The sequence below is a fragment of the Neptuniibacter sp. CAU 1671 genome (assembly GCF_029222905.1).
Classification (GTDB): domain Bacteria; phylum Pseudomonadota; class Gammaproteobacteria; order Pseudomonadales; family Balneatricaceae; genus Neptuniibacter.
The window spans coordinates 229,332-285,459 of record NZ_JARHUE010000002.1; the positions used below are offsets into that span (position 1 = coordinate 229,332).

60 protein-coding genes and 1 tRNA gene (2 of these 61 only partly in view) are annotated in these 56,128 nt (G+C 50.6%); 37 read left to right on the forward strand and 24 right to left on the reverse strand.

The window, feature by feature from the left end; genetic code table 11:
- The 14 genes from P2G53_RS05025 to P2G53_RS05090 all read left to right on the forward strand — a co-directional run.
- Window positions 1-778, forward strand: the 3' portion of a protein-coding gene (locus tag P2G53_RS05025; RefSeq protein ID WP_275814709.1) for an NAD-dependent epimerase/dehydratase family protein. Its footprint begins 185 nt before the window's first position; only the last 778 of its 963 coding nucleotides appear in the window; the start codon falls outside the window, past its left edge; its stop codon occupies window positions 776-778.
- Window positions 779-783: 5 nt separating this feature from the next.
- Window positions 784-1,335 (forward strand): sugar transferase, encoded by a 552-nt coding sequence (locus P2G53_RS05030; protein WP_275814712.1) that lies wholly within the window; start codon window positions 784-786, stop codon window positions 1,333-1,335.
- 12 nt (window positions 1,336-1,347) lie between these two features.
- A complete protein-coding gene (locus tag P2G53_RS05035) occupies window positions 1,348-3,303 on the forward strand; it encodes a nucleoside-diphosphate sugar epimerase/dehydratase (RefSeq protein ID WP_275814715.1) in 1,956 nt (651 codons plus the stop codon).
- 178 nt (window positions 3,304-3,481) lie between these two features.
- A complete protein-coding gene (locus P2G53_RS05040; RefSeq protein WP_275814718.1) occupies window positions 3,482-4,768 on the forward strand; it encodes an oligosaccharide flippase family protein in 1,287 nt (428 codons plus the stop codon).
- Complete coding sequence (locus tag P2G53_RS05045) at window positions 4,765-6,255, forward strand: hypothetical protein (RefSeq protein WP_275814721.1); 1,491 nt, start codon at window positions 4,765-4,767, stop codon at window positions 6,253-6,255. The genes P2G53_RS05040 and P2G53_RS05045 overlap by 4 nt, the downstream gene beginning before the upstream one ends.
- Entirely contained in the window at window positions 6,245-7,420 is a 1,176-nt protein-coding gene (locus P2G53_RS05050) for a polysaccharide pyruvyl transferase family protein (protein WP_275814724.1), read from the forward strand. The genes P2G53_RS05045 and P2G53_RS05050 overlap by 11 nt, the downstream gene beginning before the upstream one ends.
- A gap of 15 nt (window positions 7,421-7,435) precedes the next feature.
- Complete coding sequence (locus P2G53_RS05055) at window positions 7,436-8,677, forward strand: O-antigen ligase family protein (protein WP_275814727.1); 1,242 nt, start codon at window positions 7,436-7,438, stop codon at window positions 8,675-8,677.
- Window positions 8,678-8,856: 179 nt separating this feature from the next.
- Window positions 8,857-9,360 carry an acyltransferase gene (locus P2G53_RS05060; RefSeq protein WP_275814730.1) on the forward strand — a complete coding sequence of 168 codons (504 nt, stop codon included), beginning with the start codon at window positions 8,857-8,859 and terminating at the stop codon, window positions 9,358-9,360.
- 44 nt (window positions 9,361-9,404) lie between these two features.
- Window positions 9,405-10,424 (forward strand): glycosyltransferase family 4 protein, encoded by a 1,020-nt coding sequence (locus tag P2G53_RS05065; RefSeq protein ID WP_275814733.1) that lies wholly within the window; start codon window positions 9,405-9,407, stop codon window positions 10,422-10,424.
- Between the two features lie 94 nt (window positions 10,425-10,518).
- Window positions 10,519-11,586 carry a dTDP-glucose 4,6-dehydratase gene (gene rfbB, locus P2G53_RS05070; protein ID WP_275814736.1) on the forward strand — a complete coding sequence of 356 codons (1,068 nt, stop codon included), beginning with the start codon at window positions 10,519-10,521 and terminating at the stop codon, window positions 11,584-11,586.
- A 4-nt stretch (window positions 11,587-11,590) separates the two neighbouring features.
- A complete protein-coding gene (gene rfbA / locus P2G53_RS05075) occupies window positions 11,591-12,469 on the forward strand; it encodes a glucose-1-phosphate thymidylyltransferase RfbA (protein WP_275814741.1) in 879 nt (292 codons plus the stop codon).
- Window positions 12,466-13,020 (forward strand): dTDP-4-dehydrorhamnose 3,5-epimerase, encoded by a 555-nt coding sequence (gene rfbC / locus P2G53_RS05080; RefSeq protein WP_275814744.1) that lies wholly within the window; start codon window positions 12,466-12,468, stop codon window positions 13,018-13,020. Before rfbA ends, rfbC begins: the two co-directional genes overlap by 4 nt.
- Window positions 13,017-13,919, forward strand: coding sequence for a dTDP-4-dehydrorhamnose reductase (rfbD, locus tag P2G53_RS05085; protein ID WP_275814747.1), 903 nt, complete (start codon window positions 13,017-13,019; stop codon window positions 13,917-13,919). Before rfbC ends, rfbD begins: the two co-directional genes overlap by 4 nt.
- A gap of 20 nt (window positions 13,920-13,939) precedes the next feature.
- The gene (locus P2G53_RS05090) at window positions 13,940-15,016 is read left to right on the forward strand and encodes a DUF1972 domain-containing protein (protein WP_275814750.1); all 1,077 of its coding nucleotides are present in this window, start codon (window positions 13,940-13,942) and stop codon (window positions 15,014-15,016) included.
- 16 nt (window positions 15,017-15,032) lie between these two features.
- Here the strand turns inward: P2G53_RS05090 and wecA are convergent, their stop codons facing one another.
- The 7 genes from wecA to rpsU form a co-directional block, all read right to left on the reverse strand.
- Complete coding sequence (gene wecA / locus P2G53_RS05095) at window positions 15,033-16,085, reverse strand: UDP-N-acetylglucosamine--undecaprenyl-phosphate N-acetylglucosaminephosphotransferase (RefSeq protein ID WP_275814753.1); 1,053 nt, start codon at window positions 16,083-16,085, stop codon at window positions 15,033-15,035.
- Between the two features lie 63 nt (window positions 16,086-16,148).
- Window positions 16,149-17,411, reverse strand: a complete 1,263-nt coding sequence (locus tag P2G53_RS05100) for a Wzz/FepE/Etk N-terminal domain-containing protein (RefSeq protein WP_275814756.1) — start codon at window positions 17,409-17,411, stop codon at window positions 16,149-16,151.
- 179 nt (window positions 17,412-17,590) lie between these two features.
- Window positions 17,591-17,667: transfer RNA gene (locus P2G53_RS05105), tRNA-Ile, on the reverse strand.
- Window positions 17,668-17,727: 60 nt separating this feature from the next.
- Window positions 17,728-19,566, reverse strand: coding sequence for an RNA polymerase sigma factor RpoD (gene rpoD / locus P2G53_RS05110; protein ID WP_275814759.1), 1,839 nt, complete (start codon window positions 19,564-19,566; stop codon window positions 17,728-17,730).
- Window positions 19,567-19,751: 185 nt separating this feature from the next.
- Window positions 19,752-21,662, reverse strand: coding sequence for a DNA primase (gene dnaG / locus P2G53_RS05115; RefSeq protein WP_275814761.1), 1,911 nt, complete (start codon window positions 21,660-21,662; stop codon window positions 19,752-19,754).
- Window positions 21,663-21,692: 30 nt separating this feature from the next.
- Complete coding sequence (locus tag P2G53_RS05120; RefSeq protein ID WP_275814764.1) at window positions 21,693-22,142, reverse strand: GatB/YqeY domain-containing protein; 450 nt, start codon at window positions 22,140-22,142, stop codon at window positions 21,693-21,695.
- A gap of 43 nt (window positions 22,143-22,185) precedes the next feature.
- Window positions 22,186-22,401: a 30S ribosomal protein S21 gene (gene rpsU, locus P2G53_RS05125; protein WP_275814767.1), complete on the reverse strand. Its 216-nt coding sequence runs from the start codon at window positions 22,399-22,401 to the stop codon at window positions 22,186-22,188.
- Between the two features lie 178 nt (window positions 22,402-22,579).
- On the opposite strand from rpsU, the gene tsaD reads away from it, so the two are divergent.
- Window positions 22,580-23,608 carry a tRNA (adenosine(37)-N6)-threonylcarbamoyltransferase complex transferase subunit TsaD gene (gene tsaD / locus P2G53_RS05130; RefSeq protein ID WP_275814770.1) on the forward strand — a complete coding sequence of 343 codons (1,029 nt, stop codon included), beginning with the start codon at window positions 22,580-22,582 and terminating at the stop codon, window positions 23,606-23,608.
- Here tsaD and plsY read toward each other — a convergent pair.
- On the reverse strand, window positions 23,605-24,204 hold the full coding sequence (plsY, locus tag P2G53_RS05135; RefSeq protein ID WP_275814773.1) for a glycerol-3-phosphate 1-O-acyltransferase PlsY: 600 nt from the start codon (window positions 24,202-24,204) through the stop codon (window positions 23,605-23,607). The two genes, tsaD and plsY, sit on opposite strands and share 4 nt — an antisense overlap.
- Before the next feature lie 21 nt (window positions 24,205-24,225).
- On the opposite strand from plsY, the gene folB reads away from it, so the two are divergent.
- Window positions 24,226-24,582 (forward strand): dihydroneopterin aldolase, encoded by a 357-nt coding sequence (gene folB, locus P2G53_RS05140; protein WP_275814775.1) that lies wholly within the window; start codon window positions 24,226-24,228, stop codon window positions 24,580-24,582.
- Window positions 24,582-25,094 carry a 2-amino-4-hydroxy-6-hydroxymethyldihydropteridine diphosphokinase gene (folK, locus tag P2G53_RS05145; protein ID WP_275814778.1) on the forward strand — a complete coding sequence of 171 codons (513 nt, stop codon included), beginning with the start codon at window positions 24,582-24,584 and terminating at the stop codon, window positions 25,092-25,094. Before folB ends, folK begins: the two co-directional genes overlap by 1 nt.
- Window positions 25,095-25,101: 7 nt before the next feature.
- Here the strand turns inward: folK and P2G53_RS05150 are convergent, their stop codons facing one another.
- Genes P2G53_RS05150 through P2G53_RS05190 form a run of 9 tightly spaced genes read right to left on the reverse strand, consistent with a single transcriptional unit; the run spans window position 25,102 to window position 34,319 of the window.
- The gene (locus tag P2G53_RS05150; protein ID WP_275814782.1) at window positions 25,102-25,851 is read right to left on the reverse strand and encodes a pteridine reductase; all 750 of its coding nucleotides are present in this window, start codon (window positions 25,849-25,851) and stop codon (window positions 25,102-25,104) included.
- Entirely contained in the window at window positions 25,832-26,968 is a 1,137-nt protein-coding gene (locus P2G53_RS05155; RefSeq protein WP_275814785.1) for a hypothetical protein, read from the reverse strand. Before P2G53_RS05155 ends, P2G53_RS05150 begins: the two co-directional genes overlap by 20 nt.
- Window position 26,969: 1 nt before the next feature.
- Window positions 26,970-27,287 carry a thiosulfate sulfurtransferase GlpE gene (glpE, locus tag P2G53_RS05160; protein WP_275814788.1) on the reverse strand — a complete coding sequence of 106 codons (318 nt, stop codon included), beginning with the start codon at window positions 27,285-27,287 and terminating at the stop codon, window positions 26,970-26,972.
- A gap of 16 nt (window positions 27,288-27,303) precedes the next feature.
- Window positions 27,304-28,137 carry a symmetrical bis(5'-nucleosyl)-tetraphosphatase gene (locus P2G53_RS05165; protein WP_275814791.1) on the reverse strand — a complete coding sequence of 278 codons (834 nt, stop codon included), beginning with the start codon at window positions 28,135-28,137 and terminating at the stop codon, window positions 27,304-27,306.
- A 21-nt stretch (window positions 28,138-28,158) separates the two neighbouring features.
- Window positions 28,159-28,545, reverse strand: a complete 387-nt coding sequence (apaG, locus tag P2G53_RS05170; RefSeq protein WP_275814794.1) for a Co2+/Mg2+ efflux protein ApaG — start codon at window positions 28,543-28,545, stop codon at window positions 28,159-28,161.
- 10 nt (window positions 28,546-28,555) lie between these two features.
- Window positions 28,556-29,359: a 16S rRNA (adenine(1518)-N(6)/adenine(1519)-N(6))-dimethyltransferase RsmA gene (gene rsmA / locus P2G53_RS05175; protein ID WP_275814797.1), complete on the reverse strand. Its 804-nt coding sequence runs from the start codon at window positions 29,357-29,359 to the stop codon at window positions 28,556-28,558.
- Between the two features lie 2 nt (window positions 29,360-29,361).
- On the reverse strand, window positions 29,362-30,357 hold the full coding sequence (pdxA, locus tag P2G53_RS05180; RefSeq protein ID WP_275814800.1) for a 4-hydroxythreonine-4-phosphate dehydrogenase PdxA: 996 nt from the start codon (window positions 30,355-30,357) through the stop codon (window positions 29,362-29,364).
- Between the two features lie 7 nt (window positions 30,358-30,364).
- On the reverse strand, window positions 30,365-31,654 hold the full coding sequence (locus tag P2G53_RS05185) for a peptidylprolyl isomerase (protein WP_275814803.1): 1,290 nt from the start codon (window positions 31,652-31,654) through the stop codon (window positions 30,365-30,367).
- Window positions 31,644-34,319: an LPS-assembly protein LptD gene (locus P2G53_RS05190; protein WP_275814806.1), complete on the reverse strand. Its 2,676-nt coding sequence runs from the start codon at window positions 34,317-34,319 to the stop codon at window positions 31,644-31,646. The genes P2G53_RS05185 and P2G53_RS05190 overlap by 11 nt, the downstream gene beginning before the upstream one ends.
- A 212-nt stretch (window positions 34,320-34,531) precedes the next feature.
- On the opposite strand from P2G53_RS05190, the gene P2G53_RS05195 reads away from it, so the two are divergent.
- The 3 genes from P2G53_RS05195 to djlA are packed head-to-tail and all read left to right on the forward strand — an operon-like array spanning window position 34,532 to window position 37,084.
- Entirely contained in the window at window positions 34,532-35,584 is a 1,053-nt protein-coding gene (locus tag P2G53_RS05195) for a phosphotransferase (protein WP_275814809.1), read from the forward strand.
- A complete protein-coding gene (gene murU / locus P2G53_RS05200) occupies window positions 35,581-36,273 on the forward strand; it encodes an N-acetylmuramate alpha-1-phosphate uridylyltransferase MurU (RefSeq protein WP_275814812.1) in 693 nt (230 codons plus the stop codon). Before P2G53_RS05195 ends, murU begins: the two co-directional genes overlap by 4 nt.
- Complete coding sequence (gene djlA, locus P2G53_RS05205) at window positions 36,263-37,084, forward strand: co-chaperone DjlA (RefSeq protein ID WP_275814815.1); 822 nt, start codon at window positions 36,263-36,265, stop codon at window positions 37,082-37,084. Before murU ends, djlA begins: the two co-directional genes overlap by 11 nt.
- On the opposite strand, the gene P2G53_RS05210 is transcribed toward djlA, so the two are convergent.
- Window positions 37,065-38,117, reverse strand: coding sequence for a DUF3530 family protein (locus P2G53_RS05210; protein WP_275814819.1), 1,053 nt, complete (start codon window positions 38,115-38,117; stop codon window positions 37,065-37,067). The genes djlA and P2G53_RS05210 overlap by 20 nt on opposite strands.
- Before the next feature lie 158 nt (window positions 38,118-38,275).
- On the opposite strand from P2G53_RS05210, the gene rpe reads away from it, so the two are divergent.
- Both rpe and P2G53_RS05220 read left to right on the forward strand, forming a co-directional pair.
- Window positions 38,276-38,953 (forward strand): ribulose-phosphate 3-epimerase, encoded by a 678-nt coding sequence (rpe, locus tag P2G53_RS05215; protein ID WP_275814822.1) that lies wholly within the window; start codon window positions 38,276-38,278, stop codon window positions 38,951-38,953.
- Window positions 38,953-39,630: a phosphoglycolate phosphatase gene (locus P2G53_RS05220; RefSeq protein ID WP_275814825.1), complete on the forward strand. Its 678-nt coding sequence runs from the start codon at window positions 38,953-38,955 to the stop codon at window positions 39,628-39,630. The genes rpe and P2G53_RS05220 overlap by 1 nt, the downstream gene beginning before the upstream one ends.
- Here P2G53_RS05220 and nhaR read toward each other — a convergent pair.
- Window positions 39,622-40,539 (reverse strand): transcriptional activator NhaR, encoded by a 918-nt coding sequence (gene nhaR / locus P2G53_RS05225; RefSeq protein ID WP_275814828.1) that lies wholly within the window; start codon window positions 40,537-40,539, stop codon window positions 39,622-39,624. The genes P2G53_RS05220 and nhaR overlap by 9 nt on opposite strands.
- 556 nt (window positions 40,540-41,095) lie before the next feature.
- Between nhaR and trpE the strand changes: the two genes are divergently transcribed.
- Window positions 41,096-42,580: an anthranilate synthase component I gene (gene trpE, locus P2G53_RS05230; RefSeq protein ID WP_275814831.1), complete on the forward strand. Its 1,485-nt coding sequence runs from the start codon at window positions 41,096-41,098 to the stop codon at window positions 42,578-42,580.
- Window positions 42,581-42,585: 5 nt separating this feature from the next.
- Here trpE and chrA read toward each other — a convergent pair whose 3' ends face one another.
- On the reverse strand, window positions 42,586-43,782 hold the full coding sequence (gene chrA, locus P2G53_RS05235) for a chromate efflux transporter (protein ID WP_275814834.1): 1,197 nt from the start codon (window positions 43,780-43,782) through the stop codon (window positions 42,586-42,588).
- A gap of 182 nt (window positions 43,783-43,964) precedes the next feature.
- On the opposite strand from chrA, the gene P2G53_RS05240 reads away from it, so the two are divergent.
- From P2G53_RS05240 to dnaB, 10 genes are all read left to right on the forward strand, one after another.
- Window positions 43,965-44,549 carry an aminodeoxychorismate/anthranilate synthase component II gene (locus tag P2G53_RS05240; protein WP_275814837.1) on the forward strand — a complete coding sequence of 195 codons (585 nt, stop codon included), beginning with the start codon at window positions 43,965-43,967 and terminating at the stop codon, window positions 44,547-44,549.
- A gap of 21 nt (window positions 44,550-44,570) precedes the next feature.
- Window positions 44,571-45,596 (forward strand): anthranilate phosphoribosyltransferase, encoded by a 1,026-nt coding sequence (gene trpD / locus P2G53_RS05245; RefSeq protein WP_275814840.1) that lies wholly within the window; start codon window positions 44,571-44,573, stop codon window positions 45,594-45,596.
- Window positions 45,597-45,607: 11 nt separating this feature from the next.
- Window positions 45,608-46,435: an indole-3-glycerol phosphate synthase TrpC gene (gene trpC / locus P2G53_RS05250; RefSeq protein ID WP_275814843.1), complete on the forward strand. Its 828-nt coding sequence runs from the start codon at window positions 45,608-45,610 to the stop codon at window positions 46,433-46,435.
- 5 nt (window positions 46,436-46,440) lie between these two features.
- The gene (locus P2G53_RS05255; protein WP_275815249.1) at window positions 46,441-46,848 is read left to right on the forward strand and encodes an OsmC family protein; all 408 of its coding nucleotides are present in this window, start codon (window positions 46,441-46,443) and stop codon (window positions 46,846-46,848) included.
- Window positions 46,849-46,900: 52 nt separating this feature from the next.
- Entirely contained in the window at window positions 46,901-47,344 is a 444-nt protein-coding gene (locus P2G53_RS05260; protein WP_275814846.1) for a DUF2799 domain-containing protein, read from the forward strand.
- 118 nt (window positions 47,345-47,462) lie between these two features.
- Window positions 47,463-47,888: a 30S ribosomal protein S6 gene (gene rpsF / locus P2G53_RS05265; RefSeq protein WP_275814849.1), complete on the forward strand. Its 426-nt coding sequence runs from the start codon at window positions 47,463-47,465 to the stop codon at window positions 47,886-47,888.
- 24 nt (window positions 47,889-47,912) lie between these two features.
- Window positions 47,913-48,140 carry a 30S ribosomal protein S18 gene (rpsR, locus tag P2G53_RS05270; protein WP_007020960.1) on the forward strand — a complete coding sequence of 76 codons (228 nt, stop codon included), beginning with the start codon at window positions 47,913-47,915 and terminating at the stop codon, window positions 48,138-48,140.
- A gap of 16 nt (window positions 48,141-48,156) precedes the next feature.
- Window positions 48,157-49,008 carry a hypothetical protein gene (locus P2G53_RS05275; protein ID WP_275814857.1) on the forward strand — a complete coding sequence of 284 codons (852 nt, stop codon included), beginning with the start codon at window positions 48,157-48,159 and terminating at the stop codon, window positions 49,006-49,008.
- A gap of 40 nt (window positions 49,009-49,048) precedes the next feature.
- Window positions 49,049-49,498 carry a 50S ribosomal protein L9 gene (gene rplI / locus P2G53_RS05280; RefSeq protein ID WP_275814860.1) on the forward strand — a complete coding sequence of 150 codons (450 nt, stop codon included), beginning with the start codon at window positions 49,049-49,051 and terminating at the stop codon, window positions 49,496-49,498.
- 124 nt (window positions 49,499-49,622) lie between these two features.
- A complete protein-coding gene (gene dnaB / locus P2G53_RS05285) occupies window positions 49,623-51,014 on the forward strand; it encodes a replicative DNA helicase (protein ID WP_275814863.1) in 1,392 nt (463 codons plus the stop codon).
- A 3-nt stretch (window positions 51,015-51,017) separates the two neighbouring features.
- On the opposite strand, the gene P2G53_RS05290 is transcribed toward dnaB, so the two are convergent.
- Together P2G53_RS05290 and bioA are read right to left on the reverse strand one after the other, a co-directional pair.
- The gene (locus P2G53_RS05290) at window positions 51,018-51,449 is read right to left on the reverse strand and encodes a thioesterase family protein (RefSeq protein WP_275814866.1); all 432 of its coding nucleotides are present in this window, start codon (window positions 51,447-51,449) and stop codon (window positions 51,018-51,020) included.
- An 8-nt stretch (window positions 51,450-51,457) separates the two neighbouring features.
- A complete protein-coding gene (gene bioA, locus P2G53_RS05295; protein WP_275814869.1) occupies window positions 51,458-52,753 on the reverse strand; it encodes an adenosylmethionine--8-amino-7-oxononanoate transaminase in 1,296 nt (431 codons plus the stop codon).
- 366 nt (window positions 52,754-53,119) lie between these two features.
- Here bioA and P2G53_RS05300 point away from each other — a divergent pair, with 366 nt between their 5' ends.
- From P2G53_RS05300 to P2G53_RS05315, 4 genes are all read left to right on the forward strand, one after another.
- Entirely contained in the window at window positions 53,120-53,497 is a 378-nt protein-coding gene (locus tag P2G53_RS05300) for a hypothetical protein (protein ID WP_345799199.1), read from the forward strand.
- Window positions 53,498-53,560: 63 nt separating this feature from the next.
- A complete protein-coding gene (locus P2G53_RS05305) occupies window positions 53,561-54,412 on the forward strand; it encodes a DUF692 domain-containing protein (protein WP_275814872.1) in 852 nt (283 codons plus the stop codon).
- Entirely contained in the window at window positions 54,393-55,169 is a 777-nt protein-coding gene (locus P2G53_RS05310) for a putative DNA-binding domain-containing protein (RefSeq protein ID WP_275814875.1), read from the forward strand. Before P2G53_RS05305 ends, P2G53_RS05310 begins: the two co-directional genes overlap by 20 nt.
- Window positions 55,170-55,210: 41 nt before the next feature.
- Window positions 55,211-55,825 carry a DoxX family protein gene (locus tag P2G53_RS05315; protein WP_275814878.1) on the forward strand — a complete coding sequence of 205 codons (615 nt, stop codon included), beginning with the start codon at window positions 55,211-55,213 and terminating at the stop codon, window positions 55,823-55,825.
- On the opposite strand, the gene P2G53_RS05320 is transcribed toward P2G53_RS05315, so the two are convergent.
- Together P2G53_RS05320 and P2G53_RS05325 are read right to left on the reverse strand one after the other, a co-directional pair.
- Window positions 55,794-55,985 (reverse strand): hypothetical protein, encoded by a 192-nt coding sequence (locus P2G53_RS05320; RefSeq protein ID WP_275814881.1) that lies wholly within the window; start codon window positions 55,983-55,985, stop codon window positions 55,794-55,796. The two genes, P2G53_RS05315 and P2G53_RS05320, sit on opposite strands and share 32 nt — an antisense overlap.
- Window positions 55,986-56,089: 104 nt before the next feature.
- Window positions 56,090-56,128, reverse strand: the final stretch of a protein-coding gene (locus P2G53_RS05325; RefSeq protein WP_275814884.1) for a hypothetical protein. Its footprint extends 303 nt past the window's final position; 39 of the gene's 342 nt are visible here — the last part of the coding sequence; its start codon lies off the right edge, out of view — the gene reads right to left on this strand; its stop codon occupies window positions 56,090-56,092.

Sequence of the window (56,128 nt, forward strand, 5' to 3'; positions counted from 1 at the left end):
TGGTGTGGAGTGCGTGCTGCATTGCGCGGCGCGTACCCATGTGATGAAAACAGCCGGACTTGAAACTCAGAGTATTTATAACCCTGTCAATGTTGATTTTACTGTGGCGCTTGCCTCTCAGGCAGCCGCTTGTGGTGTAAAACGGTTTGTTTTTTTAAGCACTATCAAGGTCAATGGTGAGTCTTCTGAACCGGGTCAGCCTTTTCGGGCGGTAGATACACCGCATCCGTCTGACCCTTATGCGGTTTCAAAGCTGGCGGCGGAACAGGGGTTGTTCAAGCTGGCGCATGAAACCTCATTGGAAGTCGTTATGATTCGAGCCCCGATTGTGTACGGGCCTGGCGTCAAGGGTAATTTTCGCAGTCTGATTAAACTGGTTAAAATGGGCTGGCCGCTGCCGCTGGGACAGGTGAGGAATCTGCGTTCACTGATTGGTTTGTCAAACCTGACTGATCTGATGATCTGTTGTATGACGGCACCGGCGGCTAAAAACAGCGTTATTATGGCAAGTGATGGCAGAGATATTTCTACCTCGGAACTTTTACTCTTATTGGCTGCAGCTTGTCAGGTTAAACTGCGGTTATTTCATGTGCCGGCATGTATTTTGTTTGCGTGTGCACGGTTGCTGGGTAAAGCAACCGTGGCTGACAGGTTATTGGGTTCGCTACAGATTGATCTTGAAGAAACTCAGCAGCGTTTAGGCTGGCATCCTCCGTATTCAGTTGAAACGCAGATATTGCAGTGTATCCAGTCAGACTGGGCTGACATCAAGGAATAGATAGAATGTTAAGGCTGTTTGATATTGTATTTTCGCTGCTGGGTTTGTTGTTGCTATTACCGGTTATGTTGATGATAGTGCTGTTCGGCTTGTTTGATACGGGATCCCCTGTGTTTGCTCAGCAGCGAGTTGGCAGATATAAAAAGCCCTTTACGTTAATTAAGTTCAGAACGATGTCTCGTGACACTGTATCGGTTGCGAGCCATCTTGCTTCGCCTGCTGCTATAACGCCTTTGGGGCGTTTTTTACGCAGATATAAGTTGGATGAATTGCCGCAGTTATGGAACGTGTTGCGTGGTGACATGAGTCTGGTGGGACCGCGTCCCGGACTTGCCAACCAAACCGAAGTGACTGCTGCCCGAGATCGATACAATCTTTACGTGGTGCGTCCAGGTATAACTGGACTGGCGCAGATTAATGGAATTGATATGTCGACACCTGAGTTGCTTGCTGAGGTGGATGCGCAGATGGTAAATGAAATGGCCCCTGCACTTTATTTTAAGTTAATTTTTGCAACCCTTTCCGGCAAAGGAAGCGGTGATGCAGTGGGGCGTTAATAGGCTGGATGAATGACAGATAAAAAAGGCTTCATCAATAATTTTGTTGTCAGCACATCCAGACCTGCAAAGAAAGCGCTGATGGTATTGGGTGACTTGTTTATGTTGCCTCTTGCGATTTGGTCTTCTTATGCACTGAGACTTTCGGACTGGTGGCCAGATGAATACCTTTATCCGGCAGTGCTGATTTTTCTGATTACCCCGCTAGTTGGTGTTGCTGCGTTCGCATATTTTGGTCTATACCGAGCTGTTGTCAGATTCATGACGCTGCAAGCTGTTTATCAAGTGATCAAGGGCGTTGCATTGGCATCAGTATCAATGTACGCCGTTGTCCTTATATTTGATCTGCCTATTTTCCCCCGTTCTGTCCCTATCATTTTTGCGATGGTGGCACTGGTATATGTGGGTGGTTCCAGGCTGCTGGTGCGTAACTATTATTATTGGCTTATCACTCAATACATAAAATCAGAACCTGTGCTTGTCTATGGTGCTGGATCAACAGGTGTTCAGTTGATTAGTGCTTTGAAAGGAAGTGGCTCATACTCTCCGGTAGGTTTTATTGACGATAATCCCCGTTTGCAGGGCAATACGGTTGCTGGTTTTGAGGTCTTTGATGCGGCGGGTCTGGAGTCGCTCATTGAACAAAATCGAGTTCAACATATTTTACTGGCCATACCCCGAGCGTCCAAAGAACGGAAACGTCAGATTCTGGATTATCTGGGCCGTTTTCCGGTTAAGGTAAAAACGGTACCGTCTCTACCTGAGCTTGTTTCGGGGAAGTCTTTAAGTGCTCTACGGGATGTCCAGATTGAAGATCTTCTGGGGCGTGATCCCGTGCCCCCCATTCAGTCGTTGATTGAGAAGAGTGTTAGTCAGAAAAATGTTCTTATTACCGGTGCTGGTGGGTCGATTGGTTCTGAAATTGCCCGGCAGGTGGCTCGATACGGAGCGAGCCATATTATATTGCTTGATAGCAATGAATATGCCCTCTACAGCATTGACCAGGATATTCAGAAGCTCCTTGCAGGCAAAACTGATAATGTCGCAGTGTCATCACTGCTTGGGTCGGTTGTAGATCCAGTATTTATGCAAAGGGTAATGCAGCGTTTCAACATTGACACGGTATACCATGCAGCAGCCTACAAACACGTCCCTATGGTTGAGCATAATATAGTCAATGGAGTGAGAAACAATGTGCTGGGCACTCAGGTAGTTGTATCTGCTGCAGTCAGTACTGGTGTGAATCGGTTTATTTTGGTGTCAACCGATAAGGCGGTTCGCCCGACCAATGTGATGGGGGCGACAAAACGTATGGCAGAGATGATTGTGCAGGATGCCGCCAGATGTCAGCAGTCGATGATCTGCTCTATGGTTCGGTTTGGTAACGTGCTCGGATCATCCGGTTCTGTGGTGCCTCTGTTCAAACGACAAATTGAAGCGTTGGGACCGGTAACGGTCACCCATCCTGAAATTACGCGGTATTTTATGACGATATCGGAGGCTGCTTCGTTGGTGATTCAGGCAGGCTCCATGGCGGAGGGTGGCGAAGTATTTCTGTTGGACATGGGTGACGCTGTGAAGATTGTCGATCTGGCGGAGAGAATGATTCAGTTGTCTGGGCATTCAGTTAAAACTTCCGGTAGCTCTGAGGGAGAAATCGAGCTGCTATTTACTGGTTTGCGCCCAGGTGAAAAGTTGTATGAAGAACTGCTGATCGGTGAGGCAGAAGAACCTACCGAGCACCCGAAAATCCTTAAGGCGAATGAGTCGTTAATGGAGCACGATCATCTTATAGGGGTGTTAGAGGAAATAAACATGGCGGTAGACGCTTTTGATGGAGCAAAAGCCAAACAAATACTTATGGATGCTGTGAAAGAATATGTTGCAACCGATACCCATGTGGATTGGCTCGATAAACACGACCAGCCAGCAGTGGCGGCTGGACACCCCATATGCCACACAAAGTAATAGCCATAGGTCCTTGCGGCGGTTTTGATCAATTTACCTTGTTTTATGGGTGGGGGTTTTTAACAATTTAAAGCGGAAGCAATCCATATCAATAGAGTGGATTGCGTGTTTTTTTAAAACAACGCACATGTCATGAAGTTTAGGTTTTAAGGTATCTGTGGTTAGAAAATTACTTGCGATGGCCTTTGTGGCTGGGGTGAGGGGCGGCGGCTTACTCTTTACCTTCTTCTTGTCCGTTGTGTTGGCGCGTTATGCCGGGGCTGAAGCATTTGGAGAATATAGTACGCTGTTCTCCATTATGATGCTTTTGAGTATCCCGTTGCTGAGTGGCTTATCAACATACATTGTGCGTGAAACCGCACAGCATCAGGAACAGGACGAATTTCTTGGCCGTATGATGAATAAGCTTATACGGCTGAGTGGTTATTATTCCCTGGTGGTTTTTATTGTTTGTGGCGTGTTCTTGCTGGGTTCATGGTTTCAGTCGGGTGACTGGCTGTATATCCATTTGGCTGTGTTCTTGCTGACGCTGTTTCCGAGTGCTCTTATTCAGAATATCAGCGCGTATTGGAGGGGTTTGGGTAAAAGAAAAACGGGTGTTTTTTTTGAATTCTTACTCAAACCATTTATGGTCTTTTCAGCGATTAGCTTCATTCTGGTTTGTTTAGACCAGCCTCCCGAGTTGTGGGTTTACCTGGCATATCTGGTAGCAGTCACTCTAGTGGCAATGGTTTGCAAGTGGTATGCCGGTTTTAGACGCACAGTTTACAATTCACCCATTCAAACATCGGACTGGAAGCTGTTTTATATAGAAGGCGGGTTGGCCTATCTTACGCTTGCCGGTGCTATGCAAATTCTATTGTCCAATCTGGATATTCTCTTGGTTGCGTTTTATATGACACCTGAGGACGTTGCGGTTTACAGAGTAGCGTTGCAATTTGGCGTTGTAGCCGGTTTTGGATTAACTGTTGTTAATATTATATTGCAGCCCATCTTGGCGGGTTATTATGCCTCGGGCAATATGCAGGCATTTCAGCATGCATTAAATTCGTATTCATTACCTAATCAATTTGCGACAACTTTTTTTTGCGGCGTGCTTTATATTTTTAGAGAGCAGCTTGTCGTGTTTATTTTTGGCGAAGCATATGCCGGTGCTGCAGATCTGGTCATATATATATTACTTGGACAGCTTATCAATGTATTGTCCGGATCGGCGGGGGTTATTTTAAATATGACTAAAAACCATCGCGATGTGGTGATTGGTCTAACTTTATCAATAGCGATATTGCTGATTACATCGGTTTTTTTGATACCCTTCAAGGGGTTGGCGGGGGCAGGTATCGCATACTTGGCAGCCTACCTGTGCTGGAATGTACATTTGAGACATACAGTCAAAAAGAAATTGAATGTGGAAAGCGCTGCATTTTTGGTGTGTCTGGGTAATGCTGTAAGGAGAAAAGCTTGAAATTACTGATGATAGGGATGGATGGGGCGCATATCGAAGCCTTTAAGCGCGGATGGACTCCGGTCATTCAGTCCATGATAGAAACTCAGCATCAATATAAAATCAAAAATGATCTGCTCAGTCGTGGCTGGCTGGAAATTGCCACAGGACAACATGCGGCAATCACTTCGGCTATGTATGATAAGCCCTCCTGTCGAGGTACTTTGGACTGGAGTCTTGAGTTTAAATTCAGTGATAGTGGCGTGAACTCTGGCAAGGTTGTGCCCTTGTGGCATGCAGTAAATAAACTGGGCTATAAGGTGGGGGTGATGAACTTGCCAACCACTTTTCCCGCGCCGGAGGTCAGTGGTTTTTTTGTTTCAGGTGGCGGTGGTGGTGCTCCGGTCACTGAATCGGCTACTCCAGAGTTGTGTTACCCGCAGGAGATTGTCTCCTTGTTGTCTGAACACGGCTATATTGTGGATCAGCGCCTATATCAACTGGTTGTGGATAAGAATAAAAAAAATGCTCTGGATATTTTCACGCAACTACAGAGGAAAAATCACTTACGTACCCAGGCATTTCTTGAGCTGGATAAACGCTTTGAGGTCGATTTCGGCTTTATTGTTTATAAAACCGCAGCTGTGTTTGCAGAAACCTTTTTGCATACGGAACAGGTGCGGATACAGAATCCTGAAAATACAAAAGATCAGGCGACATTATCCGCCCTTGAGGCGTATTACCGAGCCTTTGATAAAGAAATACTTGCTCTGAAGCAGGCGTATCCAGATGCAGATTTTATGTTTGTATCTGATCATGGTACCGAAATACGCAAGTCTACTTTCAACCCTAATGTGCTGCTGGAGGAGGCTGGTTTATTTTTTAAAAGCAAGAAAAATAGTGTGCTTAAAAAATCGGTAGCATTGCTGAAGCGGGTGGTACCTTTCTGGCTTAAAGCGTTTTTGAAAAAGAATGTGAGTAAAAGCGCACAAAGTGTCGGTGGTTTTGGCTTTGACGTCGGGCGTACAAAAGTATTTTGCAAAAGTTTTGGTGACTGGCGGCATGGTCTTTACGTGAATGATATGGATCGTTTCGGCGGCCCGGTTAAAGCAGAAGAAAAACAGGCCTTAGTGTGTGATGTTCTTGAGTTGCTGAAAGCGAATGATATTTTGCGACAGCATAATATCAGTGCTCGGGCTGCGACTGAAAGATTTTCTCAACCGGGAACATGGTTTCCTGATATTGTATTTGATCTCCCTGATGGGTGTCTGACAAACGATCAGGCTGACAGGCTGCTGCAGGAATTTAGACCGACAAAATCTAATACTGCTTTGCAGTTAATCATGCGAGGCGATATCCTTAGTATTAAGTCACATTGGCCTTTGTTTGTAACCAGTATTGAACCGCACAGAGCGACACCATCTGAATCTGATTTAACGGCAGTATATGAACTGGTGGTTAAATATTTTGACACACTGGATCAGGAGTCTGCTCATAATGAAGCCTAAAGTTGCAGTACTGACACTGCATTGGTCGAATAATTATGGGGCTGTCTATCAGGCTTACGCGTTGCAAAAATTCTTATCTTTGCATGGATATGAACCCTGTATATTGGATTACAGGATGGAAGCCGTTTGTCTCAGCCGTATTCTGAGGCATCCGATTCTATCGGTCCAAAAGATTCTGCAGAAAAACTTGCTGAATATAGATTTTCTTGTAAAACGCTTGAAGTTGCGAAAAAGCAGTTCATGTCATACGAGTAATCACGCCATATTCAATAACTTCAGGGATAAGTATCTGCGGGTTAGTCAGCATGAATACCTGTATGCGGACTTGCGAAGTTCTGTTGAAGAATTTGATGCATTCATTGTTGGCAGTGACCAGGTATGGGCTGCCGACTTTGTGTTTACTTCGGATGCCTATCTGCTTGGTTTTGTTGATCGGGATCGTTATTCAGGAAAGCTGATTTCTTATGCGCCGAGCTTTGGGAAATCTAAGTTAGAGCCATATCTCCATAAGAAATTCAGTGGCTGTGTTAGCCAGTTTGATGCCATTTCCTGTCGTGAGAGTAATGGATGTGAAATCGTTCACACTTTGGTGGGGCGTTCCGCTGTCAAAGTTGTTGACCCTACATTATTGATATCGAACTACAGCGAAATTTCATCTTATGAAGTAGTGCCAAGAAATAATTATTTGTTAGTGTATTTTCTGAGCCAGGATAAGACACTTGCTGAGTGGTTTTTTTCCGTTGTAGAACATCTGTCCCGTGAAAAGGGGCTTGAAGTAGTTGTCGTTGCTCCTGAAGGAGTTGATGATAGGTGGATGCCTAATTTGATATGTCCTTCGCCTGAAGAGTTGCTTGGACTGATTGAAAAATGCAGTTTTATGATTACAAACTCTTTTCATGGAACTGTTTTTTCTCTAATAAAACAAGTTCAGTTCTTGACGTTGGCGCGTGACTGTTTTTCGGATAAACAAAATATCAGACTCATTGAGTTGTTGGATGCTGTTGGCTTATCACATCGTTTTATGTTGGCGTTTTTAGATGAGAATATGGCGGATAAGGCGGCGAATGAAAATATAGACTTTGAAGATGTTTATATTCGTCTTCGAGAAGTTATTTCAGGCTCTCAACGTTTTTTACTCGATGCGTTGTCTAGTGCCTCAAATTAGTATGGTGCTCATCGCGTGACGCTAAAATTCGAATCGCCAGAAAGTCGCTTCTTCTGTGCCCCTTATGATCACTTTCTGCTGGCATATGTTTTTATTTTTTTGCCTTTTGCAGATATGGTCACGGGTTGGCTTGTGCTTTCGTCATCTTTGACAGAGGGTGGATTTGGATCGCCATCTCAGATTTTTCGCGCGATTCTTCTGCCGTTATTGTTTTTTAGGCTCGCGGTTGGTGTTCGGCCTGTTTGGGCAATTTTGCCAATATTCCTTTTGTTTATTGAAACAGTTCACGTTTTCTTTCATCAAAGTTTATTGGCTTATTCCTATGGGATTATTTTTTTCTCGAGAATTATATATCTTTGCATGCTATATGCTTTCTTAGTGGAGCTTTATAAGTCGAGAATGGCAGGTATTATATTTAAATATATGGCATGCAGCGTCATTTTGATCGCTTTAAGTCTGGTTTTTGCATTTATTACAGATACTGGATTTAGTACTTATGGCTGGGGGTTTGGAACTAAGGGATATTTTGCATCAGGAAATGGGCTTGGTTTGAATTTAGGGGTTTCAACTCTGCTGTTATTGTATATTTTTCATGCAGGTCTTAATAATGGTTTATATGTGCGTGTTGGAATTTTTTTTGGTTTGCTCGCTATATTTTTAATTGGCTCCAAAACTGCCTGGCTTTTGGGGGGGATTGTAATAATTTCGTATTTTTGTTTTAGATATTTTGGGTTTATGCTTTTTGTCCTGTTTCCTATTGTTTTTGGATTTTTGATTTTATTTGGTGGGAAGCTTAATCGTTTTTTTGATGTTATTGTGTCTCGTTATAACTCTTCGCCTGATTTCCTTACATTTATTACCAGTGGTCGTAATGATTATTTTTATGATGCCTGGTTGGTTTATATGGGAAGCTCTCCGGGTTTTTTGAATTTTTTGTTTGGGAAGGGTTTTTATTGTTCCTTTCGAGTGTGTGATTCGGTTGTTTTTTTTGATACACTGGAAAGCGATTTGGCTGATATTTTCTTTATGTATGGCTTGATTGGTGTTTGTTTATATTTTTCTTTCTTTATTTATTTTGTTTTTTTGTTTTTTATGAGGAAGAAATATTTTTTATGTTTTGTGTGGCTTCTTGTTTTTGGTCATTCTGCAGTGGCTGGTCATGTTATGCAAAATGGGATGAATCTTACCTTGATGGCTGTATTTGTGGCACTAGCGTATTTTATTTTAACGAGTTTTAGTGATGAGACAATAAAATGATAAGACGAGCCTTTCTGCATATAATGTCCTCGCTTAAGGGTAGGGAAGTTACGTTAGACCCAAATGTCCCCCTTGCTTATCTTTTCGGTTTGTCATTGCGTAAGGCTATTTCGTTATTTCGAGGAGCCCTTCTATCCCAGAAAATGGTATATGTAGGAAGAGCTACGCGAATTCACTGTGTGAAACAGTTTTTTCCAGGCAAGGGCGTTGAAATTGGTATGTTTTGCCAAGTGGATTGCCTTTCAAAAAGTGGCCTAGTGGTTGGGCATTCCAGCAAGATCGGAGATTTTTCTCTTATCCGTGTGTCCGGTTCATTAAGTGATCTGGGTAACTCTATCAGAATTGGGGATAACGTGGGCATTGGAGATTTTGCTCATATTGGGGGGGCTGGTGGAGTTTTCATAGGCGATAACACCATTACTGGCAGCTATTTGAGTATTCATCCTGAGAATCATCATTTTGATGATTCTCAGATTCCTATCCGGTTGCAGGGAGTAAGTAGAAAAGGGATCAGAATTGGTTGTGACTGTTGGATTGGCGCAAAGGTGACTTTTCTAGATGGGTCGGTTATTGGGGATGGCTGTGTTGTCGCTGCAGGAGCTGTTGTGACTGGGCAGTTTGGTAATAATCTTGTTCTGGCCGGGGTGCCAGCTAAAGTGGTGCGGGCAAGAGGCTGCGCATGATTTTTGTTCACCTGTATAATGACAGCTCCGGGAGTCCCCGGGTTTTGAAGTCTGTTATAGAGGCTGTTGTTGCTGAGTCTCAGCCGGTTTCGCTGTTTGTTGGTTCAGCAGGTCGTGGTGTTCTGGATACTGTTGAGATCACAACCTATCGTTATTTTTACCATAAATTTTTTAATAAATGGTTGGTGTTGTTTGCTTACCTATTGAGTCAGGTAAGTCTGTTTTTCAGGTTATGCTGCAGTCGTTGCGCTTGGCGCAGTGAGGTGGTTTATATCAACACGGTATTGCCTTTTGCGGCTGCGCTGTATGGTCGCCTGTTTCGTAAGCGAGTGATTTACCACATTCACGAAGTGTCATTATCACCACCAGTTCTGTTTCGTTGCCTTATGTGGATTGCGGATCGGCTTGCTGATCAACAGATTTATGTATCAGCGTATCAACGTACCGCTGTCTCGCCGGGCTGTACTAATACCGTTGTTGTTTATAATGCTGTAAGCCGGAATATCTGGGATAAGGCTCATATGCCGGTGCCTGTGCATTCAGGCTTCACCGTACTGATGCCAGCTTCGCTGAGGGAGTATAAGGGCGTTGAAGTGTTCCTCTCGTTGGCAAAAAAACTCAATCCGTTGCCGGTAAAATGGGTGCTGCTGCTAAATGAAGAACCATCTATGGTCCAGTCTTTCCGGCAGCAGCATAGTGACCTTGCCAGCCTTCAGATAGCTGACTCCGTTTCTGACCCGAGTGATTTTTATCAGCGGGCCGATATTGTGGTGAACTTGTCACTGGTGGAGCAGTGGATCGAAACCTTCGGATTGACGATTGCTGAGGCCTTTGCATTTGGTAAGCCGGTGATTGCACCTCCCGTGGGCGGCCCGGTTGAAATTGTTGATGATGGTGTTGATGGCTATCTGATTGATAGTCGCGACACTGAGGCGCTGGTTGCGGCTATTATCGGTTTATATGAGTCGCCTGAGTTGCTGGAAAAGATGTCTCTTGCCGCTCAGCGTAAAGCTGAGAAGTTTTCACCTGATCGTTTTGCTGCTGAGATTATGCGGGTTCTGTAGTTACTTTCTTTGGGTTCTCGGGCAAAGCCGGTGGCAGGGTGAGATATTATATAAGGTCAGTCTGGGCTGACTGATTGAGGTTAAATATTAAAATATGAAAATTTTAGTAACGGGCGGTGCCGGGTTCATTGGCTCGGCCGTGATTAGGTATATTATCCAGGAAACCCCGCATAAGGTATTGAATTTTGACAAATTAACATATGCAGGAAATCTTGATTCTCTGGCATGTGTTACTGGTTCACCGCGTTATCGATTTGTGCAGGGGGACATTTGCGATCGGGGGGCGGTGGATGACGCTTTGGAGTTATTTCAGCCCGATATTATTATGCACTTGGCTGCTGAAAGTCATGTTGATCGCTCCATTGAAGGACCGGCTGAATTTATACAGACTAATATATTGGGTACCTACCAGTTATTGGAATCTGCGCGGGCTTACTGGTCGGGCCTGCCGGTAGATAAGCAGGCGGTTTTCAGGTTTCATCACATTTCAACGGACGAAGTGTATGGTGATCTGGAGGGGCCCGATAGCCTGTTTACCGAAACGACGGCTTATGCGCCAAGTTCGCCCTACTCGGCATCCAAGGCAAGTTCCGATCATTTAGTCAGGGCCTGGCATCGTACCTTTGGGTTGCCGGTTGTGATAACGAACTGTTCAAATAACTACGGACCTTTCCATTTTCCGGAAAAACTTATCCCGCATATGATACTGAATGCTTTAGCTGGCAAGCCTTTGCCAGTTTATGGCGATGGCGCTCAAGTGCGGGACTGGTTATATGTTGAAGATCACGCTCGGGCTCTAGTTTTGGTTGCGACAAAGGCTAGCGTGGGCCAGACCTATAATATTGGCGGACATAATGAAAAGCGCAATCTTGAAGTGGTTGAGGCGCTTTGTGATCTGCTTGAAGAGCTGCAACCTGATAAACCTGCCGGGGTTAAGAAATACCGTGATCTTATAACGTTTGTTAGTGATCGCCCGGGGCATGATTTGCGTTATGCGATTGATGCTCAGAAAATTTCTGCTGATCTGGGATGGGTGCCGCAGGAAACTTTTACCAGCGGCCTGCGCAAGACAGTGCAGTGGTACCTTAATAACCCTGAGTGGTGGCAACGGGTGTTGAACGGTAGCTATCGCCTGGTCCGCTGCGGAAAAATAGAAGGTTGATGTTATGAAAGGAATTATTTTAGCAGGTGGTTCAGGCAGTCGTTTGCACCCGATTACGCGAGGCATCTCTAAACAGATGCTGCCAATTTATGACAAGCCCATGATCTATTATCCGCTTTCTGTGCTGATGTTGGCAGGCATCAAGGAGATATTGATTATCTCAACACCGGCGGATCTACCAAATTTTCAAAAACTCCTTGGAGATGGCAGTGATTTTGGTATCGATTTGAGTTATGCCGAGCAGCCGTCGCCAGACGGCCTGGCGCAGGCGTTTATTATTGGTGAAGAGTTTATAGGCCGGGAGCGAGTTTGTTTAATCTTGGGCGATAATATTTTTTATGGTTATGGTTTTAGTGCCATGCTGCGCGAAGCAAGCGCCAGGATGACAGGTGCGACAGTGTTTGGTTACCACGTAAATGATCCGGAACGTTTCGGTGTTGTCGAATTTGATAGCCAAGGTAAAGCGATCTCGATTGAAGAGAAGCCGTTGAAGGCAAAGTCGAACTATGCAGTCACCGGACTGTATTTCTATGATAACCGGGTTGTCGAGATTGCAAAGCAAATCAAGCCAAGTGCCCGTGGCGAGTTAGAGATTACAGATGTTAATAATGCCTATCTACAGCTAGGTGAACTCAATGTAAGCCTGATGGGGCGTGGTTTTGCTTGGCTCGATACAGGCACGCATGAGTCGTTGATGGAGGCGGGTCAGTTTGTTCAGACCATTGAGTCCCGCCAGGGCTTGAAAGTAGCTTGTCTTGAAGAAATTGCTTTTCGACAGGGTTGGTTAAGTGCTGAACGGCTTCGTGATCAGGCACAGGCACTAGCAAAAACCGGTTATGGACAATATCTGCTTCGATTGCTGGAGGATGGATTGCCAAAATGAAGGTGCAAACGACTGAATTGCCGGGGGTGCTTATATTGGAGCCGCAGGTTTTTGGTGATCATCGTGGTTTTTTCAAAGAAACCTTCCAGGTACAACGTTATCGTGATGCCGGTATCGAACTGCCTTTTGTTCAGGACAATCATTCTCGTTCGGAAAAGGGTGTGTTGCGTGGTTTGCATCTGCAGAAAAGCCGCCCTCAAGGCAAGTTGGTCAGTTGTAGCCGGGGTGCCGTCTATGACGTGGCTGTTGATGTGGATCCGCGCTCAGCCACTTTTGGTCGTTATGTAGGTGTTGAACTGAGTGATGAAAACCATCTCCAGCTCTGGATACCGCCAGGTTATGCCCATGGTTTTTGTGTATTGTCTGAGGTAGCGGACTTTCAATATAAGTGTACCGAGTTCTATTATCCAGAGGATGAGGGTGGTTTGATTTGGAATGATCCTGATGTGGGGATTGATTGGCCGCTTCTCAAACCGGCACTGTCACAGAAAGATCAGACTCTGCCAACGCTGAAGCAATTGGCGGCTGCAGCGGAAATGGTTGGCGAATGAAGATATTAGTGACGGGTGCGGCCGGGCAGGTGGGGCAAAGCCTGGTACAACAGGGAAGTATGGCTGGTTATAATATGCTGGGCTATGACCGGCAGCAGCTTGATATCTCAGATCGTGAAAGTGTCCTCACTGTATTAAAAACGGCGGCCCCCGACTTGGTTATCAATGCGGCGGCTTATACAGCAGTTGATCGGGCAGAAATAGAGTCGTGTTATGCGTATGCAATAAACGAGCAGGGCCCGGCGTTTCTGGCGAGAACTTGTGAAGAGATGGATATCCCGTTATTCCATATCTCCACTGATTATGTTTTCGCGGGTGATAAACAAGGAGCGTATGACGAAGAGGATACAGTTCGTCCTTCCGGGGTTTACGGCGCTAGCAAAGAGGCGGGCGAGCGTGCTGTCCGGAAGGCAACGGATCGTCATATCATTCTCAGAACAAGCTGGGTTTTTTCGCCCCAAGGGAGGTGTTTTCCGAATACGATTTTGCGCCTTGCCGCTGAGCGGACAGAACTGAGTGTGGTCAATGATCAATGGGGCGGGCCTACCAGTGCACGTGCAATTGCTGATGTGCTGTTGAAAATTGCTGCTTGCTATCAGTCGCAAGATACTGTCGACTCTTTTCCTTGGGGTACCTACCATTTTTCGCAACTGCCTCATCTTAGCTGGTACGGATTTGCTGCCCGTCTGCTTGATTTTGCCAAAGCAGAAGGCTTAGTGTCTGAAGGCTTTCGATTACATGCCTGCACAACTGAAGATTATCCAACCGCCGTGAGCCGTCCGGCAAACTCCACTCTGGCTTCGGACAAGCTTCTGCAGGCATTTTCCATTGCACCGAGTAATTGGGAAGATGATCTTCAAAAGCTTATCGAGCATCAACGGCATCAGTTTGGTGCGTAATAAAATTAACGGGTTTTAAATTGAAACGTATTTCTATTATCGGCACTGTTGGTGTGCCAGCTGCTTATGGTGGCTTTGAAACATTGGCGGAAAATCTAGTCGATTTCGCGCAGCGTGATAATGCTGAAATTCGACTTGCTGTGTATTGCAGTGGTAAATCATCGACAGGACCCAAGTATTATAAAGGTGCGGAGCTACGCTATTTGCGTTTAAATGCAAATGGAGTTTCCAGTATCGCTTATGATCTCTTATCGATGTTTTCAGCACTACGTAGGCGTGATGATGCGATCCTTTTATTAGGTGTTTCGGGAGCTATTGGCTTACCGTTGTTCAAGCTTCTTTCGCCTGCCAAAGTGGTTACCAATATCGATGGTATTGAATGGAAACGTGAAAAATGGCGGGGTGCGGCCAAGCGTTTTTTGCGCTTATCCGAGGCATTAGCTGTTCGGTTTTCTGATGTGGTGATTGCCGATAATGAAGGCATTGCAGAACATGTGAGGACGACCTATAACCGTGACTGTGAGGTTATTGCTTATGGAGGGGACCATTCTGTATCAATTGCAGAAGTAAAATTTGATGGTTATTTGCCGGAAAATTATGCTTTGGCGTTATGCCGCATAGAGCCTGAAAATAATATTGAGATGATTTTAGATGCCTATGCGCGTCTACAACAGTATCAGCTTGTTTTTATAGGTAACTGGTCTGGATCTGAGTTTGGTAAATCTATGAAAAAAAGGTTTTCTGAATACAATAATATTCAATTGATAGATCCGATTTATGATGTTGCTGTATTGAAGCATATTAGAAAAAATGCCTCGCTATACATCCATGGGCACTCAGCAGGAGGGACTAATCCTTCTTTGGTCGAAATGATGCACTTTAGGCTACCAGTATTGGCATATGATTGTGTTTTTAATCGTTATTCTACTGAAGAGCAGGCGCTTTATTTTAAGAGTGCATCAGACCTAAGGTCGATGATAGTGAATTTGTCAGACGAGGGAAGATCGGAGATGGCAAATGCAATGCAGGAAATTGCCATGCGGCGCTATACATGGGAAATAATAGGCTTGGATTATTTTAAGTTATTTTTGGATTAAAAATGTAATTTTTTTATCATCTTGCGTTTCGTCTACGTGATCTTTTTATAAAGCGCTGTAATCTCCAGGCTCGTCTCAAGCCATATAAGTAAAGGGTAAAAGCAGCAATAAAAACAATAAAGGATAAAGCAGGCGCTAGCAGTTCTGTTAGGATTCCAATCAATAATAATGTGTTACTGAAAAAAACCAAAACGACTAGTGCTCCTCTTGAACTCAAGCCTGTCCTTATAAGAATGTGATGCAAATGGGTTCTGTCGGGCTTGAAAGGCGACTGCCGTTTAATTATTCTCCGAAACATAACGCCAATAGTATCAATCAACGGAATAGCAACGCACCACAAAGCACTTGTTGGTGAAATTGTTACTGGTTCGCCTTGTGATAAATTAATCAATGTCCAGGCAATAATAAATCCAATAAATGTGCTCCCGGCATCACCCATAAATATTTTACTTTTTGCTTTTAGATTGTAGTAAAGGTAGGGGAGTAATGCAGCAGAGAGTAATAGAATGTATTCAAGATTTTTGGCTATTCCGTTAGAAAATTGGAATATGAGAATGCCGGAAATAGCCACTAAAGTTAAAGACCCTGCTAATCCATCAATTCCATCAATAAGGTTAAAGGCATTAGTTATTCCAACGACCGCAATAATTGTGAAGGGCAGTGACAGCCAGCCAAGTTTAATGTCGCCTAAGCCAAAAAGGTTGCCTAAACTATGAATCTGTAAGTCTGTGGACGTGATCACAATAGCGCTGGCTATTATTTGTATAAGTATCCTAATTTTAACTCCTATGGGTTTGAAGTCATCGATGACTCCTACAATCAGCAATAGTGTTGCGGCATTAAGCATCGTCAGGACTTTCGGGCTGGCGGGTGTGAGGGTAAAGACTGCCAGAAATAGGCTTATGCTTATTGCTATACCGCCAACAAGCGGGATTGCGCCCTGATGGGTTTTTCGTGCATCGGGTTGATCTACAAGGCCAACTTTGTGAGCTATAGGTACTAGTATTTTGATAGAAATTAGGCTTACCAAAAAAGCGACTAGTAAAGCGAATATTAGTGTTGAATTCATAAGTATATTTGTAGCTGTATTAGTCAATATTCTAATTTGATAATTTTAAATTTTTTCTTTATATCAGCTCTGTTTTATTGATTTATGTTTTTTTATTCTATACCCGGCTATGGCGCCTAGTGTGCCTAATATAAGCCCGATTAAAAAGGATGCTGCTAATATCAATGCTCTTTTTGGCTTTATCATAGTAGAGTCGGGAGATGCTTGAGCTCTGTGAAAATTCAATGGGATGTAGTCTGGAAATGTTTCAGTTTCTAGGAGTACTAATCTCTTCTGTAATTGTTCGATTGTTGAACTAAACGGAGTGTCGTTCCGACGATTTTTTAAAATCTCAATTTCTCGATCATGTTTTGCTTTTTCTAATTCGGCTTCTAATTTTCGAAGATTTTCAATAGGATAAAAATCTTCTTCACGGGTTTTGAGTTGAATTAGTTCCTCTTGCAGCCGTCGTGTGCCACGAAAGTATATTGGATCTGAATCCGACTTGAGCTGAACTTCAACTTTATTGGGACTCAAGGTATTTCCGCCATAGGTTGGTTCCTCAATGCCTAAAGACTTTGCAGTAACATAGGCTTCTTCCAAGAGCCTAATCTGATCACGAAGTTGAGAGGAGTAGAGCTGCTTAGATGCTTTGATTTCATCTTCGAGTTCTTTAATTTTCAGTTGATGGGCTTCTTCCAGTCTGGAAATCTTATTGAGCCTTTCTATTTTTAGTTGTTTCTCTTCTTGCAGAATCTGGCTATTTATCTTTTCGATAGAAATCTTTACCGATTTTTCATAGCGCAACTGATATTTGTGTAAAAGGCTTTTTGTTGCAATTTGGGCAAGTCGGTCAAGCTCTGCTGCAGCTGTTAGAGGGTTTGGGGCGAAAAAAGTAATTATCCAAGGAGAAATAACTGGGGATTTGTCAGCGTTGATGTGATTAATCTTGATACGATCTTTTAGAGCTTCTAATTGAAGTAGGTCTGAGTGCTCTGAATACAACGATTGTTTGAGGCTAGGAGGAGCTTGATGAATAAATTCTCTTTGAACTGTTGGGGATTGTAGCTCTGCAACAAAATCTATAAGGGGTTCTTCACTACTTATTTGATCATACAAAGGCAGTTTCGTGAGAGGTGCCAAGTTTGCCGGGGCAGGGGTTGTAAGTTCTAAAGTGGCTTTAAAAACTGGTGTTTGAACGAATGCAAATACAAGACCCCCAGTCATTGTAATTAATGTTACTACAATAATTAGTAGTTTTTCGCTCCAGAGTGCATCAAAAATAGTAAGTAAATCTAAACTATCTTTTTCCGAGTCGTGAATGCTTGAATTGGGGGATGAGTGCATGGTTGTACCAAAGTGGATTACTGAAAATTAAATTACTATCCAGATGTTTTTATTCTGCATTGCTAGTCTTATATCTGATTGATAGTTGTTCATGCATTGTGCTCATTGGCTTTTATTTATATACATCGTAATAAAAACCACAGACCAAGGCGAGGATTTTGAAGCTGAATTTACTATAGTGGTGGGCCCACCAGGACTTGAACCTGGGACCAACGGATTATGAGTCCGCTGCTCTAACCAACTGAGCTATAGGCCCGAAAGAAGCGCGCCCATCATACCAGACCGGTAGATGGGCGCAATATCTTGAAAAGTATGATTATTCGTCGAGGAAACCGCGCAGGTGTTCTGAGCGACTTGGGTGGCGAAGCTTGCGCAACGCCTTGGCTTCAATCTGACGGATACGCTCACGGGTTACGTCAAACTGCTTGCCCACTTCCTCCAGCGTATGGTCGGTATTCATTTCGATACCGAACCGCATCCGCAGGACTTTGGACTCACGTGCAGTGAGGCCGGCCAGAACTTCACGGGTGGCTTCACGCAGGCCTTCTCCGGTTGCAGAGTCGATCGGTGAAGAGATGGTAATGTCTTCGATAAAATCGCCCAGACTGGAATCTTCATCATCACCAATCGGGGTCTCCATAGAGATAGGTTCTTTGGCGATTTTCAGTACCTTGCGGATTTTATCTTCTGGCATCTCCATACGTTCTGCCAGTTCTTCCGGTGTTGGTTCGCGTCCCATCTCCTGCAGCATCTGACGGGAGATGCGGTTCAGTTTGTTGATGGTTTCGATCATGTGTACCGGAATACGGATTGTACGTGCCTGGTCAGCAATCGAGCGGGTGATTGCCTGACGAATCCACCAGGTTGCATAGGTGGAGAATTTGTAACCGCGACGGTATTCAAACTTGTCCACGGCTTTCATCAAGCCGATGTTGCCTTCCTGAATCAGGTCCAGGAACTGCAGGCCGCGGTTGGTGTATTTTTTGGCGATAGAGATAACCAGACGCAGGTTGGCCTCAACCATCTCTTTTTTCGCGCGCCGGGCACGGGCTTCGCCGATCGACATGCGTCGGTTGACTTCTTTGATCTCTGCCAGACTGATGCCTGCGGCCTGCTCGATCTGGATCAGTTTTTTCTGCGCACGTTTGAGCTCGATCAGGTTGGCCTGGATGGCGCCCGAGAATTCATGTTTGCCAGCAATGACTTTATCAAACCATTCAGGGTTGGTTTCGTTACCCGGAAACTCTTTGATAAATGACTTACGTGGCATTTTTGCCCGTTGTGTACAGATGCGCATAATGCTGCGCTCCTGATCACGAATGCTGTCAATTGCTCCGCGAATATTACCTACCAGTGCGTCGTAATAGCGAGGTGAGAGTTTGATCGGGGCAAAAGCTTCACTGACAGCGATCTGTGCTGTTTCGAAGGCTTTGTTGTCACGTCCTTTTTTGCTCAGTACGCTATTCAGTTCGTTCAGTGCATCACGCAGCAGGGTAAAGCGACGGGCAGCCTCTTCTGGATCTGGGCCTTTATCTTTTTCATCTTCGTCGCTGTCTGAATCATCGCTATCATCATCTGAGTCATCAGTGATTTCGTCTGATTCATTGACTTCAGTTTCTGACGGGCTTTCAGGAATGCCGTCATCCGGGTCGATATAACCACTGAAAAGATCGCTCAAGCGGCCTTCTTCAATCAGTGTCTGATCGTAGGCTTCCAGAACAACATCAACCAGGCCCGGGTAACAGGCCAGGGCAGACATTACTTCCCGGATACCTTCTTCAATACGTTTGGCAATGCTGATCTCGCCTTCGCGGGTCAGCAGTTCAACGGTGCCCATCTCGCGCATGTACATGCGCACCGGGTCGGTGGTGCGGCCGGCATCAGATTCTACAGCGGCCAGTGCGGCCACGGCTTCTTCATCTGCTTCATCAGCCGAATCGCCTTCGGTCATCAACAGGGTTTCTGCGTCAGGTGCTTCCTCAGACACGGAGATACCCATGTCATTGATCATGCGAATAATGTCTTCGATCTGATCTGGATCGGCGATGTCCTGAGGCAGGTGGTCGTTGACTTCGGAATAGGTAAGGTAACCTTGTTCCTTACCACGGGCGATCAGTTCCTTGAGGCGAGACTGTTGCTGAGACGTATCGGACATAGGATCCTGTGTAACGAAACTGGTGGAAAACGAAGCAGGCAATTATAGCGGCCGTGGGATTGTTATGCTAGGCGTGGCCGGATAAAAACCCTGAGTTCAACGTTAAACGTAGACTAGTTTTTAACTGTTTGCGCAAGGCTGCACAGCTCTGGCAATGATTCTTTTTAAGAGAGTGAGGTTTGTCACTAAGTGGGGTCGTCAGGGTTGATGACGGTTTTCAGTTTGCTAAGACGCTGAATGCTATCAAGCAGTCTTATTTTCTCATCTGGGCCGAGCTGTCGTTGTTTCTGCAGGGCTGATATTTCCATCTCCAGCGCTATTATTTCAAGGCCTCGGCTGGCTTGTTGCAGGTAGCTGCGGGCCTCTGCCTCGTCGTGGACTTCAAGGGAGGTTGTAATATCAAACAGGCGGACAATGGCTTCAGCAAGGTCGACAGATTCACGCCAGTCGACAGCGAGTTGGCCAATGCTGGCGCCTGGATTATCGCGCAGGTATGAAAGTAATTGCTGTAACAGCTGGATATCTGCTGATGTGTGCTGAGTCAGAGTAACAGGCAGGTTATATTCGCGCGCCAGCGCCGGGAAGTGCAAAAACAGCGCGACCAGTTTTTCAGCAAAGGTGTGTTGTTGGCTCAGGCGCGGTTTTGAGCTAAATGGCCGGCTGGTCTGTGGTTGGCGTTCGTTTCGCGGTGGCTGGTCGAAATACTCAGCAGGTGTTTCGTCCCAGTCATAATCAGGCCCTTCACTCGATGGCAGCGGTGTAGGTTCTGGGTGAGGTTGCAGCGCCTGATGAAAATTGATGGTGGTCTGGATCTGCTCCAGTGAAAGGTGAGTCAGTTCACAGATACGGTCCAGCATCATCTGCTGCAATAAACTCGGCTTCATCTGGTTGATTGCTGGCAATACCTGACTGCTGAAGCGGGCGCGACCATCCATGCTGTTCAGATCGGCATCTTCACTGTGGCTGCGGAAGAAAAACTCAGACAAAGGCAGGGCTTCAGTCAGTCGTTGCATAAACGCCTCTTTGCCCTCCTGGCGTACCAGACTATCCGGATCTTCACCCTCGGGCAGAAACAGGAAGCGTACCTCTTTGCCATCTTCGATCACAGGCAGCGTGGTGCGCAGTGCGCGTCTCGCCGCTTCGCGTCCGGCATTATCACCGTCAAAACAAAAAATCACTTCAGGCACCATCTTAAACATTCGCTCCAGATGGTGTTCCGTGGTCGCGGTGCCGAGTGTAGCAACGGCAAAGTGAATGCCGTATTGGGCCAGTCCGACTACGTCCATATAGCCTTCAACAATCAGCAGGCGATCCAGTGAGTTGCTGAATTTGCGTGCTTCATAAAGTCCGTAGAGTTCACGTCCTTTGTGGAAGGTGGGCGTTTCCGGGGAGTTCAGGTATTTCGGTTTGTCATCTCCCAGCACTCGACCGCCAAAACCGATGACGCGGCCGCGCTGATCCCGGATGGGAAACATGATCCGGTTGCGAAACCGGTCGTAGCGGCTGTCGCGTTCCTCGTTATGGATCAGCATGCCTGCCTGTTCCAACAGGTTCAGCTTGTCGGGGTCTTCTCCGGCTAGGTGGTCTTTCAGGTGATCCCAGCCTGAGGGTGCAAAGCCAATATCAAACGCCTTCGCAATCTGTCCGGACAGGCCGCGGGATTTCAGATAATCAACGGCCTGCTGGCTCTGTGTGCTGGATTTAAGTTGTTGCAGATAGAACTGGTTGGCTTCTTCCAGCAGGTCATACAGAGCTTTAAGACGCTGATCTTGCTGGCGCTGCTGGGGATTGTCTTCTTGCGGGACCTCCATGCCAGCCTGTTTGGCCAGTTGGTCGACCGCTTCCGGGAAGCTGAGATGCTCGTATTCCATCAGAAAACCCAGCGCGTTACCGCCGGCGCCACAGCCAAAACAGTAATAGAACTGCTTGTCCTGATTTGCGGTAAAGGAGGGGGTTTTTTCTTTATGGAACGGGCAGAGCCCTGAGTAGTTTTTGCCGCTGCGCTTTAGCTTATCGACACGGCCGTCCAGCACATCAATGATATTGGTGCGTGCCAAAAGGTCGTCTATAAAATGTTGTGGGATACGTCCGGCCATGCTTACCCTTAAACGGGAGACTGCCGAAGTTTAACCTGCGAGGGCAGCTTTGACGAGTTTAGAAACCTGTCCCATATCAGCACGGCCCTGAACCTGCGGTTTCAGGATGGCCATGATTTTGCCCATGTCCTGCATGCTGCTGGCGCCGGATTGCTCGGCGGCAGATGTGACCAGAGCAGATAGTTCTTCATCAGTTAGCGGTTGCGGCAGGAAAGTTTTAATCACCTCCAGCTCCTGTCGCTCAGCATCGGCCAGATCCTGTCGTGCCGCTTCTTCAAATTGCGAGATCGAGTCGCGGCGCTGCTTGCTCATCTTGTCAAGCACCGCCAGCACTCGTGCATCATCCAGTTCAATGCGTTCATCAACTTCAACGCGTTTCAGTTCGGCCATAATCATGCGGATTGTGCTGAGGCGCTCCTTTTCTTTGGCGCGCATGGCAGCTTTCATCGCATCGGTGATCTGCTGCTTCAGCTCAGACATGTTGGCTTCCCCTTAACCGGATGGGATCTGAAATCTCGTTAAATCAGTACAGGCGAACGCGACGAGCGTTTTCGCGAGATACTTTTTTCGCGTGACGTTTTACGGCAGCAGCGGCTTTACGCTTACGAACAGAAGTTGGTTTTTCGTAGAATTCACGACGACGAACTTCAGCCAGGATACCGGCTTTTTCGCAAGAGCGTTTGAAGCGACGCAGAGCAACGTCAAATGGCTCGTTTTCTTTAACTTTAACAGCGGGCATGTTTTCACATCACCTTTTGGTTGTTAGTGGATTTCAGTCTTACCCTATAGCTTATAGAGCAAGGCGCAGAATTTTATGTCTTTCAAGTAGGCTTGTAAAGACTTCATGTCGATCACTACAGCCCTGAAACCGGCTGGGGTATAATCCGCCGCCTGATAACAGAGTTCGGGAACTGATCATGCGCGTTTTGGGGATAGAAACCTCCTGTGATGAGACAGGCGTAGCCATCTATGACAGCGACAAAGGCCTGCTGGCCGATGCCCTGTTCAGCCAGGTGAAAATGCATGCCGAATATGGCGGTGTGGTGCCCGAGCTGGCCTCCCGTGATCATGTGCTCAAGCTACTGCCACTGCTAAAGCAGGTGTTTCAGCAGGCTGGGCTTAAACCGGGTGAGGTGGATGCGGTGGCTTATACATCCGGGCCGGGTTTAATCGGGGCGTTGATGGTGGGCGCTTCAACCGGTCGTGCTCTGGCACTGGCCTGGGGTGTGCCTGCTATTGGCGTGCACCATATGGAAGGGCATCTGTTGGCGCCGATGCTTGAGGCTGAACCGCCTGAATTTCCGTTTGTGGCACTGCTGGTTTCGGGTGGTCACACCCAGTTGGTTAAAGTGCAGGGCATTGGCGCATACGAACTGCTGGGCGAGTCGTTGGATGATGCTGCCGGCGAAGCCTTTGATAAAGCGGCCAAAATGTTGGGGCTGGGTTATCCGGGTGGTCCTGCGATGGCGGCCCATGCGCTCAAAGGTGATCGGCAGCGATTTACCTTTCCGCGTCCGATGACCGACCGTCCTGGCATGGATTTCAGCTTTTCCGGTTTGAAAACGTTTACCCTGAATACCGCCAATGCCCAACGTGATGCTGAGGGGCAGATAGACGCTCAAACCATCTGTGATATTGCTGCTGCGTTTGAAGAAGCGGTGGTGGATACGCTGGCCATTAAATGTAAACGCGCTTTACAGCATACCGGTTTCAAGCGCCTGATTATCGCCGGTGGCGTCAGTGCCAATCGCCGCCTGAGAGAACGGCTGCAGGTTATGGTGGATAAAGAGCGTGCCCAGCTGTTTTACGCCCGTCCTGAATTTTGTACCGATAACGGTGCCATGATTGCACTTGCCGGATGTCAGCGTCTGGTGGCAGGGCAGCGAAGTGACCTGAGTATTCAGTGCAAACCGCGCTGGCCCTTGTCGAGTCTGGACTCAATCTAAAAGCGTGGTTCGGTGCCCTGCATCAAATTACGGATATTCTGCCAGTGGCAGAGCACCAGAATCAGCCCGATGGCCCAGAAGGTAAATAAATATTCGGGGGCTATCTGCCAGGCCAGTATTGGTGATAACAGTGCCACACTGATCGAGCCGAGAGAGGCGCGGCGGCTGTAGGCAACGATGGCGATCCAGATCAAGATCTGGGCAATGGCCAGCGGCCAGCAAAGCCCCAGGCTGGCACCGAGGGCGGTAGCGACACCTTTGCCGCCTCTGAAGGATGAAAAAATTGGGAACAGGTGCCCGATGATTGCTGCGAGTGCGCAGCTGGCCCGTGCCAGGGGTGATAGCTCCAGCAGCATGGCAGGCAGCAGGGCTAACAGCCCTTTACCAAGATCGCCCAGCAGGGTGAGCGCGGCGGCCTGACGGGTGCCGATACGCAATACATTACTGGTTCCCGGATTGCGGGAACCTAAACTGCGCGGGTCCGGCAGGTCCAGCGCATGGCAGACTAATACTGCAGTGGGGATCGATCCCCACAGGTAGGCCAGCAGGGTTAACCCCAGCAGCAACATGGTCGAGTCGGTTACGGGTTCGCTCATGGTGCACCAGAGGTGGATGTGATGGATTTAGTGTACATAGAAGACCTGCGGGTTGAAACGGTCATTGGAATTTACGACTGGGAGCGTCAGGTGCGTCAGGTCGTGACGCTGGATCTGCAGATGGGCGTGGATATTCTGCCTGCGGCAGAGACCGATGACATCGAACACGCGCTTAACTACAAAGCGGTATCTGACCGGTTGATCACGTTTATCGAAGGCAGTGAGTTTCTGCTGCTTGAAGCGATGGCTGAGCAGGTTGCAGAAATTCTGCAGGATGAGTTTGGCGTGCGTTGGTTAAGGCTCAAGCTCGGCAAGCCGGGTGCGGTGCCTCAGGCGAAAACCGTGGGCGTGCAGATCGAGCGGGGAGAGCGCTTCTGATGGCTCAGGTGTTTGTAAGCATTGGCAGTAATATTGAGCGTGACTACCACATCACCCAGGCGCTGGATGCGCTGGCAGCCCACTTTGGCGCACTGAGACTCTCCTCTGTGTATGAGAGTGAAGCGGTTGGTTTTGACGGGGATAATTTTTTCAATCTGGTGGCGGAGTTTGCAACGGCGCTTTCAGTTGGCGAACTGTCCCGTTTGCTGAAGCAGATAGAAGATGAGAACGGCCGCTGTCGTCAGGGGCCACGGTTCAGTGGCCGGACGCTGGATATTGATATTCTGACCTATGATCAGCGGGTGGGTGAAATTGACGGTGTTGAACTGCCGCGTGATGAAATTCTGAAAAATGCATTTGTTCTGTTGCCGCTGGCAGAGCTGGCGCCAGATGAGATGCATCCCCGGCAACAACAGTCTTACGCCACCCTGTGGCAGGCATATGACAGTACAAAACAGAAACTCTGGCCGGTTGAATACCGCTGGCGTGAGCTTGCCCTGCCAAGCCTATGAACAGCACCTAGTGGCTGTAAAGTGACTTTCCTCCATCTACCGCAATTACCTGTCCGGTGACATATCCCGCCTGGCTTAGGTAGAGCACGGCATCTGCCAGATCGTCTGCACTGCCGGTTCGTTTAAGCAGTGTTTTTTCCAGAATGGCGGTCTGTTCGGCCTCTGTTTGTGCGGCTGCATTTTCGGGCCAGAGGATCGGTCCCGGCGAGACACCATTGACCCTCACATTGGGGGCGAGTTCTTTCGCCAGACTATAGGTCAGCATCTGCAGACCCGCTTTGGCGATCGAATAGATCGGGTAACCGGGCAGGCCGCGCTGAGCATGAATATCTATCAGGTTGATGATATTACCGTGATTGACTGTCAGGGCGTCTGCCAGTGCCGCGCACAGAAAATAGGGTGCACGCAGGTTGGAGTTGATCAACTCATCCCACTGGTCCTGACTGCTTTGGGTCAAGGGGGTGGGGTAAAACGCGGAAGCGTTGTTGATCAGCAGATCGATTCGCTCCCAGCTTGCCAGGGCATCCACTGCCAGTGACTGCACCGCCTGCATATCATTCAGGTCAGCCTGTATCAGGCAAACGCTGCCGCTGCGCTGCTGGTTCAGTTCAGCTGCCAGACGTTCTGCATCATCTGCGCTGTGGTTGTAATGTAAAACAATATTGTAACCAGCACTGTGCAGCCGTTTTGCCAGTGTGGCGCCCACTCTACGCGCGGCACCGGTAATCAGGGCGACTTTAGCGGGGTGTTGGACCATCGGGTGTATCCTTGGTGGCGGGTGACAGTCGGCAGATCTCCAGGCGCCGCTTTTCCAGCTCTGCACCCAGCGCCGCACCGCTGAAACCCTGACTCATCAGTTGTCGCGGCTGCAATCGACCCATTTTGTCGAGAATTATTGGCAGCGTGTCGCAGTGAATGTTTTGATGCAGTGCTTTTATGCAGGGCATCAGGTCTGCTATACGTTGTGGGCGGCGTAACAGATCCAGCCCCTGAATGGTTTGCAGACGTTGGCTGGGACTGAGGCTGTCAAAGCTGGCCAGTGCTTTATGGTATTGATGACAGAGCAGTGCCAGATCACGGAAGGTGTTGGGGCTGCGCAGCCGGTCGCACAGGCCGGTAATTTCATGTTGTGAGGCGCTACTTAGGCAGATGCTGAGCAGACAGGCAAACCGCTGAAAGGGTTGATCGGTTTTTTCACAGGCCCGGCTGAAACGATTGAGCTGATCCGGGTTCTGCAGAGACTGACATTCAGGCAGCAGCTTTTCCAGAGCATCGGCATCCGCCATGACCTGGAAAAATGTGGCCGGGCTGGCTTCGCTCAGAGCGCGCTCCAGCTCTTTCCAGACCCGCTCAGGCGTCAGGTGGTCCAATTCATCACCTGCCGACAGTGTCTGCATTAACGCGAGGGTTTCTGCAGCAACAGTGAATCCCAGGGGCGCTAGTCGGGCGGCAAACCGTGCTACACGCAGCACACGCAACGGATCTTCCGAAAAAGCGGAAGAAACATGGCGTAGCAGGCGCAGCTCAAGGTCACGCTGACCCTGATAGGGGTCAATAATCTGGCCGGTGTCATCCATTGCCATCGCATTGATGGTCAGGTCGCGGCGCATCAGGTCCTGCTCGAGGGTGATCTCAGGTGAAGCATGATAGGTGAAGCCAGTGTAGCCTTTGCCTGATTTGCGCTCGGTGCGGGCCAGGGCGTACTCTTCGCCGGTTTTGGGGTGGATGAAGACGGGAAAATCCTGCCCGACGGGCTGAAAGCCTTCTTTCAGCATCTGTTCGGGGGTGGCGCCGATGACGACCCAGTCCCGGTCATAGACCGCAAGACCGAGCAGTTGATCGCGGACCGCGCCGCCGACCAGATAGATCTGCACTTTATTGCTCGCAGAGTTCGGGTTGTTCGTTGCGCCAGGCCTCAAAACCGCCGTTGATGCTGAACACCTGATCAAAACCTTTTTCAACCAGGAACTGCGCTGCAGGCTGGCTGCTGATGCCGTGATAGCAGCAGACCAGCAGGGGCTGATCCAGATCTGCCTGCTGCAGAAATTCATGCAGGTTGTCATTGCTCAGGTTGTAGGCGCCGGTGATGTGACCAGAGGAAAAGCTGGCCGCGTCACGAATATCGGCTACGCTGGCGCCCTGTTTGATCAGGGTTGCAGCCTGTTGGCTGTCGATGCATTTAAATTCGCTCATGCGTTGTCCTCTTGAATTACTCTGCCCGGTCCGTATGTGACAGACCGTCAACGCTGATTATGCGGTGATCATCCAGGCGCAGGGCGGTCAGCTGATGACCCCAGACACAACCGGTGTCGAGGGCAAACAGATGGGGTTGTTCTACCTGTCCCATCAGGCTGGCCCAATGGCCAAAGATAAGATTTACTTTATCATCTGCAGGCGATTTGCGGGGAAATAAATACCAGGGACTGAAACCCTCAGGCATGTCACCGGCAGGTCCCTTATGGCTGAAATTCAAAGTGCCATCTGCCTTACAGAATCGCATCCGGGTGAGATAGTTGGTGATTACCCGCCAGCGCGTAGGGCCTTCCAGATCGGGGTGCCAGCATGCAGGGTCATTGCCATACATGGCATCGAAATAGGTTTGTGCCTGATCGCTGCGCAATACGGTTTCCACTTCGTTGGCCAGTGCCTGGGCTTCGGCAATGCTCCAGCAGGGAGGCAGGCCCGCATGGGTCATACAGTACTGTCCCTCAGCATCTGTCACCAGCAGGGGTAGCTGCTGTAACCAGGCCATCAGCTCGTCATTGTCATGGCTGTGCAGAATCGGGTCGAGTGTGTCTTTGCGCTTGCTGTGATCGCGATTGTGGTAGACCGCCAGCAAATGCAGATCATGATTGCCCAATACGCATTGGACTTGTGAATCCATCTGCTTGAGGAAGCGCAGTGTTTCCAGGGACTGCGGGCCGCGATTGACCAGATCACCGGCTACCCAGAGTTGATCGTCACCGCTGAATTTCAGCTTATCCAGCAGACGCAGCAGCGCATCATAACAGCCCTGAATATCTCCGATCGCATACACGGCCATGGGGCAAAAACCACTTGATGATCAGTGCAGCGCGTTGGGTCGCGCCAGGGTGAAGGTAGGGATCATGGCGCGAAATTTTTCACCTGCTTCATCACGCATCTGGTAATAGCCCTGCATGCTGCCGACACTGGTGGTCAGTACCGCGCCGCTGGTGTACTGATAGCTTTGATCCGGCTCAATAATGGGGGTTTCACCCACAACACCTTCGCCTTCAACTTCCTGAACCTGCTGGTTGCCATCGGTAATGACCCAGCGCCGCCGCAGCAACTGGACTGCAACCGGGTTGTGATTGGTGATGGTGATCTGGTAAGAGAACACAAAACGTTTCCCGGCTGGATCTGACTGCTGCGCCAGATAAGCCGTTTCGACATTGATTTCGATGTTGTCGCCGTAATCAGGGGTGTTCATAAATAGTCGCTTAGGTTGACGAAGTCAGATAATTACTCAAGCCCACGTAGTCTGCAACCGAGAGTTTCTCCGGCCGAAGGCCCGGATCAATGCCCTGGGCTTCCAGAACTTCCGCAGAGATCAGTCCTTTGAGGTTATTGCGCAGGGTTTTACGGCGCTGACCAAAGGCGGTGCGGACCAGGTCCTCAAACTGCTTCACGTCGCAGGCGGTGTGAGGCAGAGTTTTATACGGTGTCAGCCGGATAATGGCTGAATCTACTTTAGGTGCCGGATTAAACGCGCCCGGCGGAACCTGAAACAGTGACTCCACCTGACAGAAATACTGCGCCATGATGCTCAGACGGCCGTAGTTGTTCTCGCCCGGCCCAGCGGCCATGCGATCAACTACCTCTTTTTGCAGCATAAAGTGCATGTCTTCAATCTGATTGGTAAAACTCAGCAGATGGAAGATCAGTTGGGTGGAGATGTTATAAGGCAGGTTACCCACCACCCGCAGGGGTTTTCCCTCGCGGCAAAGGGTCGAAAAATCAAATTTCATTGCATCCGCTTCATGGATGCGAAATTTATCGCCGTAGGTGAAAAACTTGGTGCGCAGGATTGGTGGCAGATCACGATCAAGCTCAACTGCGTCCAGTTCGCCCGCTTCTTCCAGCAGGTGTTCTGTCAGCGCGCCAAGGCCGGGACCGATCTCAACCATGCAGTCCGATGGACGGGGTGAGATGGCACGCATGATTCGACGAATAACGCCTGGATCATGCAGGAAATTCTGCCCGAACCGTTTGCGGGCCTTGTGCATTGCGGGTTTTTTACTCATGTTCAGACCTGTAAGGCGCGGTGTTGGGCCATTAGGCCAGCATATTCAATTGCAGTCAGCAAACTGCCCATGTCCGCCTGCCCTGTGCCCGCGAGATCCAGTGCGGTACCGTGATCAACGGAGGTGCGGATAATCGGCATGCCTAATGTGATATTGGCGGCACGACCGAATCCCTGAAATTTTAACACGGGTAAGCCTTGGTCATGGTACATGGCCAGTACGGCATCCGCCTTGTCCAGATGTTTTGGCGTAAACAATGTATCGGCAGGCAGGGGGCCCGTCAGATGAATGCCTTTACTGCGCAGGGCATCAAGGGTTGGCTCAATGATCTCAAGCTCTTCGCGTCCCAGATGACCACCTTCTCCGGCGTGCGGGTTTAAACCGGCTACCAGAATGTGTGGTGTTTGCAGGCCGAAACTCTGTTTCAGGTCCCGGTCGAGAACTTCAATGATCTCTGTCAGCAGTGTCGGTGTGATCGCCTCTGCTACCTCTTTCAGGGGCAGGTGGGTGGTGACCAGTGCCACACGCAGCTCGGTGGTGGCCAGCATCATCACGACTTTTTTGCTCTGGGTGAGTTGCTCAAGAAATTCGGTATGACCGGTGAAGGCAAAACCCGCATCATTGATGACGCCCTTGTGGACCGGAGCGGTGATCATGGCATCAAACTCTTGACTCAGGCAGCCTTCAGTCGCACGGGTCAATGTCTCCAGCACATAAGCTGCATTTGCGGTATCCAGTTTGCCTGGCCGGGCCGGAACCTGAAGTTTAACTGGGCAGACAGTCAGAGTGCCGGGCGCGGTGGGCTGTGGTTTCTGCTCAGCACAATAGTGTTTGAGTTGCAGGGGTAACCTCAGCTCATGTGCCCGCTCTGTCAGCAGATCGGGGTCTGCTACCACAATCAGTTCCTGCGCATGGCCCTGTTGTGCGATCTGTACGCAAAGGTCAGGGCCGATGCCTGCGGGTTCTCCGGCTGTGATCGCCAGGCGACGGGGTGACACAGACACCTTACTCTTTGATGTCAATGTAGGCCTGAGAGCGAAGCTCACGCAGCCAGTTAGTCAGCTCTTCATCAAACTTACGTTTGGCAATGATTGAGCGGGCCTGGTTTTCCTGCATCTCTTCGCCCATGTCGACGGTACGGCGCTCTTCGACTTCTAGAATATGCCAGCCAAAACGAGACTCGAACGGTTCAGAAACGCCCTTAACCGGGGTGTTGTTCATTACCTGCTCGAATTCAGGCACCATCTGGCCGTTCTGGGTCCAGCCCAGTGAACCGCCTTCTGAGCCACTGCCTGGGTCATCACTGTAATCCTTGGCCAGCGTGGCGAAGGACTCACCCTGCAGTACGCGGCGGTAGAGATTCTGAATCTCGCGCTCGGTTTGCTGTTCTGTGCGGATTTCGCTCGGCTTCAGCAGGATATGGCGAACTTTGGTCTGTTCAACCAGTTGTACGGCACCGCCTTTTTTGTCACGCACCTGAAACAGGTGGAAACCACTTGGGGCGCGGATCGGTTTACTGATCTGCCCCGGTTCCAGTGCACGGATGGCGTCTCCCAGTTCTGCCGGCAGTTCGCTGGCGGCGCGCCAGCCCAGATCTCCGCCCTGCAGCGCGTTCTGGGCGTCGGACTGGGCAATCGCCAGTTCATTAAATGAGGCGCCGTCCTGCAGCTCTTGGTAAATCTTTAGTGCTTTGGCTTTAGCCGCTTTGATCATTTCCGGTGCTGCCCGGGCGGGAATGCTGATCAGGATATGGCTCAGCAGATACTGGGCGGCGGTATTCTCCTGACCGGTTTCTGACGCCAGGAAGTTTTTGACCTCCTGATCGGACACCCGGATCCGGCGGTTGACCACGTTCTGCTGAACATTTCGAATCAGCATTTCGTTTTTGATCTGTTCGCGAACGGCTTGGTAGTCACGGCCTTCTGCAATCAACGCATCACGGAACTGATCCAGTGTCATTTTATTCTGAGCGGCAATATTACCCAGAGCAGCATTTAACTGACTGTCTGAAATGCGGATGCCTCGAACGATCGCGACCTGACGCTGCAGGTTTTCCACGATCAGGCGCTCAAGTACCTGGCTGCGCATAATCTCGTCTGAAGGCAAACGTGTATTGCGTGCTGCGAGCTGTTCTTTGACGATCTGAATGCGTTCTTCGAGTTCGCTCTGCAAAATTACGTCTTCATTAACAACGGCGACCACCTGATCCAGGGGTTCGACAGCCGCAGACGCAAGTGGTGGCATCTGCAGGAGAATGGTGCAGGCAACAATCAGTTGCAGGAGCTTAGTTATCATTGTGCTCTTCACGTTCTTCGTATCCGATGATGTCTTCCAGGAAACCGTTGCTGCCACTGCCCAGTGCACCAAGGCCCTTCAATGTGAGGGTCAGGAATGCGCCAGAGTCATAGATGTCTTCATCATCCAGCCAGCGTCGACCGGCCAGGCTGAGTTTCCAGCAGCAACTTTCATATTCAAGACCCAAAACCGCTTCCAGTAGTTCATTGTTCTGCATGTCCTGCAACCAACGACCGAAGCTGGTCCACTGGCTGGCCAGTGGCAAGATGAAGGACAGGTCCGCCTGTTCGCGAACATCGTCTTCAAACCGGTAGCTCAGGTCGATACGCTGGTTCAGGTCGCGATTGTAGCGCAAGCGTACATTGGATTCGGTGTTTTTAAAATCGCTCTGATCCAGAATGGCATCCAGGCTCATCCGCCAGTTCTGACTCAGCTGCCAGCCCAGATAGGTTGCCAGATCGCTCTGGCTGCGGGTAGGGTCTTCATTTGAGGAGAGCGGCGTGACTTCCCGGTCAGCAAAATAAAACGCCTGACCTACACCTACCGAGAACAGCTCAGCACCTTCGGCAGAGATCACTCGGCTGCCCAGGCCAATAGAGGCCTGCTGTGCGTCACCGATGCGGTCACGGCCGCTGAAACGGTTATAACGGAACAGTCGGCTGTAGCTGAAATCCATCAGTGATGTGTCGAACAGAGGGATATCGCTCTGGTCTTCTTCGGAGACATGCAACAGGAAAAGGCGTGGCTCCAGTGTCTGAATGCCGCCGTTTTTCAGGTCACGTTCAAAGAACAGGCCGCTGTCGATACTGGCGATGGGTGCCGTGATGGTCGGATTTTCATCGCGTCCCGCCACCTGATCATCCAGACTGTAGCTGCTGGTCCACAGTTTCAGTTCCGGTTTTATATAGGCCCAGGGGCGGCGCCATTCATAGCTGATACTCGGCATCAGGTATCGACGGTCGCCGGTAACACGCGCGAAGCCGGTCAGGTCCGCTGTGTCACGCTGAAAACTGACATACTCGGCGTTATAACCCACAGACGTTTCGTCATTCAGGTCAAAGTTACCGTTGAGTAACAGCTGCGGCAGTTTTTCATAGGGGGAGGTCACATCGTCGCGAATGGTCTGGTACTCATGCACCCGCGCCGTGAAATCCCAGTTATCTGCGCGGTAAGCAAGGTCTGCCCGCTGATCGAGGTGAGTATCACGCTGAACTTCAAGACTGGTATCCAGATCCTTGAAGAAATCGTTATCGCTGACGGAGGTATAATCCACCAGACTGCGCCAGCCTGCGAAAGGTGTGCCCTCATGGTTAACACCCAACAACCAGCGTTGTTCGCCCAGTTCGTCATCATCCAGGAAGCTGGTGCTCAGGGTGTTGTGCGACCAGCGATTCATATAACGGAATTCGTTTTCCAGCATCAGGCCGCGCTCGGTGATCAGACGCGGTGTGAGGGTATCGTCCATATTCGGCGCGATGTTGAAATAGTAGGGCACAGCCAGTTCCAGGCCGTTGTCCTTGCCATAGCTCATCGATGGATAGAGGAAACCACTCTTGCGTCGGTCATCAATCGGGAAAGACAGATAAGGGCTGTAGAAAATTGGCACCCCGCCAACACGCAGCACGGCATCACGGGCGACACCAAAACCTTCAGCCTGATCAATCATGATGCTGTCTGCATTGAGCATCCAGGCTTCACTGTAGGGTGGGCAGTAGGTGTAGCTGCCAGACTCAAAGCGGATACGACCATCTTCGAGGTAGAAAATACGTTCAGCCTGACCGCGCAGTTTTTCTGTATGCAGCAGATATTCAGTGTCGGTGAAGGTGCCTTCACGGGTCAGGTTATCGATCTGAGCAGTGTTAGCGAGTACCAGCATGCCGGGTTCACGGAAACGGACATCACCCTCAAACCGGGTCTTGTTGGTGACCTGATCCAGCTCGGCATAGTTGGCTGTAATACGTTTGCGCCCCTGGCGCATGTTGACGCCACCTTCCAGGCGGGTCAGGCCACCCAATTCTGTGCTGGAACGGGCGGCATCCACGTAAAGTGGTGGTTTCGGCAGATCTTCGTCGCCCTGCAACGGGAAGGTGGGTTCAACGTACTGCCCCGGACACATTTGTCCGGCGGGGTTGCTGTAGTAGACCCAGTCCAGACGGCTGTAGGGGTTGTCTTTAATAAATTGAACCGGTGCAGTTGCCAGGGTTGGCTGCTTGTTAACCGATGTGACCAGCTCGTAGACCGGTTCGCGATCACATAACCAACGGCCATCATCTGTGGCCTGACAGTTCCACTCGTCATCAATTTTTTTGCCACGCGCGATCTGTGCAGTGGCTGCCACGGGCTCATTTACCGGCTGAGTGGGTTCAGGTTTGGCCGGTTTGACGACACTCTCCAGTTGCTGAGGCGCAGCGGGTGAGGCCGGTTCGATGCTGATCGCTTCGGCTTTTGTGTCTGCAACGGGTTGAGTGGCTTCAGCAGGCTGTGATTCAGCCTCTTTGACCAGAGCCTCATTGACATCACAGTCCCATTCGCCCTGACTGTTCTGACTACAGCTCCAGGCCATACCCTGATCGGGTTGGGCGAAAACCTGAGGGCTGTAGTGACTCAACAGAGCGGCACTGATTGCCAATGTAAGTGTATGGGTGGATCGTTTTGCAAAGGGCATGAAAAAACTCAGTCCATTTCAGACGATTGCCGCTCAGGCCGGTTTTGTGCCGAACCCCTCTCGAGTACTATACGGGACAGTGCCACGGAGCAACAGCCTGTTTAATAACCACCAACAGAGCATCCATGGCGATAGCTCACCGTATTTCCAGAGCTTCCAAAGCGGAGAATGATAAAACATTCTTGAAAGCAAGTGCTAGAGGATATAGCTGAATGGATCAGCGTTTTGAACAACTTAAAGCCTGGTTGACAGAAGTGTTGCCGCAGCAGCCGGGTTTTTCTGCAGTCTCATGGGATGTTGTGCCGGTTTCCGGTGATGCGAGCTTTCGACGCTATTTTCGCGCCTTGTCGAATGGCTGCAGCTGGATTGCCGTGGATGCACCACCCGAAAAAGAGGACAGCAGACCGTTTGTGGCCGTGGCTCAGGCTCTGGCTCAACATGAGGTTGCTGTGCCCGAAATACACGCTACCGATCTGGATCAGGGTTTTATGTTGCTCAGTGATCTGGGCGATGATCTGTATCTGGGGCATTTAACGCAGCATTCGGTTGATGCGCTCTACCAGCAGGCATTGCAGAGTTTGTTGTTGATTCAGGCGTGTCCCGGTCTGCTGCAGGGGGAACTGCCACCCTATGACGCGGCACTGCTGAATCGGGAGATGGAACTGTTCAGAGAGTGGTTCTTGCCGGGGCTGTTGGGGCTGGAGCTTTCTGATACAGAAAATACGATGCTGGACGCACTGTTTGTAACGCTGACAGAGGCCGCTCTGCAGCAGCCACAGGTGTTTGTCCACCGGGATTATCACTCCCGAAATCTGATGTATCGTCCTGAACAGGCGCCGGGGGTGATTGACTTCCAGGATGCTGTGTTTGGTCCGGTTACCTATGATCTGGTGTCACTGTTGCGCGATTGTTATGTGGCCTGGCCGCATGAACAGGTTTATGGCTGGGTTGAGGATTTTCGGCAAAGGATTCTGGCGCATGGCCAGCCTGTTGCGGATGCATTTGAGTTCAGACGCTGGTTCGATCTGATGGGTGCTCAGCGTCACCTTAAGGTATTGGGTATCTTTGCCCGCCTGAAACTGCGCGATGGTAAATCCGGCTATCTGGCGGATATCCCACGCACGCTGTTTTATCTGTTGCATGAGTTATCAGTAGAACCGGCATTACAGGACGTGACAGCATGGCTGCATCAGGTAGTGATCCCCGCCATGCAGCGCAGCGGTATCTGGCCGGCCGAAGAGCTGGAACGGTGGCTGGTCGCATGAGAGCAATGATTTTAGCGGCCGGTTTGGGTACCCGCATGCGCCCCCTGACCTTGACGACACCCAAGCCGCTGTTACCGGTAAATGATCAGCCTCTGATCTATTACCATATTCAGCGCTTGCGTGATGCGGGGGTGACAGAGCTGGTGATTAATCACGCCTGGTTAGGTGAGCAGATTGAAACTGCTCTGGGCAATGGCGATGAACTGGGTGTTACGATCCGTTATTCAGCCGAAGCTGAACCTCTGGAAACAGCGGGTGGCATCAAAAAAGCGCTGCCGTTACTGGTGGAAGGCGATGAACCCTTCCTGGTCGTGAATGGCGATGTGTTCAGTAATTACCCTTTCAGTCAGCTGCTGGATTTTGATCTGTCTGATGATCTTGCGCATCTGATCTTGGTGGATAATCCGGAGCACAACACCAAGGGGGATTTCTGCCTGCAGGATAATCGTATTGTGGCCTCGGGTGAGTGTGCTCTGACCTTCAGTGGTATTAGTTGTCTCTCGCCGCGGTTGTTTGATGGCGTAGTGACGGGGCAACCGGCAGCGCTCGCGCCCCTGTTGCGTGATGCGATCAGCCAGGGTCGTGTCAGTGGTGAATATTTTTCAGGTTTCTGGGCGGATATCGGCACCCCTCAGCGACTGACCGAAATCGATCATGCCGTGCGGGAGGGAGCCATCAGTGGCCTTTGATCCTCAACAGGCGGGTGCTCAGGTAGCAACGGCCTATCAGCGTCATACGGGTGCCATTTTGATTGGTGCTTTGATTGGTTTGTTCAGTGGTGGTTTTGTAGGTCTGCTGCTGGGTGGTTTTGTGGGCTATATGATCAGCCGTGCCCTGAAAGGTGCCATCAGCAAAGTGAATCCGCAGATGCTGTTTTTTAAGGCAACTTTCAGTCTGATGGGGCGGATTGCAAAGTCGGATGGGCGTGTCACTGAAGATGAGATTCAGTTTGCCCGTGCGGTCATGGCTCAGATGCGGCTGGATGAGCTGCGGCGCAAAGAAGCCATTGAGCACTTTACCCGTGGCAAAGATGAGGACTTTGATCTGGAAGCTGAGTTGCGCCCGTTAGCAATTCTGCTGCGTCACCGCCCCAACGTAAAACTGATGTTTGTTGAGATTCAGCTGCAGGCAGCTATGGCCGACGGTGAAATCAGTGCGGCAGAACGTCAGGTGCTTGAGCGTATGTTTCGTGCCCTTGAGTTGGGGAATGTCAATGTTGAAGAGATTCTGGCCCGGGTGAAGGCACAGCGGGACTTCTACCGTCATGGTCAGTCCGGCGTAGATCCGCAGACGCTATTGAAAGATGCCTATGCTGTGCTGGGTGTAGCACCGGATGCGTCTGATGCAGAAGTGAAAAAAGCCTATCGTCGGCAGATGAGTCAGCATCATCCTGACAAGCTGGTATCACGTGGCCTGCCCGAAGAGATGCAGGAACTGGCCAAGGAAAAATCTCAGGAGATTCAGGCTGCCTACGAGCGTATTAAGAGTTCACGGCGGTAGCCCCAGGGGGCGTCTGTTTTTTCTTGGTGGGTGCTGTGGGTGCGGGTTTGGGGGCCTGAAGTTTTTCGGGTTGAACAATCCAGCGCTCTATTGCGCCGCGCAGGTGTTTCAGTAACCGTGGGTCACTGGCTTCAGTGCTGACAAAAGCAGGGAGTTCCCGTTGGTGGTAGTTGCTTAACCCCTCCCGTTTTGCCGTGACAGCGCGTTGTGCGGGTGTGGCAAGCGCGTAAGGTGCCAGTAATGTAGTCGGGTGAAACAGATCGATGACTGTGGTCTTTACCCTGGGCAGCTGTTGCAGCAGGCCTGGCAAGTCAGGCACTGAAGACTGCTCGACATCCAGCAAAATTAAACGCAGGTCAAACCCTTCCTGAAACTGGATCACGCCATCGACGGCGGTTTGTCCACTTTTGCCAATGCCTACCACCAGTATACGACTGTCATCCAGCGATTTAAGGTGATTCAGCGCGGCGGTCATTAAATCCCGCGTCTGCTTCAGGTAAGCCTCGGCTTGGTTCTCTTCAGTGGTGGTGCTTGGCTCGCTGGGTTCTGTTGCGACGGACTCAGTCGCGCCGCTGGCACTGGTTTCGGCGCCGGAACCGAGCGCCGTAAGCACGGGCAGCGTACGTTTGGGTAACTTCGCTGCGGGTGGGATTGGCAGATAGATGGCCAACGTATTCCAGCCCTGCTGTGCCAGGCCTTCCCGCAGGGTGCGGGTGTGCTCCGGCCAGTCCGGATGGGTGGACTGATCGGGCAGGATCAGCACAGAGCCCAGCGGTTTTTTCTGCTCAGCCCGGTGCAGAAAACCGATCAGCCCGCCACTGGGTGTGTCCAGCTGCAGCAGTTCGTTGCCGGGCAGTCGGGTTTCTAAGAGTAATTGCTTTAATGCAGCCTCTGGATCTGGTTGAGTTCGCTCAGGGATCTCGGCTGTCGACGCCGCAGCACCGCTGGCCGTCTCGGCGGCATGCATCGGGGTGCTTAAAACCAGCGTAATTAGCAGCGTGCAACAGGCCAGCAGATTTGAGCGCAAGGGCATAGGTTGTTTTCCGGTCCGAATAATTGTTTCAGATTATCCGCATCACAGGGTCAACAGCAACCGCCTTGGCTATATACCGGGGCTGTTGCTTTTATGGCAGATAGTTTTTCTGCGAGCTGTTAAAATGGCCGCCTGTTTAACCAGCGGATCGTAAGCGGATGTCTGATTTTCTTATAGCGCCTTCAATTCTCTCAGCTGATTTTGCCCGTCTGGGTGAAGAGGTGGACGCGGTGTTGGCCGCGGGTGCCGATATCGTGCACTTTGACGTAATGGATAATCACTATGTGCCTAACCTGACCATCGGACCGATGGTGTGTCAGGCCCTGCGCAAATACGGTGTTACCGCGCCAATTGATGTGCATCTGATGGTTAAGCCGGTGGACCGCATCATCGGTGATTTTATCGATGCAGGTGCCAGCTATATCACCTTCCATCCTGAAGCCAGCGAACATGTCGATCGTTCGTTGCAGATGATCCGTGATGGCGGCTGTAAATCAGGCCTGGTGTTTAATCCGGCAACGCCCCTGTCTCATCTGGAGTATGTGATGGACAAGGTGGATATGGTGCTGCTGATGTCCGTTAACCCCGGATTTGGTGGGCAGAAATTCATCCCGGGTACACTGGATAAGCTGCGTCAGGCGCGTGAGCTGATCAAACAGAGTGGCCGGGATATCCGTCTGGAAATTGATGGTGGTGTTGGCATTGCCAATATCCGCGCCATCGCTGAAGCCGGTGCGGATACCTTCGTCGCAGGATCAGCCATCTTCAATACTGATAATTACGCAGAAACCATTCGTCAGATGCGTGCTGAACTGGCCGCTGCCGATATTCGCTGATGCGCCGTTTATTTTCAGGCGATTTGCCGCAACTGGTCATGTTTGATCTGGATGGCACACTGGTGGACAGCGTGCCGGATCTTGCAGTTGCTGTTGATCTGATGTTGCAGGCGCTGGAGCGTCCCGCCGCTGGTGAAGATCAGGTGCGTGCTTGGGTCGGTAATGGTGCCAGTGTGCTGGTGCAGCGCGCCCTGAGTGGAAGTCTTAAGGTGTCACCGGATCTGGATCCTGATCTGACCCATCAGGCGCAGGCGCTGTTCATGCATTTTTATGGTGAAGCCACCGCTGAACGCAGTGTGCTGTATCCTGGCGTGCGTCATTGCCTTGACCAACTGCAGCAGCAGGATGTGACCATGGCGCTGGTGACAAACAAACCGCTCCGTTTTACTGAAACCATGCTGGAACAGCTGCAACTGGCGAATTATTTCAACGTGGTGCTGGGCGGTGACAGTGTTGCCACTAAAAAGCCCGATCCCGAAATGCTGTTGACCTGCCAGGCGCGCGCGGGGGGTTCGGCCCAGTACAGCCTGATGGTGGGTGATTCTAAAAATGATGTGCTCGCGGCGCGTTCCGCCGGTTCGCCGGTGGCATGTGTCAGCTATGGTTATAACCACGGTGAGCCGATCGCTCAGTCCGCGCCGGATCTGCTGGTGGACTCGCTGGCTGAATTAGTCTGAGTGCGAGCTCTCGTTATCCTGTCGCAACATGCTGCGTGCCATATTGGTAATCGCTACGACGGCAGGGTGGGTTAATCGTCGTTCCAAGGATACGGCATAGAACCGCTCCCTTATCTCATCAATCGTGCCGACGGGCTGCACCTGATACAGCTCTGATATTTCTGCACTGATTGCACTTGGGCCACAGAAAAGCCCCCGCCCGGCCTGACCAAACGTGGCCAGCAACGCATTATCCACACATTCTGCGATCACCCGGGGGCGTCGGCCATGCTGCTGGAACCAGCGCCATAAATTGCTGCCCAGCATAGTGTCGCTGGTGGGCATCAGCATCGGTGCGCCTTCCAGTGAGGCGGGAAACGCGGGCTGGTAGCGGTTGGCCAGCGCCTGTTTGGCGAACAGGCAGACAGTGGATTCCCCCAGCAGGTGATTGTAGGCCCGCACATGAAAACTGGTATCGACCGGGCGATCGCTGAGTACCAGATCGACCCGCTGGGCGGTCAATTCTGCCAGCAGTGTTTCCATTGAGCCTTCCCGGCACTCCAGTCGAATCGGCTCAGCCAGATCAAAGATCGGCTCCAGCAGGCGATTCACAATCTGCTTCGGCATGGCATCGGTAATGCCAATGGCAAAGCGGTTCAGCGGGCTGTCACTGCGCAGTTGTTCCTGCATGGCATCGCCAATGGCAAAAATCTGTCTGGCATATTCACGCGTGCGACGTCCCGCCGGGGTGAGTTCCAGACCGCGACCATGTTTTTGCAGCAGGGTGCAGCCGAGTTGTTCTTCCAGTAAGCGAAGCTGGCCGGAGATAGTCTGCGGGGTGAGATTAAGTTTTTCACTCGCCTGACTGATGGATCCCTCTTCGGCGACCACCAGAAAATAACGTAAGTGTTTGTAGTTGAGGTGCGACATGGTTCGAAAAAACCGAATTATAATGGGTGTTTATTCGAGTTTTATTTATACGTCACCCGGCTATACTTTTCCAGACAGGCTTGCGCAACGGGTCGTTTGAAGTCACGTCTCACCCGACCCAAAGTCTGTGTTCACATGACAGGCGCTCAAATGAGTGAATTGCTCCCCCCGGCCCAGCCGGGGTCTTTTTTTCTGACTGATGACTTGGCTCACTGTTTTTGGCAGTTGCGGGTCTGTTTCTGCTGCATCTCGCCCTTTACCAAAGCAAGGCTGTTCCCTACACAGGCGGTTGATTAGAAGCGCCGCCTGCTATATGGTTTGGGCATTCTTACATTACGCAGAACGCCCATTACCATGAACCGTTCAACATTCAATCCTGTCTTTTCTCTCGCTGCCTCGCAGTGCGGATTGTCATGGCGATGGCGGACCTGTCACTAATCGGGCACGGATCTCGTGTCTCAGTCTCTGAATGGCGTTGTTTTATATCACTTTTTAGCTAAACGCCGGTTACTCCTTTCGCTAAGCCCTGTATCTGTTGGGCCGTAGAGAGAACAGCATGAACCAAGAACAATTTAATGCCCTGTCGGCAGAGCACTACAATCGAATTCCGGTAATCCGTGAGGTTCTGGCGGATCTGGATACGCCGCTTTCCACCTATATGAAGCTGGCCAATGCGCCCTACAGTTATCTGTTTGAGTCTGTAGAAGGCGGAGAAAAATGGGGCCGTTATTCCATCATAGGGCTGCCCTGTCGAACCGTGCTGCGGGCCTGTGGTGATCAGATTACGGTAACCACCGATGGCAACGTGGTTGAATCGCTACAGCATGAGGATCCGCTGGCGTTTGTCGAACAGTTTCAGCAGCGCTACCGGGTACCTGAGTTGCCAGGATTGCCGCTGTTTAATGGCGGTCTGGTTGGATATTTCGGTTATGACACCGTACGTTATGTCGAAAAACGTCTGCGGGACAGCTGTCCGGTGGATGTACTGAATACCCCGGATATCCTGCTGATGGTGTCGGATGAGCTGGTGGTGTTTGATAACCTCAAAGGCAAGCTGATTCTGATTGTGCATGCAGACCCGGCTGAAGCTGGTGCGTTTGATAAAGCACAGAGCCGTCTGAATGAGCTGGTGAATCAGTTGCGCTCAGCTATCCCGTTCGAGGAAACACCACAGAGTGCTATTCGCACCGTGGAAGAATCGGAGTTCAAATCCAGCTTTGGTGAACAGGCGTTTCAGGATGCGGTCAGCCGGATCAAGGATTATGTGCTGGATGGCGATATCATGCAGTGCGTTATCTCCCAGCGCATGTCGATTCCTTTCAGCAGTAAACCGCTCGATCTTTATCGTGCGCTGCGTTGTTTAAATCCCTCACCCTATATGTATGCCCTCAACCTTGAGGACTTTCATGTGGTGGGCTCTTCACCGGAGATTCTCGCCCGGGTAGAAAACGGCGTGGTCAGTGTGCGGCCCATTGCCGGTACCCGTAAACGCGGTGCCACACCGGAAGAGGACCTGGCCATGGAACAGGAGTTGCTGGCCGATCCGAAAGAGATTGCAGAACATCTGATGCTGATCGATCTGGGCCGAAATGATGTTGGGCGGGTGGCTGAAGTCGGTGGTGTGGAACTCACGGATAAGATGGTGATTGAGCGTTATTCACACGTGATGCATATCGTTTCTAACGTTAATGGTCGTCTTAAACCGGATGTGACTGCGATGGACGTACTGCGTGCAACGCTGCCAGCGGGCACGTTGAGTGGCGCACCCAAAGTGCGTGCCATGGAAATTATTGACGAGCTGGAACCGGTGAAACGCGGAGTGTATGGCGGCGCGGTAGGTTATCTCTCCTGGAACGGCAATATGGATACGGCGATTGCAATCCGCACGGCTGTTATCAAGGATGAGGTGCTGCATATTCAGGCGGGTGCCGGTATTGTCGCTGATTCAATCCCGCGCCTTGAGTGGAAAGAGACCATGAACAAGGGTCGGGCCATTTTCAGTGCCGTGGCTATGGTGGAACAGGGCCTGGACAACCTGTAACCAGATTACAGTAGCAGCCACCCCAGCATCGGGCAGAGCAGCACCACCCGCCAGGGGGGCTGTTTGCCCAATGTCAGAGCCAGAAACGCGACAACGGCCAGAACCAGTTCGGTAGGTCCGGTCACAGAATTTATCCAGACCGGCTGGTAAAGCGCTGCCAGCAAAAGACCGGTGACGGCAGCGTTGACGCCCAGAAGAGCCGCCGCGATGCGGGGGCGGGAACGCAGGCTGGCCCAATGGGGTAACACAGCCCATACCAGCAATAATCCGGGTAAAAATAGCATGCAGAGCGCCAGCAGGCTGCCGCCGATACCGCCCGGGCCTGACTCGATTATGGCACCGTAAAATGCGGCGACTGTGAACAGCGGGCCGGGCATTGCCTGAGCCAGCCCGTAACCGGTCAGAAAATCATCGTTGCTTAATAATCCGCTCTGCACCAGTGCACTGTCGAGCAGAGGCAGCACAACATGGCCTCCGCCAAACACCAGGGCGCCACTCTGAAAAAAACCATGGGCCAGTTGCCAGTTTGTGCCCGCTATGGCGGCTATCAGGGGTAACAGGCACAGCAGGGTTATAAACAACAGCAGGGCCAGGGTCGAGGTGAGCCGGTTGATCCTGACGGGTGGGCAGGGGGCGGAGTTTTGAGCTTGATTTAATAGGTAGGCGCCCAGCAGACCCGCGATGACAATCAGTGTCAGTTGTGTCCAGCTGGCAGGCAAGATCAGCATGCACAGCGTGGATAAAAATAGCAATGTCAGGCGGCGGTAGTCGCGCAAGAGTGGTTGACTCATGCCCCAGACAGCCTGCGCAATAACAGCAACGGCCACAATTTTCAGGCCGGCGATCAGGCCCTCAGGCAGAGCCGTTGCTAAGTGGATCAGGCCCATGCCTGCTGCGGTCATCAGAATAGCCGAAGGCAGTGTAAAACCAAGCCAGGCGGCCACTGCGCCAGCGGTTCCACCGCGTAGCTGGCCGAGAGCAAAACCGACCTGGCTGCTGGCCGGGCCGGGTAAAAACTGACAGAGTGCGACCAGTTCTGAGTAAGCCTGTTCTGAAAGCCAGCGCCGGTCGCGAACAAAGGCCTGATGAAAATAGGCCAGGTGAGCTATAGGACCGCCAAAAGAGGTGCAGCCCAGGCGCAGAAAGATCCAGAAAATCTGGCGCGCTTGGCTGAGATCAGTAGCAGCAACATGTTCTTTCATGGGTAGTCTGGTGTGTGGCACTTTGTAAAAAATTGGGTGTGATGGTTACAGTAGATTATGACGTTTTAATGTCGCTTCTCTGACCTCCCGCCGCTCAGGTTTTATGCTAACATTGCCCGCTTGAATCTGAACGATCAGGCATAATAACCGGTCACGGAACCATCTCGGGAGTATCTTTTTCCATGCTGTTGATGATCGACAACTATGACTCTTTCACCTACAACGTGGTGCAGTATCTGGGTGAGTTGGGTGCTGAGGTTCAGGTGTATCGCAATGATGAAATCACCCTTGACCAGATTGAAGCGCTGCAACCTGAACAGCTGGTTATTTCGCCAGGCCCTTGTACGCCCAATGAAGCGGGAGTTTCTGTGCCGGCGATTGAGCGTTTTGCCGGTAAGCTGCCTATTCTGGGTATCTGTTTGGGTCACCAGAGTATCGGTCAGGCGTTTGGTGGCAGAATTGTACGTGCCAAACAGGTCATGCACGGTAAAACCTCACCGGTTTATCACAAAAACCAGGGTGTGTTTGCCGGTTTAAATAACCCTGTTGAAGTCACCCGTTATCACTCCCTGGTGATCGAGCAGGCGTCACTGCCTGATTGTCTGGAAATCACTGCATGGACCCAGAATGCAGACGGATCTATTGATGAGATCATGGGTGTGCGCCATAAAACGCTGGATATTGAAGGTGTTCAGTTTCATCCGGAATCGATTCTGACTGAACAGGGCCATGAGTTGCTGGCGAACTTTCTCCGTCGCAGCCGTTAAACCGCCAGAAAGAGGAATAAAATGGATATCAAACAGGCACTGGCGACCCTTGTTGAACACAGGGACCTGAACAAAGCAGAGATGCAGCAGGTGATGCAGCAGATCATGACGGGTCAGGCGACGGATGCGCAGATTGGCGGATTGCTGATTGGTCTGCGTATGAAAGGCGAAACCGTAGCCGAGATCAGTGGCGCCGCTGCAGCGATGCGCTCACTGGCTGTGCCCGTGAATATTCAGGCTGAAAATGCGGTAGATATTGTTGGTACCGGTGGTGATGGTGCCAATCTGTTTAATGTATCCAGTGCCAGCGCCATGGTAGTGGCGGCGGCTGGTGGACATGTTGCTAAGCACGGTAACCGTTCAGTGTCCTCAAGCTCCGGCTCTGCCGATCTGCTGGAAGCGGCCGGGATCAAGCTGGATCTCACTCCCGAGCAGATCGGCCGTTGTATTGATGAGGTGGGTGTCGGCTTTATGTTCGCACCACAGCACCACAGCGCGATGAAACATGCGATCGGTCCGCGTAAAGAGATGGCGCTGCGGACCCTGTTTAACGTATTGGGTCCGCTGACCAACCCGGCGGGTGCTAAACACTATCTGCTCGGCGTCTTCGACCGCAAGCTCTGCCGTTTGCTGGCGGAAGCGCTGCTGGAGCTGGGTGCAAAACATGCCCTGGTGGTGCATGCGGATGAAGGTCTGGATGAAATCAGTCTGGCAGGCACTACGTATATTGCAGAACTGCGTGATGGTGAAGTAACGGAATACAGTTTCCTGCCGAATGATGCCGGGCTTGAACTCGAGTCGTTGGATGGTCTGCAGGTGAATTCCTCGGATGAAAGTCTGGCCCTGATCCGTGCAGCCTTTGCCGGTGAAAATCTGAAAGCCGCCAATATGATTGCCCTGAATGCCGGTGCTGCTCTGTATGCAGCGGATCTGGCTGATTCCATCGCTGCCGGTGTGGCCAAGGCACGCGAGGTGATTCAATCCGGTGCCGCGGCAGCAAAAATGGCAGAGCTGGCTCAGTTCAGCCAGTCTCTTGTTACTGAATAAAGAAGTGATTCATGTCTGATACTCCGACCATTCTGAAAAAAATCCTCGCCCGCAAGGCGGAAGAGGTCGCTGAACGCCAGCAGAACTGCTCAATTGCGGACCTGAAACAGCGGATTGCTGACCAGCAGGGCAGTGCTTTTGACCCGCGCGGATTTGTCGATAGCATGGCACATGCGCTGGCGGCGGGTTTCCCAGCGGTTATTGCTGAAGCCAAAAAACACAGTCCCTCTAAAGGACTGCTGCGCGATCCGTTTGATCCGGCAGAAATCGCCCGTTCCTATCAGGCTGGCGGAGCTTCCTGTTTGTCCGTTCTGACCGATAAAGATTTTTTTCACGGCAGTGAAACCTACCTGCAGCAGGCGCGTGCAGCCTGTCAGTTGCCGGTGATTCGTAAGGATTTTATCGTTGATCCTTATCAGGTGTACGAAGCCCGTGCTATTGGTGCTGACTGTATTCTGCTGATTGTTTCTGCATTGTCTGACCCACAGCTTAAAGAACTCAACGACCTGGCGGTCAGCCTCGGTATGGATGTGCTGGTAGAGGTGCATGGTGCGGATGAATTGCAACGTGCCCTGACGCTTAATACACGTCTTATTGGTATCAATAACCGCAATCTCAATACCTTTGAAGTCAGCCTTGATAATACCTATCAATTGCTGGCGCAGATCCCGAGCGACCGTATCGTCGTGACTGAAAGCGGTATCCATAACCCTGAAGATGTGCAGGCGATGCGTGCTCATGGTGTGCACAGCTTCCTGGTGGGTGAGGCCTTTATGCGTGCCCCGGATCCGGGCGCCAAACTGAAGCAACTGTTTTCTCTGGAGAAAGTAGCCGGATGAGCAATATGAATGCACAGGTTAAATGGGACGGTGACGTCCGTTTTGAAGGCACCTCCGGTTCCGGTTTCAAGGTCATGATAGATGGCGAACTGAAACAGGGCCCGCGTCCCATGGAACTGATACTCCTGGGTCTGGGTGGCTGCACCAGTTACGACGTGGTGGGTATCCTGAAAAAAACCCGTCAGGATGTAGTGGATTGTGTCGCTGAAATTGAAGCAGAACGTGCCGATGCGGTCCCGGCTGTGTTCACCAAAATCCATGTGAAATTTATAGTCTCTGGTCGTGATCTGAATGAGAAAAAAGTCGCCAGAGCGGTTCAGTTGTCAGCTGAACAATACTGCTCAGCCTCGCTGATGCTGGAAAAAGGCGGCGTAGAGATTACCCACAGCTTTGAAATTATCGAAGTTGCCTGAAGGCACTGACCTATACTGAAACCGTAACGTTTCATACGTACGGAGAAGGTCAATGTCACGTTCGACAGCCCTCATTCTGGGGGCTTTTATTCTGAGCGGTTGCGCCAGTCTCAATCAGCAGCAATGTGAGCTGAGTGACTGGCAAAAACTTGGCGAACAGGATGGTAAGCGCGGTTATCCCGCAACCCGGCTTGAAACATACCAGTCTGACTGCGCTGAGTTTTTCATAGAACCTGATGCTAACGCCTATCTTGCGGGACGCCAGCAGGGGCTGGCCGACTTCTGCACCGAGTCTTCCGGTTTTGAAGCGGGCTGGGCGGATCTCCCCTATCAGAATGTTTGTCAGGGCGAAGCCGAAGCGGCCTTCTTGCGTGGTTACCTCAGAGGGCGTGATGCGGCCCTTTTTTATTGCTGGACGGGTGCGTTCAGCAGCTTTAGCCTCAGGCACCGGTTTTTTTATTCATACCCCTTCAGATCCCGCCTGTTTTGCGATTAATGCCGGGTTGAATAACCCGAACAACAAGCGTAGAATCACGCGTCCTTTGGAGAACATCCAATCTCCTTGCTTCCGGTTATCTGATAATCCGGGGGCTATTAACCCGAAAGGAGCTACTATGCGTCATTATGAAATTCTTTTCCTGGTTCACCCGAACCAGAGTGAGCAGGTTCCTGCGATGGTTGAGCGTTACACCGCCCTGATTGAAGGTGCTAACGGTAAAATCCATCGTCTGGAAGACTGGGGCCGTCGTCAGCTGGCGTACCCAATCAACAACGCTCACAAAGCACACTACATCCTGATGAACGTTGAAACTGATCAGGAAACTCTGGACGAACTGGAAAACCTGTTCCGCTACAACGATGCCGTTCTGCGTAACATGACTATCCGTCGTAAAGCTGCTGTTACTGAAGTGTCTCCAATCAAAGCCGCAGAAGCCCGCGAAGAGCGTAAACCTCGTCGTGAAGAACGCACTGCTGAAGTTGCTGAAGATCAAGTGGACGCCGATTCTGATGACGACGCCTCTGGCGACGACGCAGAATAAGACCGAATCTGAGGAGATATAAAAATGGCTCGTTTTTTCCGTCGTCGTAAGTTCTGCCGTTTTACGGCTGAAGGTGTTCAAGAGATCGATTACAAAGATCTGGATACCCTGAAAGGCTACATCACTGAAACTGGCAAAATCGTACCTAGCCGTATCACTGGTACTAAAGCCCGTTACCAGCGTCAGCTGGCTACTGCCATCAAACGTGCGCGTTTTGTGGCCCTGCTGCCGTACACTGATAGCCATCAGTAAGAGGTATTAAAGTCGCATGCGAGCCTTGGCTGAACTGGTCATGCGAGGCCGTAAACATGCGGCGCTTGTGGCGGTTATTGCCGCCTTGCTGCCACTGCTTTACTGGATCAGTGCAGCAGCCGTTGCTCTGGTGACTCTGCGAAGAGGCGCGGGTGACGGTGCCGGATTGCTGGTGTGGGCATTACTGCCTGCCGGCGTCTGGGCTTACAGCGGAGACCCGACACCGCTGGTGGTGATTACAGGTACCTATGTGCTTGCAATCATCCTCCGCGAGACGGTGTCCTGGCCTCGGGTACTGATGTTGGCGCTGCCACTTGGTGCATTGATGGCCCTGTTGCTGGAAACGGTACTGAGTGGAGTGATCGGCCAAATGGTCGAGATGACCCGGCAATTGCTGGCACAGTCATCCACCGGTGCTGAGGCTGAAACGCTACTGACCGAAGATGCGCTGCATGCGATTCTGGTTGGTGGTCTGAGTGCGGTCCATACCGCCATGGTGTTGCTCAGTTTAATACTGGCGCGGGCCTGGCAGGCTGGATTGTATAACCCGGGTGGGTTTGCGCAGGAGTTTTATGGTTTGAAACTGCCGCCAGCCTACACCGCGCTGCTGCTGGCAGGGTTGGTACTGGGTGCTCAGTTGGGCCTCGAAATCTGGCGCTGGTTACCGTTGTTGCTGTTGCCCTGGATAATCTGTGGCATTGCATTGATCCACGGTAGTGTCGCTAAACGCGATTTAGGTCGGTCCTGGCTGGTGGGTTTTTACCTCGCAGTCGCATTTTTCGGACCGTATATGATTTTGCTGCTGGTTGTAGCGGCTGTGCTCGACAGTTTTGTTGATATTCGCAGTCGCCTGCCAGTCAAGAACTAGGACTGCAACCGTTGTTGCAGAACAAATAGAGGTTAACGAGATGGAAGTTATTCTGCTCGAGAAAATCGGTAAGCTGGGTAGCCTCGGTGACAAGGTAACCGTAAAAAGCGGTTTCGGTCGTAACTACCTGCTGCCTCAGGGTAAAGCTGTTCCTGCTACAGCTGACAACGTAGCTAAGTTTGAAGAGCGTCGCGCTGAACTGGAAGCCGCTGCTGCTGAAAAACTGGCTAACGCAAAAGCACGTGCTGAAGCGCTGGAAGGCAAAGAAGTAACCATCACTGCCAAGTGCGGTGAAGAAGGTAAACTGTTCGGTTCTGTTGGTACTGCTGACATTGCTGAAGCGATTACCGCTGCTGGTCAGGACGTTTGCAAAAGCGAAGTTCGCCTGCCAGAAGGTACTCTGCGTAACATCGGTCAGTTCGATGTAGATCTGCAGCTGCACCCAGAAGTGACTACCACTGTTAAACTGGCGATTGTTGGCGAAGCCTAAGCAATCAGTTTAGTTAGACAGTACACTAAAGCACTGCGTAGAATACTGCGCAGTGCTTTTTTTATGCCTGTCAGGTTTGAAAGCGGCAGGTATGTAGTTGCAGTAGTCAGTCAGGTAGACCCGCATGGAATACACGAAAATAACAGAAGCCGATCTGGCCAATATTAAAGCCCCGCCGCACTCTCTGGAGGCAGAGCAGTCGGTATTGGGTGGCTTGATGCTGGACAACAATGCCTGGGATACCGTGTCTGAAGTGGTGATGGAAGAGCACTTCTATCGGCAGGAACACCGGCATATATTTCGCACCCTGCAAAAGCTGGTAAACGCCAGCAAACCGCTGGATGTGGTGACGCTTTCTGAAGAGCTGGACCGCACCGGTGCACTGGAGAGTGCCGGTGGTCTGGATTATCTGATTGATCTTGCCAAGAACACCCCGAGTGCTTCGAATATCCGTGCTTATTCAGAGATCGTGCGTGATCGTGCCCTGCTGCGGCAGATGATCAATGTGGCGCATGAGATCTCCGAAAATGCTTTTAATCCTGAAGGCCGGGCATCAGAAGAGATTCTGAACGATGCGGAGCAGAAAATTTTCCGGATCGCCGAAAACCGCCCGAATCAGGGTGGCCCCGTCGGGGTGAACACCCTGCTTAAAAAAGCCGTCGATAAGATCGATCAGCTGTTTAACAGTGATGGCGATCTCACCGGTGTGACCACTGGTTTTGATGATCTGGATAAACGCACAGCCGGTTTGCAGCCTTCGGATCTGATCATCGTGGCGGCGCGTCCGTCCATGGGTAAAACTACCTTTGCCATGAACCTGGTTGAAAACGCCCTGATGGCGTCAGACCGACCGATTCTGGTATTTAGTCTTGAGATGCCGGCAGAACAGCTGATTACACGTATGCTCTCCTCTCTGGGGCGTATCGATCAGACCCGGGTGCGTACCGGGGCACTTGAAGAAGAAGACTGGCCGCGGCTGACTACAGCCGTCAATATGCTGCGCGATAAGCCTCTGTTTATTGATGATCAGGCGGGTATCAGCCCGAATGAGATGCGGGCGCGGGCACGACGTATTGTGCGTGAACATGGTGATATCGCCATGATCATGGTGGATTACCTGCAATTGATGCAGCTGAAAACCGGTGGCGTTGAAAGCCGTACCGCGGAAATTTCTGAAATCTCCCGCTCTCTGAAAGCGCTGGCAAAAGAGATGCAATGTCCGGTGGTGGCGCTGTCGCAGCTAAACCGATCACTGGAGCAACGTCCCAATAAACGTCCGGTAAACTCGGATCTGCGTGAATCCGGTGCGATCGAGCAGGATGCTGACGTCATCATGTTCATCTACCGGGATGAGGTCTATAACGAGGATTCCGAGCAGAAAGGCATTGCCGAGATTATCATCGGTAAACAGCGTAATGGTCCGATCGGGACGACCAAACTGGCGTTTATCGGCAAACACACCCGGTTTGAAAATCTGGCACCGGATGTCTATGCCCAGTATGCGGATATGGAGTAGGCCTCAGGCCTGCTTTTCCAGCCGTGCTTTAAAGGCTTCCGGCACCGGTCTCACCTTGCGCGTCGAATAATCAAAAAACACAATGCCGGTTTTGGCCTGAGCCACCTCCACGGCGGTCGCTTTGTTACTCAGCAGATAGTAGAAATCACAACCGTACTTGTTGAAATCCTGCACGCCCACATCAATCTGAATCTGGTCGCCGTGGAAACCTTCAGAGCGGTAGACAATGGCTGAGTCACTCATGATCAGGCTACTGCCCTCAATGTCCATTTCGGTGTACTGGTACTGCGCCAGAAAACGAATTCTGGCCTCATGAATCATGGACAGAATCGCATCATTGCTGAGGTGTCCGCCATAGTTGATGTCGCTGATCCTAACCGCCAGGGTGGTACTGAAGGTGAAATGTTTGGGCATTTCAAGCTTAATACGGGCCATTATTTACCTCATTTGTGCAGGTAGTTTTGCAGGACGTGTACCATCGCACTTGTCAGTTTCGCCAGAGTTTCGTCCGGCATAACATAGGGTGGCATCACATAAACCAGTTTGCCAAATGGCCGCACCCAGATGCCGGCATTGACCAGCATGGGCTGCAGCACTCTATTGTCTGCCGGTTCCTCAAGTTCAACCACACCGATGGCGCCCAGTACTCTCACTTCTTTGACTCCTTTCAGCTCGCGTGCCGGTGCCAGACCCTGTCGCAGACCTGATTCAATGCGTGTGACCTGAGACTGCCAGTCCTGTTCATCAAGTAACTTCAGGCTCGCACCGGCAACAGCGCAGGCCAGAGGGTTGCCCATAAACGTCGGGCCATGCATGAAACAGCCCGCACCACCGGCTGAGATTGTTTCTGCGATTGCAGTGGTGGTCAGTGTTGCGGCAAGGGTCATGTAACCCCCGGTGAGAGCTTTGCCAACACAGAGAATGTCCGGGCAGATCCCGGCATGTTCACAGGCAAAAAGTTTACCGCTGCGACCAAAGCCGGTGGCGATCTCATCGGCGATCAACAACACATTGTATTCGCGACAGAGCGCATGGGCTGCTTTCAGGTATTCGGGTGAATAAAAGCGCATGCCGCCGGCACCCTGTACGACCGGTTCCAGAATCAGTGCAGCAATCTCGGAATGGTGTTGTTCCAGCAACGTTTGCAGAGGAGCGATATCGGATTGATCCCAGGGTTGATCAAAGCCGATTTGTGGCGCTGGCGCAAAATAGTGTTGTGGTAATACACCGCTGAAAATCTGATGCATACCTGTCACCGGATCACACACGGCCATGGCGCCAAAGGTATCGCCATGGTAGCCGTTTCGCAGTGTCAGAAATTTATGTTTTTGCGGCAGATCGCGGGCGTGCCAGTACTGAATTGCCATTTTCAGAGCAACTTCCACTGCGACGGAGCCTGAATCGGCTAAAAATACTTTGTCCAGTGGCGCTGGTGTCATTGTCACCAGGCGTTGGCACAGTTCAATCGCAGGCGGATGGGTTAAGCCCCCAAACATCACATGGGACATCCGGTCGATCTGTTCATGGGCGGCCTGATTCAGCACAGGGTGATTATAACCGTGGATTACCGACCACCATGAAGCCATGCCGTCAATCAGTTGTGAACCATCATCCAGCGTCAGATGCACGCCCGAAGCTGCCACAACCGGATAGGTGGCGGGCGGATTGATCATCGATGAATAGGGATGCCAGATATGCTGTTGGTCAAATGCGAGTTGTACAGAAGAAAGCTGGGACATGATGGAACCTGACTGTGTGAGCGATAAAGCAGCAGAAACGATGCCCATTAGAGCCTGACAGGCGCTGATCTGCAAGCGTGCAACCGGTGATTGGTTTGTCAGTGAGTTTCTTAAAGGTTTTGTAAAGGTTGATTCTGTGTTGGAACAATTACTTAAGCACATGCTCTATTATCAGGAATGACACGTACAACGCCCTGAAGCTAAAAAACCTGTAAGGACGCTGGTCAACCGGTCAACGATGACTCCTGGACCAGTTTTGCTCAGACAGCCCATCACTCAGGTTGTCCTGCCAGACACTTCGGCAGGTGTGGATGGAACCGGCGAAGTTGACGTGGCAGGTTTAGATGCTTTAACACAACATATTCATTGAAAGAAGGAACTAAAAAAATGGCTAAAATGACTCATGTAAAACCTGTAGTTGCTGCAATCGGTGCTGCCTTTATTGCGGGTATGGCGATGACCCCTGTTGCGAATGCGGCTGAAAATCCGTTTGCGACTTCCGAGCTTTCTTCTGGTTACCAGCAGTTGGCTGAAGCCAAGTGCGGCGAAAGCAAAAAAGCTGAAGGTTCTTGCGGCGAGAAAAAAGCTGAAGGCTCTTGTGGTGAGAAAAAAGCTGAAGGCTCTTGCGGTGAGAAAAAAGCAGAAGCTTCTTGTGGCGAGAAAAAAGCTGAAGCTAAATGTGGCGAAAGCAAAAAAGCCGAAGAAGGCAAATGCGGTGAAGCTAAGTGCGGTGAAAAGAAATAATTTCACGCAATGTCTAAGCCCTGCATTGCAGGGCTTTTTTCTTCAAAACCCGAGGTGGCAGGGATGAAACAGAATAATTATCCAGTGAGTGGCGCAGGGCTAGGTTTCAGGCGTTGCATGCTGGACGAGTTAATCAACCTGGAAAACCCACCGTTTGGATTTCTGGAAGTTGCCCCGGAAAACTGGATGACGCTGGGTGGGCGCATGGGCAGGGTGTTTCAGGAATACACACAGCGATTCCCCTTTATGGCCCATGGTTTGTCTCTTTCAATCGCAGGTCCGACGCCGCTGGATATGGACTTTCTGAGAGGTCTGAAAACCTTTTTTGCGGAACATAATATCCGTGGCTATTCAGAACACCTGAGTTACTGCTCGGATGATGGTCATCTGTATGACCTGATGCCGATTCCGTTCACGGAAGAAGCGGTACATTACGTGGCCAAACGAATTCGCACGGTGCAGGAAGTGCTGGAGCGTCCACTGGCAATGGAAAATGTCTCCTATTATGCCGCGCCCGGTGCCGAGATGACCGAGCAGGAGTTTTTACTGGCGGTGCTTGAAGAGGCGGATTGTCAGCTATTGCTCGACATCAATAATATCTATGTGAATAGCGTGAATCACCGCTATGACGCTGAAGCGTTTTTACGTGCCATGCCTCCGGAGCGGGTGATGTATCTGCATATTGCCGGGCATTTTAATGAAGCTGAAGATCTGATTGTCGATACCCATGGTTCGAATGTAGTTGACCCGGTATGGCAGTTGCTTGACGTGGCCTACGAGCACCTTGGTGTGGTGCCAACCCTGCTGGAGCGTGATTTTAATATACCGCCTCTGCCTGAACTCATGCAGGAAGTGGATACCATCGTTCAATATCAAACCAAATGGCAGAACCGTCATGCAAAAACCGTCGCCTGATCTGCCCCGTTTTCAACAGCTGCAATATGCCTTTGCCGGTCACATCCGAGACCCGGAAGTGGCAGCCATTCCCGACGCGATAGAACCGCGGCGGATGAAAATTTATTCGGAATTGTTCTTCAATAACGTGGAAGGCATGCTGGCAAATAACTTTCCGGTTTTGCGCAGTTTGTTATCTGAACCGGACTGGCTGGCGTTGATTCGCGCATTTTTTGTTAACCATCATTGCAAGACACCTTATTTTCTTGAGCTTGGGCAGGAGCTAATGGCGTTTATGGAGGCGCACCCTGCGCTGCATCCTGAGGGCATGCCGTTCCTGCTGGAGCTGATGCACTATGAGTGGGTTGAATTGGCGCTGGATATCTCACAGGAAACCCTGCCGCTGAATGATGTGGATGCCAATGGTGATCTGTTGTCTGCCCATCCGGTGCAATCGCCACTGGCCTGGCTGTTGTCTTATCAGTATCCGGTGCATCAGATCAGCCGTGATTTTCAGCCACAGGAACCCACTGCGACTCCGAGTTTTCTGCTGGTGTACCGAAACCGTGAAGATCGGGTCAAATTCATGGAGGTGAATCCGGTTACCGGGCGGTTGTTATATCTGCTGTCTGAAGATGAACAGCTAAGTGGCCTGGCCGCGCTCGAACAGATTGCTGCCGAGATGCAGCACCCTTCGCCTGAAGTGGTGATACAGGGCGGCCTGCAGACACTGGAACAGTTGCGTTCAGCAGGCATCGTATTGGGTACTCGCATTTGAGACCAGATTCAGGGAATTTTAATTGATCAAGGAGGCCTGTCATGGCTAACCCGATTGCGCGTTTTGCCTGCAAACTGCAGCAAACACTTGATATGACCCGTTGTGCAGAGGGTCTGGCACCATTGCTTTTACGGCTCTATCTGGCCCCGGTACTGATGCAGGCGGGCTGGAATAAACTCTCGCATTTTGAAGATACCGCGGCCTGGTTTGGTAATCCCGACTGGGGTCTGGGTCTGCCATTTCCGGAATTGATGGCGGCACTGGCAGCGGGTACGGAGTTTTTTGGTGCCATTCTGTTGATTGTTGGTCTTGGCGTGCGTTGGGTGAGCATTCCGTTGATGGTGACCATGCTGGTAGCTGCGTTTGCGGTGCATTGGCCCAATGGCTGGCTGGCAATCACCGATGCCAGCAGCTGGCTGGCCAATGACCGGGTCATGGCAGCCTCTGAACGTCTTGCTGTCGCGCGGGACATACTGCGTGAGCACGGTAACTACAACTGGTTAACAGAACATGGCTCTGTTGCCATGTTGAACAACGGGATCGAATTTGCGATCACCTATTTTGTCATGTTGTTCAGTCTGTTTTTTACCGGAGGTGGGCGTTATTTCAGTCTGGATTACTGGATTAAGCGTTATTGCTCACAGAGATGTGCATGATTGAATCGCGCATTAAAGAACTGCAGGCGTCGGCATACCAGTGTGTGGCGCCTAGCCACTGCTGCATATCTTTTGCTTCATAGATCTGCTCAATGTAGCTGTCCCAGAGGGCAGCTGCATTACCGATCAAATTTTCATATTGCTCCAGATTTTCGATCATGCACATGCTTGCCTCGGTTGCGTGTAACTCACGCAGTTTGAGTCTGTTTGTTGCGGTGCAATATAATATCTGGTTAAACTTTAGTCAAATGTTTACGAAGAGATTCAGAGGGATTTTTCCGGTCTGGATTCGTTGGCAGATGA

Coding starts and splice junctions, on each gene's coding strand:
- rpe (WP_275814822.1), top strand. CDS start 38,276: ATGTCTGATTTTCTTATAGCGCCTTCAATTCTCTCAGCTGATTTTGCC.
- P2G53_RS05220 (WP_275814825.1), top strand. CDS start 38,953: ATGCGCCGTTTATTTTCAGGCGATTTGCCGCAACTGGTCATGTTTGAT.
- P2G53_RS05255 (WP_275815249.1), top strand. CDS start 46,441: ATGAATGCACAGGTTAAATGGGACGGTGACGTCCGTTTTGAAGGCACC.
- trpD (WP_275814840.1), top strand. CDS start 44,571: ATGGATATCAAACAGGCACTGGCGACCCTTGTTGAACACAGGGACCTG.
- P2G53_RS05195 (WP_275814809.1), top strand. CDS start 34,532: ATGGATCAGCGTTTTGAACAACTTAAAGCCTGGTTGACAGAAGTGTTG.
- folK (WP_275814778.1), top strand. CDS start 24,582: ATGGCTCAGGTGTTTGTAAGCATTGGCAGTAATATTGAGCGTGACTAC.
- dnaG (WP_275814761.1), bottom strand. CDS start 21,662: ATGGCCGGACGTATCCCACAACATTTTATAGACGACCTTTTGGCACGC.
- P2G53_RS05030 (WP_275814712.1), top strand. CDS start 784: ATGTTAAGGCTGTTTGATATTGTATTTTCGCTGCTGGGTTTGTTGTTG.
- P2G53_RS05240 (WP_275814837.1), top strand. CDS start 43,965: ATGCTGTTGATGATCGACAACTATGACTCTTTCACCTACAACGTGGTG.
- rpsU (WP_275814767.1), bottom strand. CDS start 22,401: ATGCCCGCTGTTAAAGTTAAAGAAAACGAGCCATTTGACGTTGCTCTG.
- rfbC (WP_275814744.1), top strand. CDS start 12,466: ATGAAGGTGCAAACGACTGAATTGCCGGGGGTGCTTATATTGGAGCCG.
- P2G53_RS05275 (WP_275814857.1), top strand. CDS start 48,157: ATGCGAGCCTTGGCTGAACTGGTCATGCGAGGCCGTAAACATGCGGCG.
- nhaR (WP_275814828.1), bottom strand. CDS start 40,539: ATGTCGCACCTCAACTACAAACACTTACGTTATTTTCTGGTGGTCGCC.
- murU (WP_275814812.1), top strand. CDS start 35,581: ATGAGAGCAATGATTTTAGCGGCCGGTTTGGGTACCCGCATGCGCCCC.
- P2G53_RS05050 (WP_275814724.1), top strand. CDS start 6,245: ATGAAGCCTAAAGTTGCAGTACTGACACTGCATTGGTCGAATAATTAT.
- P2G53_RS05190 (WP_275814806.1), bottom strand. CDS start 34,319: ATGCCCTTTGCAAAACGATCCACCCATACACTTACATTGGCAATCAGT.
- trpE (WP_275814831.1), top strand. CDS start 41,096: ATGAACCAAGAACAATTTAATGCCCTGTCGGCAGAGCACTACAATCGA.
- chrA (WP_275814834.1), bottom strand. CDS start 43,782: ATGAAAGAACATGTTGCTGCTACTGATCTCAGCCAAGCGCGCCAGATT.
- plsY (WP_275814773.1), bottom strand. CDS start 24,204: ATGAGCGAACCCGTAACCGACTCGACCATGTTGCTGCTGGGGTTAACC.
- trpC (WP_275814843.1), top strand. CDS start 45,608: ATGTCTGATACTCCGACCATTCTGAAAAAAATCCTCGCCCGCAAGGCG.
- apaG (WP_275814794.1), bottom strand. CDS start 28,545: ATGAACACCCCTGATTACGGCGACAACATCGAAATCAATGTCGAAACG.
- bioA (WP_275814869.1), bottom strand. CDS start 52,753: ATGTCCCAGCTTTCTTCTGTACAACTCGCATTTGACCAACAGCATATC.
- P2G53_RS05260 (WP_275814846.1), top strand. CDS start 46,901: ATGTCACGTTCGACAGCCCTCATTCTGGGGGCTTTTATTCTGAGCGGT.
- P2G53_RS05315 (WP_275814878.1), top strand. CDS start 55,211: ATGGCTAACCCGATTGCGCGTTTTGCCTGCAAACTGCAGCAAACACTT.
- rpsF (WP_275814849.1), top strand. CDS start 47,463: ATGCGTCATTATGAAATTCTTTTCCTGGTTCACCCGAACCAGAGTGAG.
- P2G53_RS05320 (WP_275814881.1), bottom strand. CDS start 55,985: ATGATCGAAAATCTGGAGCAATATGAAAATTTGATCGGTAATGCAGCT.
- rpoD (WP_275814759.1), bottom strand. CDS start 19,566: ATGTCCGATACGTCTCAGCAACAGTCTCGCCTCAAGGAACTGATCGCC.
- rpsR (WP_007020960.1), top strand. CDS start 47,913: ATGGCTCGTTTTTTCCGTCGTCGTAAGTTCTGCCGTTTTACGGCTGAA.
- P2G53_RS05305 (WP_275814872.1), top strand. CDS start 53,561: ATGAAACAGAATAATTATCCAGTGAGTGGCGCAGGGCTAGGTTTCAGG.
- P2G53_RS05120 (WP_275814764.1), bottom strand. CDS start 22,142: ATGTCTGAGCTGAAGCAGCAGATCACCGATGCGATGAAAGCTGCCATG.
- P2G53_RS05185 (WP_275814803.1), bottom strand. CDS start 31,654: ATGATAACTAAGCTCCTGCAACTGATTGTTGCCTGCACCATTCTCCTG.
- P2G53_RS05290 (WP_275814866.1), bottom strand. CDS start 51,449: ATGGCCCGTATTAAGCTTGAAATGCCCAAACATTTCACCTTCAGTACC.
- P2G53_RS05100 (WP_275814756.1), bottom strand. CDS start 17,411: ATGCACTCATCCCCCAATTCAAGCATTCACGACTCGGAAAAAGATAGT.
- glpE (WP_275814788.1), bottom strand. CDS start 27,287: ATGAGCGAATTTAAATGCATCGACAGCCAACAGGCTGCAACCCTGATC.
- wecA (WP_275814753.1), bottom strand. CDS start 16,085: ATGAATTCAACACTAATATTCGCTTTACTAGTCGCTTTTTTGGTAAGC.
- rsmA (WP_275814797.1), bottom strand. CDS start 29,359: ATGAGTAAAAAACCCGCAATGCACAAGGCCCGCAAACGGTTCGGGCAG.
- P2G53_RS05210 (WP_275814819.1), bottom strand. CDS start 38,117: ATGCCCTTGCGCTCAAATCTGCTGGCCTGTTGCACGCTGCTAATTACG.
- tsaD (WP_275814770.1), top strand. CDS start 22,580: ATGCGCGTTTTGGGGATAGAAACCTCCTGTGATGAGACAGGCGTAGCC.
- P2G53_RS05040 (WP_275814718.1), top strand. CDS start 3,482: ATGGCCTTTGTGGCTGGGGTGAGGGGCGGCGGCTTACTCTTTACCTTC.
- P2G53_RS05165 (WP_275814791.1), bottom strand. CDS start 28,137: ATGGCCGTGTATGCGATCGGAGATATTCAGGGCTGTTATGATGCGCTG.
- rfbB (WP_275814736.1), top strand. CDS start 10,519: ATGAAAATTTTAGTAACGGGCGGTGCCGGGTTCATTGGCTCGGCCGTG.
- dnaB (WP_275814863.1), top strand. CDS start 49,623: ATGGAATACACGAAAATAACAGAAGCCGATCTGGCCAATATTAAAGCC.
- P2G53_RS05035 (WP_275814715.1), top strand. CDS start 1,348: ATGACAGATAAAAAAGGCTTCATCAATAATTTTGTTGTCAGCACATCC.
- P2G53_RS05150 (WP_275814782.1), bottom strand. CDS start 25,851: ATGGTCCAACACCCCGCTAAAGTCGCCCTGATTACCGGTGCCGCGCGT.
- rfbA (WP_275814741.1), top strand. CDS start 11,591: ATGAAAGGAATTATTTTAGCAGGTGGTTCAGGCAGTCGTTTGCACCCG.
- folB (WP_275814775.1), top strand. CDS start 24,226: ATGGATTTAGTGTACATAGAAGACCTGCGGGTTGAAACGGTCATTGGA.
- rplI (WP_275814860.1), top strand. CDS start 49,049: ATGGAAGTTATTCTGCTCGAGAAAATCGGTAAGCTGGGTAGCCTCGGT.
- rfbD (WP_275814747.1), top strand. CDS start 13,017: ATGAAGATATTAGTGACGGGTGCGGCCGGGCAGGTGGGGCAAAGCCTG.
- P2G53_RS05310 (WP_275814875.1), top strand. CDS start 54,393: ATGCAAAAACCGTCGCCTGATCTGCCCCGTTTTCAACAGCTGCAATAT.